This window comes from Oligoflexus sp. (assembly GCF_035712445.1).
GTDB lineage: Bacteria > Bdellovibrionota_B > Oligoflexia > Oligoflexales > Oligoflexaceae > Oligoflexus.
Window position 1 is genome coordinate 114,333 of record NZ_DASTAT010000026.1, and the last position, 57,053, is coordinate 171,385.

At 55.0% G+C, this 57,053-nt stretch carries 48 protein-coding genes and 1 pseudogene (1 of these 49 only partly in view); 18 read left to right on the forward strand and 31 right to left on the reverse strand.

Annotation, left to right across the window (positions count from 1 at the left end; all coding sequences use genetic code 11):
• Both VFO10_RS05660 and VFO10_RS05665 read right to left on the reverse strand, forming a co-directional pair.
• Positions 1–91, reverse strand: partial view of a DUF1700 domain-containing protein gene (locus tag VFO10_RS05660; RefSeq protein ID WP_325137936.1) — the 5' end (the start) only. 503 nt of this gene lie to the left of the window's left edge; the window shows 91 of its 594 coding nt (coding positions 1–91); it begins with the start codon at positions 89–91; its stop codon lies off the left edge, out of view.
• Positions 78–407: a PadR family transcriptional regulator gene (locus VFO10_RS05665; RefSeq protein ID WP_325137938.1), complete on the reverse strand. Its 330-nt coding sequence runs from the start codon at positions 405–407 to the stop codon at positions 78–80. The genes VFO10_RS05660 and VFO10_RS05665 overlap by 14 nt, the downstream gene beginning before the upstream one ends.
• Before the next feature lie 225 nt (positions 408–632).
• Between VFO10_RS05665 and VFO10_RS05670 the strand changes: the two genes are divergently transcribed.
• From VFO10_RS05670 to VFO10_RS05680, 3 genes are all read left to right on the forward strand, one after another.
• Complete coding sequence (locus VFO10_RS05670; RefSeq protein WP_325137941.1) at positions 633–2,015, forward strand: hypothetical protein; 1,383 nt, start codon at positions 633–635, stop codon at positions 2,013–2,015.
• The gene (locus VFO10_RS05675) at positions 2,012–2,491 is read left to right on the forward strand and encodes a nuclear transport factor 2 family protein (RefSeq protein WP_325137942.1); all 480 of its coding nucleotides are present in this window, start codon (positions 2,012–2,014) and stop codon (positions 2,489–2,491) included. The genes VFO10_RS05670 and VFO10_RS05675 overlap by 4 nt, the downstream gene beginning before the upstream one ends.
• 64 nt (positions 2,492–2,555) lie before the next feature.
• Positions 2,556–2,798 carry an FmdB family zinc ribbon protein gene (locus tag VFO10_RS05680; RefSeq protein WP_325137944.1) on the forward strand — a complete coding sequence of 81 codons (243 nt, stop codon included), beginning with the start codon at positions 2,556–2,558 and terminating at the stop codon, positions 2,796–2,798.
• A 4-nt stretch (positions 2,799–2,802) separates the two neighbouring features.
• Here VFO10_RS05680 and VFO10_RS05685 read toward each other — a convergent pair whose 3' ends face one another.
• The 4 genes from VFO10_RS05685 to VFO10_RS05700 form a co-directional block, all read right to left on the reverse strand.
• Positions 2,803–4,101, reverse strand: a complete 1,299-nt coding sequence (locus VFO10_RS05685) for an MFS transporter (RefSeq protein WP_325137946.1) — start codon at positions 4,099–4,101, stop codon at positions 2,803–2,805.
• Between the two features lie 143 nt (positions 4,102–4,244).
• Positions 4,245–6,329: a hypothetical protein gene (locus VFO10_RS05690; protein WP_325137948.1), complete on the reverse strand. Its 2,085-nt coding sequence runs from the start codon at positions 6,327–6,329 to the stop codon at positions 4,245–4,247.
• Between the two features lie 171 nt (positions 6,330–6,500).
• Positions 6,501–7,196: a hypothetical protein gene (locus VFO10_RS05695; protein ID WP_325137949.1), complete on the reverse strand. Its 696-nt coding sequence runs from the start codon at positions 7,194–7,196 to the stop codon at positions 6,501–6,503.
• Between the two features lie 10 nt (positions 7,197–7,206).
• The gene (locus VFO10_RS05700; protein ID WP_325137951.1) at positions 7,207–8,304 is read right to left on the reverse strand and encodes a hypothetical protein; all 1,098 of its coding nucleotides are present in this window, start codon (positions 8,302–8,304) and stop codon (positions 7,207–7,209) included.
• A gap of 117 nt (positions 8,305–8,421) precedes the next feature.
• On the opposite strand from VFO10_RS05700, the gene VFO10_RS05705 reads away from it, so the two are divergent.
• The 3 genes from VFO10_RS05705 (at position 8,422) to VFO10_RS05715 (ending at position 10,831) form a co-directional block, all read left to right on the forward strand.
• Entirely contained in the window at positions 8,422–9,174 is a 753-nt protein-coding gene (locus tag VFO10_RS05705; protein WP_325137953.1) for a hypothetical protein, read from the forward strand.
• Positions 9,175–9,240: 66 nt separating this feature from the next.
• Entirely contained in the window at positions 9,241–9,576 is a 336-nt protein-coding gene (locus VFO10_RS05710; RefSeq protein WP_325137955.1) for a hypothetical protein, read from the forward strand.
• Positions 9,515–10,831: a class I SAM-dependent RNA methyltransferase gene (locus VFO10_RS05715; RefSeq protein WP_325137957.1), complete on the forward strand. Its 1,317-nt coding sequence runs from the start codon at positions 9,515–9,517 to the stop codon at positions 10,829–10,831. The genes VFO10_RS05710 and VFO10_RS05715 overlap by 62 nt, the downstream gene beginning before the upstream one ends.
• A gap of 27 nt (positions 10,832–10,858) precedes the next feature.
• Here the strand turns inward: VFO10_RS05715 and argH are convergent, their stop codons facing one another.
• The 3 genes from argH to VFO10_RS05730 form a co-directional block, all read right to left on the reverse strand.
• Entirely contained in the window at positions 10,859–12,235 is a 1,377-nt protein-coding gene (gene argH / locus VFO10_RS05720; protein WP_325137959.1) for an argininosuccinate lyase, read from the reverse strand.
• A gap of 83 nt (positions 12,236–12,318) precedes the next feature.
• Positions 12,319–13,518 (reverse strand): argininosuccinate synthase, encoded by a 1,200-nt coding sequence (locus tag VFO10_RS05725; protein ID WP_325137961.1) that lies wholly within the window; start codon positions 13,516–13,518, stop codon positions 12,319–12,321.
• A gap of 46 nt (positions 13,519–13,564) precedes the next feature.
• Complete coding sequence (locus VFO10_RS05730) at positions 13,565–13,984, reverse strand: hypothetical protein (protein ID WP_325137962.1); 420 nt, start codon at positions 13,982–13,984, stop codon at positions 13,565–13,567.
• Positions 13,985–14,324: 340 nt separating this feature from the next.
• Between VFO10_RS05730 and VFO10_RS05735 the strand changes: the two genes are divergently transcribed.
• The 3 genes from VFO10_RS05735 to VFO10_RS05745 are packed head-to-tail and all read left to right on the forward strand — an operon-like array spanning position 14,325 to position 16,570.
• Positions 14,325–15,080: a DUF445 family protein gene (locus VFO10_RS05735; RefSeq protein WP_325137963.1), complete on the forward strand. Its 756-nt coding sequence runs from the start codon at positions 14,325–14,327 to the stop codon at positions 15,078–15,080.
• A gap of 12 nt (positions 15,081–15,092) precedes the next feature.
• Complete coding sequence (locus tag VFO10_RS05740) at positions 15,093–16,247, forward strand: ferric reductase-like transmembrane domain-containing protein (RefSeq protein WP_325137965.1); 1,155 nt, start codon at positions 15,093–15,095, stop codon at positions 16,245–16,247.
• Entirely contained in the window at positions 16,244–16,570 is a 327-nt protein-coding gene (locus tag VFO10_RS05745) for a cytochrome b5-like heme/steroid binding domain-containing protein (protein ID WP_325137967.1), read from the forward strand. Before VFO10_RS05740 ends, VFO10_RS05745 begins: the two co-directional genes overlap by 4 nt.
• 27 nt (positions 16,571–16,597) lie before the next feature.
• On the opposite strand, the gene VFO10_RS05750 is transcribed toward VFO10_RS05745, so the two are convergent.
• The 5 genes from VFO10_RS05750 to VFO10_RS05770 all read right to left on the reverse strand — a co-directional run bounded on the left by VFO10_RS05750 (position 16,598) and on the right by VFO10_RS05770 (position 20,661).
• Complete coding sequence (locus VFO10_RS05750) at positions 16,598–17,086, reverse strand: hypothetical protein (protein ID WP_325137968.1); 489 nt, start codon at positions 17,084–17,086, stop codon at positions 16,598–16,600.
• Positions 17,087–17,207: 121 nt separating this feature from the next.
• A complete protein-coding gene (locus VFO10_RS05755; RefSeq protein ID WP_325137970.1) occupies positions 17,208–18,266 on the reverse strand; it encodes a chemotaxis protein CheX in 1,059 nt (352 codons plus the stop codon).
• A 169-nt stretch (positions 18,267–18,435) separates the two neighbouring features.
• Entirely contained in the window at positions 18,436–19,329 is an 894-nt protein-coding gene (locus VFO10_RS05760; protein WP_325137972.1) for a hypothetical protein, read from the reverse strand.
• Between the two features lie 109 nt (positions 19,330–19,438).
• A complete protein-coding gene (locus VFO10_RS05765; protein ID WP_325137974.1) occupies positions 19,439–20,095 on the reverse strand; it encodes a hypothetical protein in 657 nt (218 codons plus the stop codon).
• 245 nt (positions 20,096–20,340) lie between these two features.
• The gene (locus tag VFO10_RS05770; RefSeq protein ID WP_325137976.1) at positions 20,341–20,661 is read right to left on the reverse strand and encodes a hypothetical protein; all 321 of its coding nucleotides are present in this window, start codon (positions 20,659–20,661) and stop codon (positions 20,341–20,343) included.
• 163 nt (positions 20,662–20,824) lie between these two features.
• Between VFO10_RS05770 and cysS the strand changes: the two genes are divergently transcribed.
• From cysS to VFO10_RS05790, 4 genes are all read left to right on the forward strand, one after another.
• Positions 20,825–22,291 (forward strand): cysteine--tRNA ligase, encoded by a 1,467-nt coding sequence (gene cysS / locus VFO10_RS05775; RefSeq protein WP_325137980.1) that lies wholly within the window; start codon positions 20,825–20,827, stop codon positions 22,289–22,291.
• Positions 22,292–22,294: 3 nt separating this feature from the next.
• Entirely contained in the window at positions 22,295–23,533 is a 1,239-nt protein-coding gene (hutI, locus tag VFO10_RS05780; RefSeq protein WP_325137982.1) for an imidazolonepropionase, read from the forward strand.
• Positions 23,534–23,554: 21 nt separating this feature from the next.
• Positions 23,555–24,022: an MgtC/SapB family protein gene (locus tag VFO10_RS05785; RefSeq protein WP_325137984.1), complete on the forward strand. Its 468-nt coding sequence runs from the start codon at positions 23,555–23,557 to the stop codon at positions 24,020–24,022.
• Between the two features lie 166 nt (positions 24,023–24,188).
• Positions 24,189–26,201 carry a PAS domain S-box protein gene (locus VFO10_RS05790; RefSeq protein ID WP_325137986.1) on the forward strand — a complete coding sequence of 671 codons (2,013 nt, stop codon included), beginning with the start codon at positions 24,189–24,191 and terminating at the stop codon, positions 26,199–26,201.
• 4 nt (positions 26,202–26,205) lie between these two features.
• Here the strand turns inward: VFO10_RS05790 and VFO10_RS05795 are convergent, their stop codons facing one another.
• Positions 26,206–26,934, reverse strand: a complete 729-nt coding sequence (locus VFO10_RS05795) for an HAD family hydrolase (protein WP_325137988.1) — start codon at positions 26,932–26,934, stop codon at positions 26,206–26,208.
• A gap of 257 nt (positions 26,935–27,191) precedes the next feature.
• Here VFO10_RS05795 and VFO10_RS05800 point away from each other — a divergent pair, with 257 nt between their 5' ends.
• Complete coding sequence (locus VFO10_RS05800; protein WP_325137990.1) at positions 27,192–27,794, forward strand: outer membrane protein; 603 nt, start codon at positions 27,192–27,194, stop codon at positions 27,792–27,794.
• On the opposite strand, the gene VFO10_RS05805 is transcribed toward VFO10_RS05800, so the two are convergent.
• The gene (locus VFO10_RS05805) at positions 27,791–28,570 is read right to left on the reverse strand and encodes a substrate-binding periplasmic protein (RefSeq protein ID WP_325137992.1); all 780 of its coding nucleotides are present in this window, start codon (positions 28,568–28,570) and stop codon (positions 27,791–27,793) included. The two genes, VFO10_RS05800 and VFO10_RS05805, sit on opposite strands and share 4 nt — an antisense overlap.
• Before the next feature lie 118 nt (positions 28,571–28,688).
• On the opposite strand from VFO10_RS05805, the gene VFO10_RS05810 reads away from it, so the two are divergent.
• Positions 28,689–29,879, forward strand: a complete 1,191-nt coding sequence (locus VFO10_RS05810) for a PQQ-dependent sugar dehydrogenase (protein WP_325137993.1) — start codon at positions 28,689–28,691, stop codon at positions 29,877–29,879.
• Here VFO10_RS05810 and VFO10_RS05815 read toward each other — a convergent pair.
• The 8 genes from VFO10_RS05815 to tyrS form a co-directional block, all read right to left on the reverse strand.
• Positions 29,876–31,777: a 7TM diverse intracellular signaling domain-containing protein gene (locus tag VFO10_RS05815; RefSeq protein ID WP_325137995.1), complete on the reverse strand. Its 1,902-nt coding sequence runs from the start codon at positions 31,775–31,777 to the stop codon at positions 29,876–29,878. The genes VFO10_RS05810 and VFO10_RS05815 overlap by 4 nt on opposite strands.
• Before the next feature lie 233 nt (positions 31,778–32,010).
• Entirely contained in the window at positions 32,011–32,859 is an 849-nt protein-coding gene (locus VFO10_RS05820; protein WP_325137997.1) for a DUF2167 domain-containing protein, read from the reverse strand.
• 237 nt (positions 32,860–33,096) lie between these two features.
• Positions 33,097–33,573, reverse strand: coding sequence for a transcription elongation factor GreA (gene greA / locus VFO10_RS05825; protein ID WP_325137999.1), 477 nt, complete (start codon positions 33,571–33,573; stop codon positions 33,097–33,099).
• A gap of 10 nt (positions 33,574–33,583) precedes the next feature.
• Positions 33,584–34,825: a hypothetical protein gene (locus VFO10_RS05830; protein ID WP_325138001.1), complete on the reverse strand. Its 1,242-nt coding sequence runs from the start codon at positions 34,823–34,825 to the stop codon at positions 33,584–33,586.
• Positions 34,826–34,828: 3 nt separating this feature from the next.
• Positions 34,829–35,863 carry a M48 family metalloprotease gene (locus VFO10_RS05835; protein WP_325138003.1) on the reverse strand — a complete coding sequence of 345 codons (1,035 nt, stop codon included), beginning with the start codon at positions 35,861–35,863 and terminating at the stop codon, positions 34,829–34,831.
• Positions 35,864–36,009: 146 nt separating this feature from the next.
• Positions 36,010–40,479: a Kelch repeat-containing protein gene (locus VFO10_RS05840; RefSeq protein ID WP_325138005.1), complete on the reverse strand. Its 4,470-nt coding sequence runs from the start codon at positions 40,477–40,479 to the stop codon at positions 36,010–36,012.
• A 114-nt stretch (positions 40,480–40,593) separates the two neighbouring features.
• Positions 40,594–41,148, reverse strand: a complete 555-nt coding sequence (locus VFO10_RS05845; RefSeq protein ID WP_325138007.1) for an SH3 domain-containing protein — start codon at positions 41,146–41,148, stop codon at positions 40,594–40,596.
• A 115-nt stretch (positions 41,149–41,263) separates the two neighbouring features.
• Positions 41,264–42,505 carry a tyrosine--tRNA ligase gene (gene tyrS / locus VFO10_RS05850; RefSeq protein ID WP_325138008.1) on the reverse strand — a complete coding sequence of 414 codons (1,242 nt, stop codon included), beginning with the start codon at positions 42,503–42,505 and terminating at the stop codon, positions 41,264–41,266.
• 134 nt (positions 42,506–42,639) lie between these two features.
• On the opposite strand from tyrS, the gene VFO10_RS05855 reads away from it, so the two are divergent.
• The 3 genes from VFO10_RS05855 (at position 42,640) to VFO10_RS05865 (ending at position 48,043) form a co-directional block, all read left to right on the forward strand.
• Complete coding sequence (locus VFO10_RS05855; RefSeq protein ID WP_325138010.1) at positions 42,640–43,236, forward strand: bifunctional adenosylcobinamide kinase/adenosylcobinamide-phosphate guanylyltransferase; 597 nt, start codon at positions 42,640–42,642, stop codon at positions 43,234–43,236.
• Between the two features lie 54 nt (positions 43,237–43,290).
• Positions 43,291–47,352: a DNA topoisomerase 3 gene (locus tag VFO10_RS05860; RefSeq protein WP_325138012.1), complete on the forward strand. Its 4,062-nt coding sequence runs from the start codon at positions 43,291–43,293 to the stop codon at positions 47,350–47,352.
• A 154-nt stretch (positions 47,353–47,506) separates the two neighbouring features.
• Positions 47,507–48,043 (forward strand): fasciclin domain-containing protein, encoded by a 537-nt coding sequence (locus VFO10_RS05865; protein ID WP_325138014.1) that lies wholly within the window; start codon positions 47,507–47,509, stop codon positions 48,041–48,043.
• A 48-nt stretch (positions 48,044–48,091) separates the two neighbouring features.
• On the opposite strand, the gene VFO10_RS05870 is transcribed toward VFO10_RS05865, so the two are convergent.
• From VFO10_RS05870 to nspC, 7 genes and pseudogenes are all read right to left on the reverse strand, one after another.
• Complete coding sequence (locus VFO10_RS05870; protein WP_325138016.1) at positions 48,092–49,861, reverse strand: ATP-binding protein; 1,770 nt, start codon at positions 49,859–49,861, stop codon at positions 48,092–48,094.
• A gap of 16 nt (positions 49,862–49,877) precedes the next feature.
• Positions 49,878–50,927: an FIST signal transduction protein gene (locus VFO10_RS05875; RefSeq protein WP_325138018.1), complete on the reverse strand. Its 1,050-nt coding sequence runs from the start codon at positions 50,925–50,927 to the stop codon at positions 49,878–49,880.
• A gap of 323 nt (positions 50,928–51,250) precedes the next feature.
• Positions 51,251–52,162 (reverse strand): HlyD family efflux transporter periplasmic adaptor subunit, encoded by a 912-nt coding sequence (locus VFO10_RS05880; protein WP_325138020.1) that lies wholly within the window; start codon positions 52,160–52,162, stop codon positions 51,251–51,253.
• Positions 52,163–52,165: 3 nt separating this feature from the next.
• Positions 52,166–54,535, reverse strand: a complete 2,370-nt coding sequence (locus VFO10_RS05885) for an ABC transporter permease (RefSeq protein ID WP_325138021.1) — start codon at positions 54,533–54,535, stop codon at positions 52,166–52,168.
• Positions 54,529–55,131 (reverse strand): annotated as a pseudogene (locus tag VFO10_RS05890) (ABC transporter ATP-binding protein); the annotation flags it as partial. The gene VFO10_RS05885 and the pseudogene VFO10_RS05890, both read right to left, overlap by 7 nt.
• Before the next feature lie 191 nt (positions 55,132–55,322).
• A complete protein-coding gene (locus VFO10_RS05895; RefSeq protein ID WP_325138025.1) occupies positions 55,323–56,093 on the reverse strand; it encodes a methyltransferase domain-containing protein in 771 nt (256 codons plus the stop codon).
• A gap of 67 nt (positions 56,094–56,160) precedes the next feature.
• Positions 56,161–57,053: carboxynorspermidine decarboxylase (nspC, locus tag VFO10_RS05900; RefSeq protein ID WP_325138027.1), on the reverse strand; the 893-nt coding region annotated here is incomplete at its 5' end.

Genomic DNA, 57,053 nt, shown 5'->3' on the forward strand with positions numbered 1-57,053 from the left:
CGCGATAATCAGCCAGCACATCCTCGCGTTGAGACGGAGGCAGCGGACTCAGTCCCTTTTCCAGTTCCTTGATAAAGTTATGCTCGTGCATGACTGTCCACCTCTTGCAGAAGATTTTGCATGGCCGCCGCGAATTCATCCCACTCGGCCCGCATTTCCTTATAAACCTCGCGCCCCTTGTCCGTAATGCGATAGTACTTTCGCGGCGGACCCTGATCCGATTCCTGCAGATACGTCTCGAACCATCCATCATTCAGGCAGCGCCGCAGGAGGGGATAGATAGTGCCCTCAGATATGTCTATGTGCCGCGATATATTCTCGACAAGCTCATAACCATAACGATCAGCCTGGGATAAAACGGCGAGAACGCAAAGCTCAAGACTGCCTTTTTTCAATTGAGTTCGCATGTTGCGTCCTTTTTACCGATAAACAACGCCCTGACGTGCAGGGACAGGTATTTTGTAACACACGCTACACTGCATTGCAAGGTACCGTGTTATGAACTTTACGGCAGAGTCAGCCCGAAACTTGAGCATTTTGGAAAAATGCTGTCTTTACGGCATATTGCCTGGATCCTGATCTCACGAAACAATGCCCAAGGCTTTTGAACGATTTTCAGGGAGTCGCCGCTCATGTCGGGATGGGACAAGTCCAGCATCACAGGGTTCCAGTCTTTGGTGGCCGCGGCTCCCTTGGGGGTCTTTCGCAGCCACGACAGCAGCTATCGCCTGATTCCGGCATCGATGGATCCCTTGGTGATCCCGGATCCTGTGTGGATGAAGCTGAGGGCTGATGCCCACCTGATTCTTTCCGCTTTGCAAAAGTTAGGAGCCGTCCTGCGCCGCGACCCGGGGCATCGACTTCTTACGCAGCTGGCGCCTTTGGAACAGGAAGCCGCGGAATTTGTGGGACTCGCGACAGCCCGCCTTGATCTTTTTTTTGATGGTGATGACCTTCAGGTGATTGAAGCGAATACCACCATTCCGGCAATGCAGGCCTATAGTGATATGATTCGCCGTGCCTATGGGCAGGCCTTTCATCCCGGAAAAAAAATACAGCGGTCCAATACCGACGATCTTTTGCAATCCCTTTTGGAACACTACGCGCGAACAGGGGGCAAGGCTGCAAAGCCACGGCTTGGCATCGTCGCGCGGTCCGGGGATTCACAGCTGGCGGAACTGCTCTGGCTTCAGCGCGAATGGCAGGCGCAGGGTTATGAAACTCTGCTGCTGACGCCGGATGCGATCGAGATTCGCAAGGGCCAGCTGTGGGGATCGGGGCAGCCGCTCGATTTTGTTTACCGCCATATCTTCGCGCATCGCCTTGCGCAGGATTCCGCCTTCGCTCAGGCCTGTTTGCAGGCCGAACGCTACCGGGTCTTCAATCCGATCGCCGCGCATCTGGAAGCCAAGGGTGTTCTGGCGGAACTTTCGCGGTACGCGGCGGATCCTCGGCTGAGTCTGAGTGCGGGACTGAAGGACGAGGAAGTCGACGCCACGATTCGCAGGGTGGCCTGGTCACGGCTCCTGGAAATGGGGCCGGCTTCGCTTCCTGATGGCACGCAGGTCAGGGATTTGATCAGCTGGGTGAAAGATCGGCCCCAGGACCTGGTTGTGAAAAGCAGCCTTGGGTATGGCGGTCACGGCATTTTTATCGGCAGCAGCTTTTTTGAAAGGTCCAGTCAGGATCGGGCGCGTAAACTCCTAGGAGTGTCTCATGACGTCAGCTGGCCTCAGCTGATTGACGCTCTTTTGAACATGGGACAAGGCCAATGGATCGTGCAGAGGAAGGTATCGGGCCGCAGGATACGGCATCGCTTTTGGAGTGAAGGCCAGATGATGGAAAAGGAAACCTTTGTCGACTGCTCCATCTTTACAAATTCCGGCGTGAATTTCCGACCCCACGGCGGCGCCTGCCGTTTTTCAACCGATGCGATCGTCAATATTGGACAGGGCGGGGGCCTTATGCCTCTTCTTTTGGAAAGTGAACTTCATGAGCGCGAGGAGATTTCATGACAAGGCTGCGTTGGTTTTTGGTCTTTTGTTTCTTTCTGACAGGAGGACGTTCCATGGCGGATGCCCATGAGGATGCGGTGGCTTCAGTTCTGAATCAATTTCACAAAGCGGCCGCGGACCATGATTTTCAGAAATACTTTGGCCTGATGACCGCGGATGCCGTCTTCATCGGCACCGATGCGACCGAGCGCTGGGATGTGAAAGCCTTCAAGGACTATGTGAAACCGCATTTTGATAAGGGCCGGGGCTGGAGCTATACACCCAGAACGCGGCATATCAGTTTTTCCAGGGATAAAAGCGTGGCCTGGTTCGATGAGATTCTGGAGAATGCCAAATACGGAACCTGTCGCGGCACGGGCGTTTTGGTGAAGGATGGCAAAGACTGGAAAATAAGCCAGTATCATCTCACGATTCCAGTTCCGAATGAACTCGCCGATACTCTTGTCAAACTGATCCAGACCCCCAAAGCGAAGTGAAGGCATTTCGTGACGAGCCCGAGGGTGGTAACCTGAATGTGGGGTGGACACGGAGGATCTCGTCATGCCGATCTATGATTATAAATGCCAGCATTGTGCGCAAGAGTTTACGGTTCAGGCCAGCATGAAAGACCCGGAGCCGACTGCGGGCCCATCCTGCGATGGACCCTGCCAGATTCAAAAATGTTTGAGCCGGGTGTTTGGTCAGGTGGCGGGAGCGCATCCCGCTCCCGTGGAAAGACCGAAGAGTCAGCCGCAGGAAAAGCCATCGCACGTCTGTTCGAAATACTGCGATCTGCATAAATAAAGCTTCAGGCGCCCGCGACCTTTTCCGCCATGAAGCGCTTGTGCGTGCTTTGAAGACCCAGCACGGCAACGATCCAGCCCAGCAGCATCAAACCCGCCGAAACAAAAAGCGAGCGCCCGCCGCCCATCGACTGGTAAAGGACACCGAAAGTCGCAGGGCCGACGATGCGGGCCAAAGCTCCCAAAGTCTGGGACGTTCCGAGCGCAAATCCCTGCATGTGATTCGGCGCAAGACGGCTGGTGAGGGACGAGATCGACGGGTTGGATAAACCCGATCCGGCCGCGAGCGTGAAGAGAAAGAGATAAAGAAGCGGGAGGCTCGGAGCCACGAGAGGCAGGGCGATCATGGTGATGCCGAGCAGAAGCTGTCCGAGGTTCAGGGTTCGCACTTCACCCATTCTTTGAATCAGAGGTCGGGTCAGTCCGCCGTTTACGAGGACGAGCATAAAGCCGATGTACATGAAAGCATAGTACTGCTGCCTTTGCTCGGTGATCATGAAGGCATCATTCAGCATCAGCGACAAAACCGATTCCACACCGATAAAGCCGAACACCTGCAGAAACCCGAGCAGGAGAACGATGCGAAAGCCTTTGTCCTGCACAAGATGACGAAAATCCTGCCACCACACGCCGGTGATCTGCTCATCTTTTTTGCTCTCGCTGGCCTGCTTCACATGCGTGATCAGATCGCGCATCTCGGGTCCGGCGAGTCCATGATGCGTTTCCGGCAGACGCCGCGCGACGACGATCAGGTTGAAGAGATTCAGAACGGCCGCGGCGATACCGATGCCCAAAAGCGATTCATTGGGGAAGAGAAGACTGATCAAAGCCCCAATCGCCGGCCCCAAGGAAAAACCGAGACCGAAGGCGATGCCGATCAGAGCCATGCTTTTGCCGCGTTCCTGCGGAGTGGTGACATCCGAGATACAGGCCTGGGCCACGGAAATGTTACCCGAGGCCATGCCGGCGATGAAACGCACGGCGAGGAGTATGGGGTAGCTTTGAGCGAGGCCGGTCAGAACCTGAGCAACCGTCGAGACGGCAACCGTTCCCAATAAAAGTTTTTTACGTCCCATGGAATCCGAGAGCCGCCCGAGTATGGCCACAGCCAGGAGCGTACCGAGGGAATAAAGACTGGCAACAGCGACCGCTTCGCTATCCGATGCTCCAAAGCGGCGAGCGACCAAAGGTATGACAGGTATGAACATACCGAAACCAACGAGGTCCAGGAATATCGTGAGGAACACCGAGCCCAGCACGTTCTTCCGGATTTTTTCCTTGGTTATTCCAGCCGCGTTCATCATTCCCTCCGTCCAAGTTTCGCATGACGCTGTATTTTATCACAGCTCTAGCAAAGTTCGCTGAGGGATAAAAGCTGAATCATTTGACGCAGAAACCCCAGAGGGTGACCTCTGGGGTTGGCAGGAATAAGGAGCTGACGCCAGTATCAGGGCGAAAGGATCACGATCGTTTTCACCGTACCGGTCAACCCTGTTTTGATGGTCCGCGTGTAAGGTGCGGCTTCCAGCATGGTACCAAAACTGTAGGCGTTGGTGCCGAAATCAAGACCATCGTAATAGAGTTTGCCAGTTTCTCCCGAGGCCGAGAGGTTATAGGCTTCGAAGTTCTCTGCGACGGTGACCGCGGCGCTGTTCTCGTACTTCTTCAGATAGTATTTACCTGTGGTCGTGTTGTAGGACGAGAAGTAAGGCTGATCACCCACAAGCCAGAGGTTGATCGCCTGCTCATCGGTGCCCGAAAGCAACGAGAGGGTTTTGGTGGTGCTGTTCACCTTGGCGAGACCTTTGTACTCGTCGGTCCAGTTGTAGTTGTTGGTGCTGCCGTCGGTGGATTTAACCTGGCAGTTCATCCAGCCGCGGGTATAGATAGCCGCCGGAATCGTGCTGTTGCTCGTTAAAACCGGAGTACTGTAAAAGCTGCTGCTGGCAATATATCCACCGCCGCTTGTCGCTCCGCACAAACTGGACGCAACGTTGTTATAGTTCACGTCCCGGTAGTTCCATGTCCCCGAGGCCGTGATGCAATCGGCCCGATTGGATGCACTTGTACTGCAGTAGCCATCTTCGGTCCACGTTCCGCTGGCGCCTTCGCACAGACCTTTCGAACCGTAGGTGCTGTCACCATAGAGGTAGGGTATGCCTTTGACAACGCAGTGAGCACCCTTGACGTTCAATCCACAGGTCAACTCACCTTCTTTCTTCTTCCGCACCTGACCAATCACGTAAACTTCACCCGTCGAAGTCTGCTTGATAGCCGAGATCTGAGAACCACCACCCGCAAACACCTGGCCACTGCTTTCGCAACGGGATTTGAATTCGTTGATCCAGGCGACACTTGGGTTTTGGTTTCCGTTTGTATAACCTGTATCATAAACAGCCACATCCGCCGTACGGGTCATATTAATCCAGCTCCAGATATCAGAACCGCAGGTAATCGCCGGCTTGATGCGGTCAGCAGCACTCGATCCACCTGTGGGATCGAAGTTAAAGAGACAGGCGCTATCCCACGATGCCGTCTTGGAACTCGTAGGATCCGGACCGAAGAACACGGCCTTGTCACCCGTGCTGCTCGCGGTTGGTTCGAACACGAAGTTCCACCAATCCCGGGCGATCTCAATGATACTGTTGCCAGGCGAAACGTAGCGGAAGAAACCACCGCCGCTGCCGCCACCACCGTTCTGACAGTTGCTGGAACCGGTGTAGAAAATACCACCGGCCTTCGTCACCAAAAAGTCCTGCACGCAGATGTTGCTGTTGATCATCTCGGTGACTTTGCCATCCGCAGTGCGCTTGTACACAACCATTTTCCCGTTTCCGTTAGGAAGCGAACCGGGATAATACACGTTGGATTCACTGTCGAACTGGAAGACCGAGTTCCGCTGGGCCTGCCAGGTATCAACAAAGTGGAGGTTATCAAGGCACTCAAGGTTGCCGGCATCAGCAGGAGGATTGGCAATCAGTTCTTCGATCGTTCCACCCTTCACCTTAAAGATCTGGCACATGTTGCCGGAAGAAGGTTCCCAGGCGTCGCTCCAATCCCCATCATCAGGGGCTTTGTAGACGAAGGAGCGTTCAAAGTGCAGATAGATTTCCTTATTGGGCGAAATCGCAATCGTCTTCACAGCCGGCAGCTTGGGTTTGCAGCACCAACCATTATTGTTTTTCTCATCCTCCTCGCCACCCGAGGAGATCGCCGAACTCACTTCACCATCCGAACCCACTTTCGCCAGCGAGCCATCGCCGCTCGTCCCAGTTTCCGCCAGCGAAAGGTTGACAGGACCATCTTCACCACCGATCAAACGCAAAGAACTCGTGGTCTGATTCGGGTCGATAACCAGCACACCGACGGCGCCGGAGAAGTCTGCTTTCACATCGGTCAAGGCCTGCTGGCCGCCACCATTCATGGGGCCACCACCTTTGCGGCCATCATCTTTCTTGCCGCCACAGGATTGCAGAAGAATCATACTCGCAAGGCTTAGAGTCAACGTATGGACAGTCTTGATACGCAACATAGATCAGCTCCCTCTTTCAATAACGTAGAGGGCTTCGTCCGATCTTTATACGCGCGGAAGTTATTTCGTTAGTTCGAGGATTTCACTGCAGAATTCATAGGGCTATTTCCGGTACTCATTTTACAAAAGGTATCTCAATAATATGTTTTTATAAAGCATTCTTACGTGCGATCACTTTTTGGTCGCATTCAGGTAGTTGATGAGCTTTTCCTTCTGCGTCGCGCCTTCCTGTTGATCAATCTGGGTCAACACCGTCTGCGCGGCCGCGGGAACGCCTTCGCCGCCGGTGGCTGCCACCTGGCTGAAGTTGTTCAGGATATTACTGACATCGTCATCGGTCATGCTCTCCAGGCGGGAGGGATCCAGGGATCCTTCCGGTGTGACCTGGGCAAAGCGATTGATATACATGATCCCATAGGCCGACTGATAGAATTCCAGCTGGACAGCAGCGCCGGATGCGTAAGCGACCTCGCTATTGTCTTTACTGCGAAGTTCAGCGGGTATGCTAAGGAGAGTGTCCTTGGCCAGTGCCATGCGTTCCAGTTCTTCTGCTGTGGGATCAGCAGGCAGGAAACTTCCTAACGCATCCAAAAGTGAACCGGAACCGCCTACGTTGCTCTTCGCCACGGCGATGATATCAAAACCTGCGGAGGCCGCGTAAGCCGCAGCCAGATACCGATAGCGTACATATTCTTCCGGCTCGGCTTCCACCAGTTCCTTATAAAGTTCAATCGCGGTTTCATAATCCAAGGCGTCAAGGGCCTCGCGCGCCTTTTCCTCCTGGGTCAGCGTCGCATAAAGTTTGGCCTTGCTGCTCGTATCGCAGGCGAAAAGAACGAGGGTGAACAAACAGCACAGAATGCGCATACATAACTCCCTAAAAGCCGAAACTGGTGTAGATCGTCACCATGTTCCGCTGCCGATCGCCGGGATAGGTTCCCAGTTCCCGCCCATAGGCGGTCACGCCCAGTTTGAACAAAAAAAGATCCAAACGCAGCCCAGCCGTGGGTATGCCCTGATAAAGGCCACAGGCCACGCCCAGCATATTGCGCAGCATAAAGCGCGCGCCCAGGTAGACCTTTTTAAAGGTTTTTTCCTCATATTCATTGGTGATATCACGGTAGTCGAGGCTCAGGTGCAAAACTTCCTTGGTGCCGTGAAGGGCAAGGCCGAATCCTGCGTTATAAGTCTGAGGAAAGCTGGCCTGGTCGCCGGTGAAGCGCGTGCTGCCGATATCTTCGACTTTGAGGCCCATGCTCAGATCCAGATGATGCCCCTGCCAAAGAAAGAGCATGCCAAGGTCCGAGCCTGTGCCTTGATTCATGGCGATTTGCTCCCTTAGAGCCGACGTATCCGAACTGAGCTGGCGAATCTTTTCCTGATCGGTAAGGGGGACTTTGATTTCCGGCTCACTGGCGTAAAGATGCTTGGCCGTGAAACCGAGCGAAAACCACCGCGCAGGTCGCAGGGCATAGCTCGTCAGGACACCGCCATAGGCTTCGACACCGAAATTCACGCTCGGCAGACCATCATCACCAAAGCGCTCACCCGCGATATCCACTTCCACCCGATCAAAGACGCTGATCGCAAAGTTCTGATTCAGAAAACTCAAGGTCGCGGTTTGCCCAAGATGGACGGAGCGGGAGAAAAGTTCATCGACATAATCCGATTCTCCGCTGCCGGTCGCGCCGCCCAGGCTTCCATTCTGCGCGCTTTGGGCCAGATCGCGATCAAGGATGAAACCAGCCTGAAAGCCCATCCAGCGAATCCAGGCGCCGCCCAAAGGCAGAAGAGCAGGATTGGCAAAGACGATTCCTTCCTGACTGGCCCTGGTCAGCGTCGTTCCCCCAGCAGCCAGATCGAAAGGTTCGGTGTAAAGAAGCTCGCTGCTGCTCTTTCCCCAAAGGGGTCCTGCAGCGCCCAGGAAAGCCAGGGCGGCGATGCTTACCTTATAAAAATATTTTTTCAAAAACATAAAAGAATCCCGCTTCTTCTCAACCTCTATCGGGCGGCGGACGCGAAATCTGAAAGGAATGTACGATAAGGGGAGGGTCAGAGGACGTGGAGCATTATCGCGGCGGAGGCCAGGGCTTTGTTCCGAATCTTTTTACGAAAAAAACTGCATTCGGGTCGTAAGACCAAAAAGCGCAAGCTTCCGAGCCGGGCGTCAGCGGGCAAGAATCGTCGCCTTTATGAGCGCTATCAGGTCGACCAGCAGCATCTGACCGTGATGAATGATCAGGACATTCTGGTGATTCGTGATATTTCCGCCAAAGGCTTCTGCAGCGACGTTTCCCGCCGGGCCTATGATCGCTTTGAACTGAATGATATCTATGCGGCCCGGATGCGCTATCACGGGGATGTCCAGGATATCCAGGTGAAGGTGGCCTGGAAGAGGCAGCAGCAGGTGGGTTTTGAGCTCTATAAACCGGATGCCCGCATGCTTGGTTTCTTCCGCAGCCTCTTGCGTCCGATCGAACTCGCCAATTCCCTGTCACCCGTGGATGCCGCCTTCATGCGGGATCAACATGCGGGGCTAGCCTGGTTTCACGGTGAAGATGCGGATCTGCATATCTGGTTGAGTGAGGAGGAAGGTGTTTCCGCCTGGCAGCTGATTGCGGACAATCACATCGTCGAATGGTCGTCGGTGCATGGACTCAAGACCGGCGGTATCAAACATGATAACCGCACCGAACTAGGTATTTTGGAACCCGGTGAAGCCTTCAAGATCATGGATCAGGAACCAAATCCTGATCGGGTCCGGCTCGCTGCCGATGTGATCGCGGCCCTCCCCTTTCCCGAACGCGGCGACCTTGTGAAAACTCTGGATGAGCTGGCCGGTTGACACTGGACAAGGCTCAGGTTCCTGGCTAGATTAGCGCTGTAACGCTGCGCGCTGGAGAGCCGATCCATGAAGAAAACCACGGAACGAGACCGCGTCGTCAAACTCTTTACCCAGTATCTCGTCGGCTCCATCGGCCGCCGCGGCGACAAAAATGACACATCGCTTTCGGGGGCCAAGGAATTTCTCACGGCCATGGCCAGTTGGGCCGGCAAGGGCAAGGATGAACTCGTGCAGGTGATCTGCCGCGAGATCGGAACCGCCACCGCGATGGTTCTGAAAGAGCCTTTGGGGAAGCTGCTCGAAAATAAAAAAATTCATATCACGATCGAACTGGTCCCGCATGAATCGCAAAAGAAAAACGTTCGGAAAAAAACCACAGTCCGCCTCGAAGACAACGCCTGAGACTATAACCCTGACACTGGAATCCGTCGCATTCGGAGGCTATGCCCTCACCCGACGTGACGGCAAAGTTTATTTCGTGGCGGATGCGCTGCCCGGGGAAACCGTGGCCGCGGACATTATCCAGAACAAGGATCGCTTTGCCAAAGCGCGCGTCACGTCCCGCCTGGCTGCTCCCGATTATGCCGTGCCTGCGCCCTGCCCTTATGCAGAACGCTGTGGAGGCTGTCATTGGCAGCGTGTGCCCTATGCGATGCAGAAGACGTGGAAGGCCGGATTTATTGAAGATGCCTTGCAAAGGATCGGCGGCATCCCCGCGGGGACTTATCCCTTTGCGATGCACGCCTCGCCGGACGAGCTGCATTATCGCAATCGCATCGATGTGAAGTGGCAGCTGACCCCCGAGGGAAAAGTACAGATCGGCTATTATGCGAAAAGTTCCCATGATCTGGTTCCGATCGAACGCTGCTGGATTGCAGATGAAAGGATCAACCAGGTCCTGCAGGAATGTGTGAGGCTGAGTTTTCCGAAGAGGGAACGAAGCTTTCAGACGAGCCTTGAATTTCAGGTGATTGCCGATGGTCGGGTGCTGGTGTCCGGTCAGGAGATTCCGCCCGGTTTCTGGCAGGATTTGAAGAAGGCTGTGGACCAAAATTCCATTCTGCAGCGTACTCTCATTGTGGATTCCCGGGAATTCGTACTGCTGGAGGAATGGGACGGGCTCCGCTTTCACACCCGCGCGGGGCAGTTTCAGCAGGTGAATCTGCCGGCCAATCGCTTTCTGCGGGGATGGGTTCGGGATTTTGCAAGGCAGCATAAAGTGCAGAATGCTGTTGATCTTTACTGTGGCAGCGGCAATCTTTCCCTGGCTTTGGCTCGTGATGGCATCCAGGTTTTCGGGGTGGAAGCCTATGCGCCTTCCATTGAAGCCGCTGTTTATAATACGAAGCAGAATCAATTAAACGCGCGGTATGCAGCGGGAGATGCACAGGACATCCGGCAGCTGTTTCCCGATCTGCCTGCCCTTGATCTTCTGATCGTCGATCCTCCGCGCCGCGGCATGGCCGAGGCCGTAGCGCCGGTTCTGGAGTTGGGGGCTTCACGCATTATTTATGTCAGCTGCGATCCCAATACGCTGGCGCGGGATTTGAAGATTATGCTGGCGGCTGGTTATGATCTGGACGATGTGAAGGGATTGGATTTTTTTCCACAGAGCTATCATGTCGAGACAGTGGCTGTGCTGAAGAAAAACCCCTGACGCCCGAGCATCAGGGGCCTTTTGGGATCAGGAAAGGACACTGCGCAAAGCAGCCTGTACCATCTCGGGACTGGTCCCGCCGATACTCGACTTTTTCCGCAGAACAGCCATGATTTCAAGGGCCGCATAGACATCAGTGTCGACGAGGCTGCTGAACCCCCGGTAGTCTTCCAGCGGAAGTTCATTCAGACTGCGATCGGTCTTGATCGCATGAACGACGATCTCGCCCACCAGATGATGCGCTTCCCGGAAGGCCATGCCTTTGGCTACGAAGTAATCCGCAAGGTCGGTGGCGTTCATGTATGCTTTTTCCGCTTCCGCAGCCATGCGTTCTTCGTTGACAGTCATCGTTTCCAAAACCAGACGCATCACGCGGAGTGAGGCCTTGTAGGTATCGAGACTATCGAAGAGTGCTTCCTTGTCTTCCTGCAGATCCTTGTTGTAACAGGACGGCAGGCCCTTCAGCACGGTAAGAAGACCCATCAGATTGCCGACGACGCGACCGCTTTTGCCGCGGATGAGTTCGAGGGCATCGGGGTTTTTCTTTTGAGGCATCAGCGACGAGCCCGTCGAAACCTGATCGCCCATGCGGATGAATTTGAATTCATCGGAGCAGTAAAGGATCAGATCTTCAGCGAGACGGCTGAGGTGCACCATGCCGAGGCTGGCGGCGCTCATGAATTCGACCGCGAAGTCACGATCGGAGACTGCATCGAGGCTGTTCGCCGTGATGCCATCGAAGCCGAGTTCGGCTGCTAAAAAGTGCCGATCCACGCCCATGCTGTTACCGGACAAAGCGCCGGAACCCAAGGGGAGGACGTTCAAACGCACGCGGGCATCGGTCAGGCGACTGGCATCGCGTTTCAGCATCTCGTAGTACGAGAGCAGATAATGCGCGAAGAGAATCGGCTGGGCTTTTTGCAGATGCGTGTAGCCCGGCATGACCGTGTTTGGATGCTGACGGGCGATCTGAGCCAGGGTTTTTTGCAGGTCCTGGATTAAATTGACAGTCGCATCGAGTTCACCACGCAGGTAAAGACGCAGATCGGTGGCGACCTGATCGTTACGGCTGCGGCCGGTGTGGAGTTTTTTGCCGAGGTCGCCGACTTTTTGTGTCAGTTGGTATTCGACAAAGGAGTGGACGTCTTCATAGCCTTCGCTGAGGGCGCTGGCGAGAAGATTGGGATTATTTTGGATTTCATCCAGCAGCTCATCGAGTCCGCCCAGGACGGTCTGCAGGTCGGCTTCGGTGAAGATGCCGCGACGCTGCAGGCCCTTGGCGTAGGCTTTGCTGCCGATGATATCGACTTCAGCCAGACGCATGTCGAAGCTGAAGGATTCGTTGAACTGGAAGAAGAAGTCGTTTTGCTTTTCGCTGAAACGACCGCCCCAGAGAGATTTCATCGTTGACCCCAGTCCCGCGCGTTCGCGCGGGATGACGTAAGAAAGTTAGCTTGGATGACGGGAGTCGACTGATATCGACAACCTTACCCGCGCAACTGAGCCTGACGGCGCAGGCGCAGAGCGTTCAGCTTGATGAAGCCTTCGGCATCAGCCTGGTTGTAAACCTGATCCGCTTCGAACGTCGCCAGCTGCTCACTGTAAAGCGAGTTGGGCGAACGACGGCCGAGCGTGGTCACGTTGCCTTTGTAAAGGCGCAGCTTCACATCGCCGGTCACAGGCTGCATCATGCCTTCGATCATGCCTTTGATATGCTGGAATTCAGGCGCGAACCAGAACCCGTTGTAAATCAATTCCGCAACCTTGATCGAAAGACCATCGCGCAGACGCATGACTTCGCGGTCCAGCGTGATGCTTTCCAAAGCCCGGTGCGCCTGGTGCAGGACGGTGACGCCCGGAGTTTCATAAACACCGCGGGACTTCATGCCCACAAAGCGGTTTTCGACGATATCCACGCGGCCAATGCCGTTCTCGCCAGCCACTTCGTTGAGGCGGGTCAGGAGCGCGACAGGAGCCATCGCTTCACCGTTGATCGCGACCGGCACGCCGCGTTCAAAGGAAAGGGTCAGCTCGGTGGCGACTTTAGGCGCTTTTTCCACGGATTTCGTAAGGAGGAAGATGTCCTCAGGAGCCGGAGCCCATGGATCTTCCAGGATGCCGCCCTCGTAGCTGATGTGCATGAGGTTGGCGTCCATCGAATAAGGCTTCGCCGCGGTCGCGGTGACCGGAATATTATGCTCCTTCGCATAATTGATACAGTCCGTCCGCGATTTGAACGGCCAGTTCCGCCAGGGAGCGATCACTTTGATATCAGGCTTCAAACTGTAATAGGTCAGCTCGAAACGAACCTGATCGTTGCCTTTACCCGTCGCACCATGCGCCACCGCATCAGCGCCGACCTTCTGGGCGATTTCAATCTGGCGTTTGGCAATGACAGGACGCGCGACCGATGTGCCGAGCAGGTAGCAGCCTTCATAGACAGCCTTGGCTTTCACCGCATAGAACACATAATCACGCACGAACTCATCGCGCAGATCTTCGACGAAAATGGACGAGCAGCCGGTCGAGAGAGCTTTCTCTTCCAGACCGGACAGCTCAGCGCCCTGACCGATATCAGCGGTGAACGCCACGATTTCACATTTGTATGTTTCCTTGATCCACTTCGCCATAACCGAAGTATCGAGGCCCCCGGAATACGCGAGTACGATCTTTTTAATATCCTGCACGGTTGCTCCTTCCATCTTGAACATATGTGTGAGAGGTCAAAAAACATCAATCAAACAGGGCAAAGACACGTCGAAGGACCTTGGCCTGCTGCTGACGATTGGCGACAGCGACAAAAATAGTGTCATCCCCGGCAATGGTTCCCAGTATCCCCGGAATATTCGCCCGATCAATCACAACCCCGGCACGGTTGGCATTCCCTGGTCCGGTCTTCAGTATGATCAGATTATCCCCGGCCGTCGTGGCATCGAGTCGGTCCACTTTGCTGGATTCACCCGGCGCGATGCTCGGCGTTTTATAGAAACCTTCGACCTTCACCACCCCCAGTTTTTTCAGATCCCGGGAAATGCTGGACTGCGTGGTATCGAAACCCCGCTCCTTCAAGTGTTCCTTGAGATCGTGCTGGTTGCTCACCTTATTACTGCGAATAACGTCGGCAATGATGCTAAGGCGGTTCTGGTCGAGCATGGCTGACACCTATATGCGTATCATGTGCATAAATAGAGTTAACATACGCATAACTACACCATTATGCAGCTGGGCCCAACAAAAAAATGGGGGACGCACCAGAATTTTTTTGGGACACTTCATAAATTGTCGGGAATGGAGCCCTCGGGGGGCTCGCCCGCAAGGCTTTGAGAGCAGCAAGTACTCGAAAAGAATGATTAAAATAGAGAAGTCAAAGTTAAGGGGCGGAAAGCGCCGCCATGCGGAAAGCCAGGTTTGACCTTGCCGCCCGTATGCGCATAACTGTAATTATATGCGTTCCATGGGAATAGAGCGGAATATTCAGGGAGTCGAGAATACAATGAGTTTTTCAAACAAGGCGTCGGGCATTTTTGGTCAATTCGAGTGGACGGATAAAAGTTTTCTGACCAATCTCCTGGCCCTTCTCTGTTTTTTGCTGGGTTTCGTGAGTCCGATTTGGGGTCCGCAGCTGAAAGCCATCGGCTCCTATGCGCTGTCCGGCGCGATCACCAACTGGCTTGCGATTTATATGCTCTTCGAACGCATACCGGGGCTTTATGGTTCGGGCATCATTCCCCTCAAGTTCGAGGAATTCAAACGCGGCATCCGTAAGCTCATCATGAAAGAGTTTTTCACCCAGGAAAATCTGGAGCGCTTTTTGGGCAACCAGGCGGCGCGTGCCATCGAAGCGGATGTCATCATCAATGCCATTGATCAGGACATCCTTTTCGAAAAGCTCATGGCCGCCGTGCAGAGTTCGCCCTTCGGTCCCATGCTGGCGATGTTCGGCGGCATGGACTCGGTGAAGAAAACCCTGCGCCCTACCTTTGAAACCAAAATGCACGAAGCCATCCGCGAAATCGTCGTGTCTCCCAAATTCGGCGAGATCCTTCATAAAGTTCTGGCCAAGGATTTTTCCGCTCCAGGATTGATGGACAAGATCGAACAGGTGGTGCAAGCTCGCCTGGAAGAGCTTACGCCGCAGATGGTGAAGGATATTATCCAGGATATGATTCGCTCCCATCTCGGCTGGCTGGTCGTTTGGGGCGGAGTATTTGGAGCTGCTCTGGGACTGGCTGCAAGCTTCCTGCAGTAAAACGAGCATGCCATGTCACGTTTTTTAGCCCTCTTCAGCCTTACTGTCTTCGCGCTCAGCCTTCTGACCGCATTAAGGTGGCGAGTGATGTCGCGACTGCTCGGCGGTCTTGCTCTGCAGTATCGTCTTCATCATAAGCTGGGGCTGATAACGGGAGTGGCTTTCACTCTTCATGTGCTGGCGGAAATCCTTCAAACACCGCCGGATTTCATCCAGGATCTGATTATCACCCGCGACCCGCCGCTACTCGCCGGCTGGGCTGCCATCCTGCTTTTCTGTGTGGCCCTCGTTTTCAGCTATCGGCAAACCCTCCGCTTTCAGAGCTGGCGTCTTTGGCATTTTCTTTTTCCCCTGGCCTTCCTTGCCGCGTCTTATCACGGCCTTGTCTTCGCACGGGATGACGCCTGGGATCAGGGACTTCTCTATACCGCTCTCAGCATGGGTGGACTCAGTCTTGGCTTTTTGCTCCTTGGCCATATTTGGAATCCCAGGGCGCAGCGCTATCGGATTCAGGCTCTTGATAAAGTCAGCGCCAGCGTGTGGGAACTCACGCTTGAGCCCAAGGACCGGCGTCGGAAGCAGCAGCCCTGCCGCGCCGGCCAAATCATTTACCTGCGTTTTTTGAGCCGCGGATTCAGTCGCGCGCTGCATCCTTTTTCTGTCGCGTCCTGCCGTTTGGAACCTTACCTGCGGCTCTATATCAAAAATCTGGGACGTGACACTTCGCATCTTCAGGATCTCAAGAGCGGCCATGAGGTCGAGGTCCTTGGACCCTTTGTGGAATTGAAATTGAACCTCGATCGGCCCCAGATCTGGATCGGCGGGGGCATTGGGATCGCGCCGTTCCTCGGCTTTCTGCACTGTACCCAGACGCTGGACACACCGCCAATTCATATTCTCCATTATGTCAGTCGGGGTGAAGACATAATTCAGGGCAGCGAAATCGCCCGCGTTCAGGAAACAACGCCTCATTTAGTCTGGCATAATATGGTGGATAAAAAGGGGCATAGACCCGATTGGGAGCGTCTCGATGCCCTCTTGAAAAGCCTTTCGAAGCCGCGCATTGTCATCTGTGGGCCCAATCTTTTCATGCGGATGCTGCGTGAGCATCTCAAGGGCCAGGGTGTTTCATCCCAGGACATCACTACGGAGGAATTCAATCCATGAAAACGCGCCGCATTTTGTCGATGCTGCTCATGCTGCTCCTGGGACAGGGTCGCGTGCTGGCGGCAGAAGACCAGCTGTTCACGCATGAGACGGTCAGCAAGCATAACGTGAAAACAGATTGCTGGATTATCATCGACGGATCGGTCTATGACATCACCGCAGCGCTCAAGGATCATCTGCGTTATAAGTACGAATTGGATCCCTGGTGTGGCAAGGAAGCGACCCAGGCCTGGGAAACCAAAGACGGCAAGGGCAAGGCGCACAGCCGGAAAGCCCAGCTCATGCTGAAAAATCTGCACAAGGGCAGGATCGTATCCCCCTAGGGCGCGGGGGCCGACAGTGACAGAACCTTAGTCAGCGCTGGAAGCAGAACTCTGCAGCGTGTTCGGGCAGAGCGTATCGATCACAAAACGCAGCGTGCGGGCTTCGACGCTTTGATTGATGATGAATTCGCCGGTCGCGCTGTTTTCGTAGGTAAGTCCCACATAGCTCACCGAATCATTCGAGTTGATGATATTGCCGAAGTGACGAACTGAAGAGCCGTCTGCATGACCCGCGACCTTCACCTGAGTTCCCTTGCTGGCTTTCTGCAAAAGACCCTGAACATCTCCCTGAAGGCTGTTCGACGACGTCGTTACGCTTTGCAGACCGCTGGCGAATTTTGTGGTGAGCACGACGCGATCGGCGAAGATTTCACATTTCTCGGCTTTCGCGAATTCAGGCAGCACAAAACCCGTCTTGGTTTCCTTGACGAGGATGGGACCGATGTAACGGGCTTGGGCCATAGTACTGAGAGCGAGCGAACCAAGCAGTGCGGACACGAACATGGCTTTCATCATGATGAATTCCTCCAAAGATAAAAGCCATATCTAGAATAGGTTCTGGCGAAGGTCCACTGAAGATTGAGCAGCCTTTGATCAGGCTGCCTCGTCCGTGGAATGCTCGGGAAACGTACAAGGATCAGGCGGCGAGTATGGGTGTTTCGAGCGAGATTTTAAGCTCCGGCAGCGTCACGCGGATGCCATGCGCGGTCTGTTTGATTTCCAGCTGATAACCTTCGATAACTAAGACTTCTGTACCCTTGGCCAGAAGGTTGGCCGGCGACAGGCGCACGATGCTGCCGCCCTGAAAGCGGAGGCAGAGTTCACCCGGCTCATCCCATTCCGCGGCTTCCAGACTGCGGCGATGCTGGCTGCGCGGCATCTCGCTGTTGCTCACCGTCGTCTGATGGACATCGGGATAATGAACGCGTGTGGCACTGGGCACCGTTGTGCTGGTGGATGGCTTTTTCAGAGTGCTGGCCTCCAGCTCGTCCACGCCTTCCAAACGGCGATTCATCGTCTGATGATGCAAAGGCATATCATCATCAAGGTCAAAGTCATCATGCAAAGCCGGATCGTCATCAGTCATCACACCGGAACGAATCTGGGCGATCACATCATATTGTTTGTTCGAACCAGCCGGTTCATTCAGGCGATAGATGGCATCACCCGGTTGCAGCTCGTGGCCCTGGCTTGAAAGATGGGCCGCGAAATTTACCGAAGGATCCAGATCCATGCTGAAAGAAAGGCAGAAGAATTGATGCTCGCAGCTGAACCAGAGTTTGACGTTTTCGGAACGGGTGGCATAACTCTCGAAGATCTCCTCGCTGGCTTCGATGACCGAAGGCGGGTTAAGCTTCAGGGTGACGCCCAGGGGCAACAGTTTATTTTTAAGACGGCCAATGATGAGGTTACTCATCTCGCCGAGCCAATCCTGAAGAAGCGAGAGGCGCGCAGGGTCATCCGGATCAAAGCTGGGATGCGAACGTTCCAGGAAAGCGACGTCACAGCCCATGACGGCTGTCCCGTGCATGTTGTCGCTTTGAAAGCTCATGATGCTGACCATGATCGGATCCGGCCAGTGAACCATATCGCTGCCCGAACTGTCCTCGATGCGGCTGAGTCCGACCTGCGGCAGGGTTTGCTGCATGGCTTCCTGAACAAAAGACTCAAAGGCTTTCAATTGCTCGGTATTCACCGTTGACCCTCACTCTATTCCTGCAGGTCTTTTCGGAACCTGGGCGGGGATCCTTAGACCAAGCGCCGCCGGGCCGCAACCCTTGACGTGGCAAGGCCTTTGAAGGACAAAAAAAAGGGCTCCGTTTTATCGGAGCCCCAACTGTTGCGATTAGATAGTCCATTCGCCCTTAGGCGGTGATGGATTCTGGTCTTGCGATTTCCGAGTGGCCACGCATGGCACTGTCCGAAGGCTTCAGCGTTTCGCAGACGATTTCCTGCAGCTGATAGCTGATGAGCGACTTGGGAACCCAGAAGATGGTGGCCAGTTCGCTGATCACGTTGCGACGGGTATCGAGTTTGCTGAGTTCCGCCTGCAGCATGGAGCGAGGCAGAAGGAGATTGGCAACGAAGACCTGCTCCTCATAGGCCACGAGGTCGCCCTGCATGGGACCGAATTCGGGGAAACGGCCGCGCTCACCTTCAAAGATGATGCGCGCAAGGTCTTTGACCATCGACATGCGGGTCTGGGCTTTCAGCTCGCCTTTTTTATACTGAATGCAGTATTGGCCAGCTTTCACGCGCAGGATGCGGCTCAGTTTATCGAGCATATCCACGGGCTGCGTGCTGATGAAGGCGAAGGTTCGCATCACTTCAGGCAGATAAAGAGGAGGAGTTTGGAACTCGCACTCCTGCTGAATACGCTGAGTGAATTCAACAACGCGCTCCCGAGCCGCTTTCAGTTGTTCGGGATTCACTTTTTGAATTTGTTCTTTGAGCGCACGAAAGCTCTTCGCTTCCTGATACTCGAAGAAGGCCTCATCCAGATCAGCGGTTCCGCTGGTGATATCGTGAATGAGTGTGGTTTCAACGCTCAAGGCATCGGCGAGTTTCGCTAGCGCGAAAACTGAGCGGACGTTTTTCTCCCCGCGTTTCCAGTGACTACAATCCGAGGGATTGAAATTCAGGATGGAACCCACCTCCTGGTCCCGAACCTTGGTCCCTTTTTGGTGCATCATCACTTTCTGACAAAACTTAAACAGTTGCACCGAGTGGGGGAATTTCACAGCTCCCGAGCGCTTCATGGCTTTTCCTCCGACGTCCTCGAGGACGCTGGCCAAGTCATTCATTTACTTTTAAAAAGGCTTATAACAACTATACATACCACATCTTGAGACTGTCAAGGATGCCCGGTCAGGAATCCCCAGAGCCCTTGACTGAGGCGGAACGTGGAGGCTCAGAGTCATGGCTGAAATTGTGCAAGCACGTTTCACCGAGGGTCGCACCGGATACGAAACGGAAGAAGAGCCAGTAGCAGCCGAATACAACGTAAACGCCAATCATGAGCGCAAGCCCATGAACCTGTCTCAAAACCTGCACAGGAGCAGCATCCAGAAGGATTTTGGGGTGCAGGGACATGTTCGCTGGATCTATGACGAACCCAAGCACGATAAAACCCAGCCCCAGGCAGAGCCCAACAAAACCAAGATCAACGCAGTGGGAGAGCAGGAGGAAGAGCCAACGACGCATCGAGGCCTGAGGCCTGTCGGCCATGGCTATCATGGGTTGCTCGGGATTCGGAATGGGTGGTACAGGGCTCGTTTGCAAAGATGCCGCAGGCATTTCACTGGGTGTCGGATAATTCATAGGGGCAGCCGCAGGTGTCGCTTTGGTCTTTAGATTTTTTGCAGGCGTCGTTTCGGGCTGCATGGGGGCATGCGCCAGCTGCGGGTAAAGGCTGCGTCCCTGGCTGCTTTCACGCTTGACGAGCCCCAATCCCAAAGGTTCGGCGAGCACGCGAATGTTTTCCGTTTTGAGCTCGCTCCGAAACCGGAAGAGTTCAAATTTCATCTCGTCGTCCCAGAGGGGGTGACGAGGAGTGGATGTTGAGGGCTGCCGAGGGGACGACGGCTGCTCAAATGAGGATGGCTGCCGTGGGGACGACGGCTCAAATGACGACGACGGCCGTGGGGACGATGGCTGCTGCATCGAGAAACCCTTTCGCTGAAGCTTTGTTCCCATTGTAGTCGAAAGCGGGGGTTGCTGGGCAGTCCTGGGGGTGGACACAGGAGGTCATCGGTTATGGTAAGTATGATCTATACAGACCCAGCCTTAAGCGATGCGAGCGGTTTTTCCGTCCGGGTCTTATCATAAAGGTCGGCCGCCTGCTGGCGCTTGACCCTGTTCTCATCGACATCGGTGGTTTTGACGCCATTAGGGGTTAGAATATTCTTGATCGTTTGAACAGCAGCCTGAAAATCCTTGTCCGGCAGCGTCAAAAGCTTATCGCGGATAGCCAGAACTTCCGACGATCGACGGCTGTGACTCTGACGATCCAAACTATCGCGTTCCACAGCATCGAAATAGTACTGCAGTTCGCTGACGTCGATCATTTGCGATTTGGATGCGCCCGACATGGATCACGATCCTCCTGCCTCATTTATCGAACGACGAGCCGGAAACTTGAGGCTAAACTCAAGCGATGCAATGGACAGGCTCCGCTTGCGTCTTGTATAAGGGTGGTCTGGTCGTTTTTGCCCAGATAATATGACAATGTTTTTGGTGCCTTAGGGAGTTATCGTGCGCGAGATCCATCTCCTCAACACACTTACCGGAAAAAAAGAAAAGCTGGAAACACTCGAGCCGAATCACGTCAGGATGTATGCCTGTGGTGTGACTGTCTACGACAATTGTCATATTGGCCATGCAATGCAAGCCGTCTACTTCGATGTCATCCGCAGCTATCTGGAATACTGCGGCTACCGCGTGACCTATGTGCGAAATTATACGGACGTCGATGACAAGATCATCAACCGCGCGAAGGAACGGAATATCACACCGAAGGCTCTGGTCGATGCGATGATCGCCTCGTCCGAAGAGGACATGGGTCTTCTGGGCGTCAGGCCCGCGAACCATGAGCCGCGCGTTTCCGAATCCATTCCCCAGATCATCGCCATGATCCAGGCCCTCGTGCAGAAGGGTTATGCCTATGCGAACGCGGAAGGCGATGTCTATTACCGCGTGCTGAAGAAGAGTGATTACGGCAAGCTTTCGAATCGGAAGATCGACGAACTCCGCGTCGGCACCCGCGACCTCGCGGCCTGCGACAAGGAATTCGATATGGATTTCGCGCTCTGGAAAAGCGATGACACGCCCGGCGCATCATGGGACAGCCCCTGGGGTCGTGGACGCCCCGGCTGGCACATCGAATGCAGTGCGATGGCGAAGATGTTTCTGGGCGCGACCTTTGATATCCATGGCGGCGGACGCGACCTTGTGTTCCCGCATCACGAAAATGAAATAGCCCAATCGGAAGCCGCCAACGGCTGCAGCTACGCGCGCTACTGGATGCATTCGGGGCTTTTGACCATCAATAAACAGAAGATGTCGAAGAGCCTCGGCAACCACATCTTCATCAAGGATTTCGTGGCCCGTTTTCCTGGTGAAGTGCTGCGCCTCGCTTATCTGCAGTTCCATTACACCTCGAACGTGGATTTTTCCGAGGCGGTGTTCCGCCAGGCAGCCCGACGCCTCCTCTATTTTTATGAAAGCCTTCAGGACCTGGATCGCCTCGCTGCGGATGCACCGGCCCAGGAAAAACTTTTGCCCGGCTTTGATCCCAAAGCGATAGCCGACGCCTTCCATCGCGAGATGAGCAATGACTTCGGAACGGTCGGCGCCCTTCGGGAACTTCTGCTCGGCTTCCGTCGCGCCAATGAACTGCAGAAAGGCAAGAAGTCGCCTTCCAAAAGTTATACAGCCAAAGCCTATGCTGCGACGCTGCGCGAACTCTTCCAGGTCTTCGGACTTCTGAAAATGGAGCCTCAGGCCTTTATTTCCCAGCTGAAATCGCAGATCCTGAAAGAGATGAACGTCGCGGAGAGCGAAGTCAACCGTCTGGTCGCGGCGCGCAATGAAGCCCGGCAGAACAAGGATTGGGCCAAGGCCGATGCTGTTCGCCAGGATTTGCTGGCGCTGAACATCGAAGTGATGGATGCTCCCGAAGGCACGCGTTGGACAATCCTTTGGAAAGATGATGAGGCCTAAGGCATGGCACAGCTCCTGATCAGGAATTGCGGGCAACTCGTAACGCTGGCTCCCCTCGCCCAGGATAAGCGTTTCACGCGCATCAAAGCCGATGACCTCGGCGCCTTGAATCAGGGCTGGCTGGCGATCGCGGATGGAAAGATCCAGGACCTCGGCAGTGGCCAGATCCCGGAACGCTACGAGCGCTGGCCGCAGCTGGATGCCCGCGGCGCCCTGGTCACGCCGGGTTTGATTGATTGTCATACGCATCCTATTTTCGGTGGGGACCGCACCCATGAATTCGCTCTGCGACTGAGCGGGGCCACATATCAGGACATCGCGGCCCGCGGCGGCGGCATCAAATATTCGATTCGCAGCACGCGAGCCGCTGATGATGATCTTCTCCTGCAAAAAACCCTGGCGCAGCTTTGGGTTTTTCTGCGCAATGGCGTCACCACGGTGGAAGCGAAAACCGGATACGGACAATCGGTGGCGGAAGAGCTGCGGCTTTTGAAAATCCTGCGCAAAGTCGGGGCCGCCAGCCCTCAGACCGTGGTGGTCACCTGTCTTGCCTTGCACGATCTTCCTGCCGATGTCCCCGATAAATCGGAATACGTGAAGACGATGCGCGATCAGCTTCTGCCTGAACTCGCTCGCACCGGACTCGCGGACTGGGTCGATGCCTTTGTCGAGGACGGCTACTTTTCCGTCGCTGATGTGGAGAGCTTCGCCCAGAAAGCCAGGTCCCTTGGCCTAAACCTGCGGGTCCACGCTGATGAATTCAACGACAGCGGCGCGGCTTTTGCAGCGGCCAGGTGGGGTGCGGCCAGCGCGGATCACGTACAGGCCGCCAGTGACACAGGCATTCGGGCCATGGCGGACGCGGGAACAGTCGCTGTGCTTTTACCGGGCACATCCTTTTATACAAAGATCGCTTATGCCAAGGCCTCACGTTATCGCGATGCCGATTGTCCCATCGCGGTGGCCAGTGATTTCAATCCCGGATCCTGCTTCATCGGCAATCTGCCTTTCGCAGCCGGCCTTGCCGCGCTTTACTGCGGACTCAGCGCCGCGGAAGCTCTGGTGGCCGTCACATGGAATGCAGCCCGCGCCCTGCGCCTGGAACATAAAAAAGGCGCTCTGGTGAAAGGCTATGATGCGGATATCGTGGTCCACGGCGTCAGTTCAGTCGAACAGTGGATCGCCCATTTTGGTCAAACAAAGCCCAAGGAAGTCGTGATCGGCGGCCAACGTTTGACGTGAAGAGGGGAGCAGCGCTCGGGAATGTGGGAAGAAATCTGGGAAGGAATTCAGGCGGAATTTTCGGATCTGCCCAGCATCGAAAGCGCCACGCGCCTTTTCGTACGCCTTATGCTCGGGGCTGTCCTGGGCGGACTCATCGGGTATGAAAGGGAATGGCGAGGCAAGGATGCGGGTCTCAGGACCCATATGCTCGTCTGTTTGGGCACAGCCTTTGTCGTGGCGGCTGCCGAGCAGGCACGCATGCCTTTCGCCGATATCAGCCGCATCATTCAGGGCGTCATGGCCGGCATCGGTTTTGTCGGGGCGGGTGCCATCCTCAAACGCACCGATAAGAGCAAGATCGAAGGCCTCACAACGGCAGCCGCTGTCTGGTTTACCGCCACCATTGGAATTGTCGTGGGGATGGGAAGGGAAGCCAGCGCGGTGATTGGAACTGTCTTCGCCTTGAGTGTATTGGCCCTTATTCCTGAGTCGAAGCGTTCGTCCTAAAATTCACCAGGCGCGCGCCTTCAAAGACCTGCCTAAAAGTTTTCACACCTTCGAATTTCGAAGAATCCGTTGGACTTTCCTATGAAAAACCATGAATAACTGCTTCGACGGTGTGTCTTCCCTTTGCATGATTCCTCGACAAAGGCGGCCCATGAAGAGTGATGCTGTGCATGAATTATCGCGCAATTATTTGCCGATTGCGATCTGCCTCCTGGATGCATCGGGCGTCATCCACGACCTCAACTCCACCGCTGCTGAACTTCTGGGGAAAAGTCAGCAGTCTCTGCTGCACAAGACTCTCGACCAATTTCTAGCGCTTGAAGATCAGGACGCATTCCGCCAATGGTTTTCCCAGCTGGGATCGGTCGGCATGCCTCCGCGCGAATTCAGGATTCAAAGAAGCGACCGGCCTGCGAATCCCGTCCAGTTTGATGCCGGCCGAGGCACAGCGGGCTCAGCCGAGCATCCTCTTTATTTCGTTGTCATGATGGAATCCCTGACGCTCCGATCCGCTCTGACCCACAAATCGTCGCTGGTTTTTCAATCAGCCCTGCTTGACTCGATCGGTGAAGCCGTCATCGCCACGGATCTGCCGGGGCGCATCCTTTACTGGAATAAAGCCGCGGAAGCGATTTACGGTTGGAAGGTCGACGAGGTCCTGGGCCTTAACATTATCAACATCACCACCGTCGAGGAAAACAAGGAACTCGGTCTTGAAATCATGGCAGCGCTTCAGGAGGGGAAAAGCTGGAGCGGTGAATTCCTGGTCAGACATCGCGATGGTCATCATTTCCTCGTCCATGTCACCGACACCTGCCTGCGCGATCGGAATGGTGAACTCTCCGTAATCATCGGCGTGTCGTCGGATCTGACCAAACGAAAGCAGCTGGAGGAACAGAAGAGACAGCTGGAGGCCGAGCTTTACGAACAGAAAAGACGGATGGAGGCTGAACTTTACGAACAGAAGCTCGCGATGATGGACGCCGAAAAAGTCCATCTGCAAGAGGCCAGTCGTTTCAAATCAGAATTCATTGCCAACATGAGCCATGAAATCCGCACGCCTTTGGCCGTCATCCGCGGCTATGCGGAAATCCTCGCGGAAGAGGGGAATGGTCCCGGAGCGAGTGAGCGTATTCAATCCATACTGCGGGCCAGTCGGCAGGTGGAAATCCTGGTGAATGACATCCTCGATATATCCAAGATCGAGGCCGGGAAAATGGACGTCGAGCTGCTGCCGACCGACGTCGCCACGATTTTGAACGACATCAAGGATATGCTGGAAATCAAGGCCATCGAAAGAAACGTCAAACTTCAGATCCAGCTGGGCAGCAGCGTGCCCCGGCTGATTCAGACCGACCCCATTCGCCTGAAGCAGATCCTGCTGAATCTGATCGGCAATGCGATCAAGTTTACTCATCAGGGAGAGGTGAGCATCCAGGTGAGCATGCTCCCCTCCGCTGCGCATCCGCTGCTTTCCTTCCGAATACGCGACACCGGGATCGGGATGACCCCCGAGCAGAGTCAGAAAATTTTTGGGGCCTATAGCCAGGCGGATCCCTCGATCACCCGCAAATATGGGGGCACGGGCCTTGGGCTTTCCCTGTCTTTGAAGCTGGCGAAACTCCTGGGCGGCGATCTCGTGCTTGAAGAAAGCGCGCCGGGCCGCGGCTCCATCTTTCATTTAACCATTCATGCCGGGGCGGCGATGGAACGTCTGGTGATTCAACCTTTGAAGGATGCGAGCGGCAGTCCCAACAAAAAGCTAACGCGACCTGAGGTCCTGCTTTCCGGTCTGCGGGTGCTCGTGGCCGAGGATGCGGCCGATATCAGGGCGATCGTATGCCAGATCCTGCAGAAGCAAAGGGCGATCGTGATCGAAGCGGTCAATGGCGAGGAGGCCGTGCAGCTGGTGCGGGACAATAGCTTCGATGCCGTCCTCATGGATCTGCAGATGCCGGTTTGTGATGGATTTCAGGCTACGCGCAGGCTGCGCGCCGAGGGCTACGCAGTGCCTATTTTCGCCCTGACGGCCCATGCCATGGCCGGAGAGCGCGAACGTTGCCTCGCGGCTGGATTCAGCGGTTATTTGACCAAGCCCATTAATTTCAAGGAAATGATCAGCGTCCTGAGTCAGCTGCGAAATATTTCCCAGGACGCCCTGCAATCCAATGGGCGCTGACGCTTCAGAGCGGAGCGGCCTCATCATGCTGCGGGCTGGGCTGCAGGGCTGAACTGTTCGGTGCGCGGGTCAGTTCGGTGAGCATTTCCTCGGCCCCCTCACAGACCGCCGTCGCTCCTTCAAAATCTTCATCTGACCAGCCGCCGGAGCGTACAGCGATGATGCTGACTCCGGCCTTCTGCGCGGCTTCGATATCATAGGGCGTATCCCCGATCATGACGGCATTGGCGGCACTGACTCCCAGTTTTTTCAGAGCTGCCTGAATAATATCAGGATCGGGTTTGGAACGATCCGCATCATCCGCCGCGGTCATATCCGGAAAACAATCCTGCAGTCCCGCGCTCTGAAGAATCGCCTGAAGTTCGTCTTTGCTGGCCGAGGTGGCGATGATGATTTTCTTTTTCTGCGCCACGAGGCACTGAAGCAGCTCGCGCACCTTGGGAAAGGCTTTGATGCGCGGGGCATAATGCTCCATGAAAATTTTCGTGCGCGCCTCCGCGATGCGCTGCCCCTCGTCACTGTCGGCGGCAATGCCGGTCAGCTCGGGCAGCAGCTTGTCCCCACCCTTGCCGATCAACGGCCATACCTGCTCAGCGGTGACATCATGCCCGAAACGCTCCAGCACTTCGGCCCAGGCACTGGCATGCAGCTCGTTACTATTGACCAGGGTGCCATCCACATCAAAAAGCACGGCCTCTTTCTCGGACACTAAATTCTTTAAGTTCTGACCCATGTGTGACCTCCGAATGTCAAATCGCCAAGCAGCTCCGTCCGCTCGCGTTGCAAATTATATGCGCGGAACCGGCGGCTGTCCCCCTGGTGAAAAGGACCATCGGTCATCAGCTGTATATTATGGAACACGGATGTAGCCATGAATTCCCGGGTCATCTCTCTTGAATTCATGGGAATCATTGGAAAAAATCATGGCCCAGGGTTTGCTCCAGCTTGCTGGCGAGTGTTTCGCACCCCGGCATCATCAAGGAGAAGACCATGACTCGTCAGTTTGCAACTCTGTCCATCCTCGCCCTCAGTAGCTTCGCAGCGGCCCAGGCCTTTGCCGACGGCGTCGCGATCAAACCCAAAGTGATTCACAGCCAGGTCCAGACCGACGCAGAAGCTTACCGCGTGGGACCGCTCAGCCGGCCCTTGAACGGCACTTCGGATGAATCCATCACAGGTCTCGGTTTCGGTGTGGACTTTGATTTTAAGCTCGATGACCGCGCCCGCTTCGGCAGTGAAATCGCCGTGACCAACTACGAAGAGGATGACACCAAGGCCTCGGACATGGGGATTTCAGGATACTTCGCCTATGATTTTATTTCGCAAAGCAACATGACATTCTACGGCAAGGGCGGCCTCAGCCTTCACCAGTTCGCCTTCGAGGATTTCAACTCGGCCTCGCTTCTGAACGGTGACATCGGCGCCGGCCTCACCTTCGCCTTGGCTGACAACCTGGATCTGGGCGGCGAATACCGCTACAGCACGACTCTGGGCAAAGGCGATATGAGCACGGAAGATTCCGACGATATCGAGCTGAAGGACGTTTCCATCGAACGCAATGACCTCTCGGCCTTCCTCTCGTTCAAGTTCTAATCCCTTTTTCCAGCTGGCAGGGGCGGAGGACCCGCTTCTGCCGGCTGATATTTCTTCAGGATCCGCTCGATCCGCCCGCTTTTTTTCAGCCCTCTTATAAAGGCCTGCAGCCTCTCGAACGGAACCGGCAGCTTCTTCGAAACCGCCCAGGAAATTTCCGTTCCCGTATTCTTAAGATCGACGGCCCGCAGGAGCGCGGCGCGCTTATCCATTTTTTGAAAATAACGAAACGATATATCGTGCACGATGTAGGCATCAATGCGTCGATTCAAAAGCATATCCACGCTTTGATCGGCTCTTTGGACATCCGCCCTGAAGGTCGCTCCCGATCGAAAATAGGGCTCCACATAAGGATAGTGATAGCCAAGGATGGTCCCGATGCGCAGGCCCTTCAGATCACCCGGACCCTGATAGTTGAGTGTGCTGCTGGCCTGCATCACCAAAAGCTCCCGCATCATGAACAGCGGTTCCGTCCAATCCCCGGTAAAATCCTTGGAAAGCCAATGAGGATGGGCCACGGGAGCTATGTGGATTTCGCCGCTTTCAAGCCCCGCCTCGACCCTTTTGCGGGGCAGATCCACATAGTGAATGCTAACGCCCAATTCAAGGCCCAGCTCATCAAAAATATCTTTCACAAGACCGGCCCGCAGGACGCCTTTTTCATAGATCGTGTAGGGCTCGGAAAGGTAGGCGGACGCGGAAATCCGCAGTTCCTTGGCCTGAAGCGGAGTCGCGACACCTGACAGCATGATCAGCATCATGAATAACCGGGACATAAGAACCTCAAACTGTGTCGGCGGAATTATGTAGCGCACTTCGCTCAGTTGTTCATCCTCCTCTCTTCCTATATGGATGAAAGGGAAAAATGCGAATGCGAATCAAGAGGAGTCCCCAATGAAACACGCCTTATCACGCCTGATCCTGAGTGGTTTGTTCCTGTTTCCTCTCACAGCCTCTGCGGCCACCTTGAATATCAAGGGCAAAACGTTTGCAGTGAATATTCCTGACGGTACCAGCATAGAATCTTTGAACACCGAGATGCAAGGGCCACGTTTCATGGCCTTTGCTCAGAATGGTGATCTCCTGGTCGGATCCAAGTCCGGCATCGTCTATCGCCTGAAAGCACCCTATCAAAAAGCGGAAGAGGCGATCCGTTTCGGAGGCTATCCGCACAGCGTGGCTTTTAGGCAGACTGAGGCTGGCGAAGAAATATGGCTCGCAGAAACCAATGGACTTTATCGCGCGCTCTATCAAGCCGGCCGCTTCTATACCAAAAATGATTTCACTCTGGTCGAGGCCTTGCCGGGAGGTGGCGGGCATAACAGTCGCACTGTAGCGGTCGGTCCCGATAATCGCGTGTATGTAGCCTACGGCATCACCGGCAACTGCTCGGATGAATATCTCAGCCCCGACTATCCATTCAATCGCCGCCGCGGTGGAATCATGGTCCTTGATGAAAGCGGAGCCAAGCCCGTCCTCAAACCATTCGCAAGCGGTCTGCGCAATCCCATCGGCCTGGATTGGGATCCCGCTTCCGGGATCCTTTATGCCAGCAACAACGGGCCGGATCACCAGGGCTTTGATGAACCCAAGGAAGTTTTTGTGGCCGTGGAAGACGGTGATTTCTTCGGAATGCCCTGGTTTCAAACTGTTCGCGGCAAAATCACCCGTGACAGTTGTATCAGCAGCAATCCACCGCGTCCCATCAGTGAGGTGAAGAGTCCGGCCGCGTTTCTGCCCGCGCGCAGTGCGCCGATGGCTGTGGCCTTTCCCAAAGCAAAGGATTTCAATGGACGCTTCGCGGGTCAGGCCTTTGTTGCCGTGCATGGATCCTGGGGGACGCCGCCCAGTGGATCCGCCATCGGTGATGCGGCCGGACGTCGTGAACCTCGCATCGTTTCCATTCGACTGGGAGCCAATGCCGCAGCCTCGGCCACGGAAAACCTCATCCATGGTTTTCAGGATGAAAGGACCGGAAATCGCTGGGCGCGGCCTGTGGGGCTCGCCTTTGGACCTGACGGAGCGCTTTATTTTACGAGTGATGCCGGCAATCAGGGACTTTTCCGCCTGAAAGCCGCGCGCTAGGATGCGCGATTTTTCCGAGCGTCCTGAATCCGAATCGCCAGGAAGGTACAGTCATCCTGAAGGCTCTCGCCTGCTGTGGTTTTTTGAACGAGCTCGCTGATGTTCTGCGTGATCACCTGCGGTTCGGACTGCTGAGCCAGGATTTGGGCAATGCTTTTCCAGCGGATGGGCTTTTTGCGGAACGCGTGATTCTCCAAAAGGCCATCGGTAAAGATGAAAAGGACATCGCCCTCTTCCATCCTGAATTCCTTGCCCAAGGTGATCAAGTCTTTGGATCCAAGGAGCGAGCCCGGTTCCAGCCGGGCCTTCACCTTGCCTTTCGACGCGACACAGATATGCGTGTGACCACAGTTCACGTAGGCTGCCTGCAGGCTTTCGCGATCGATGACGATCAAGGCCATGGTCATCATCTCACCCGCCGCCTGGCCGGTTTTCAAAACAACACGATTCAATTCCTCGGCAATGGCATGCAGGGAATCCAGGAGAGGTCGCGACTGATCCGCGATCATATGCACGGCAACTTCAGCTGCACCGGCGACCGCCCCGGTGACAAGGGCCGAGGGAATGCCATGACCCGTGACATCGCCGATCAGGATATAGGAACGCTTGTTTTTTGGATCATCGAAGAGGCCATACCAGTCGCCGCCGGTGATATCCGCGGACCTGTAGTAGCTTGAGTAGGTGAGGCCCGGAATATCCGCCTTGTCAAAGATCAGGGACTTTTGCACGCATTCCGCGGCATCCAGTTGAGCGGTCAGCTGCGATTGCTTCCGAATCAAAGTCTTCATGCGGTCCGCCAGGGCCAGGGAAAGAAGGATGGATTCCAAGGCCGATCCATAATAGATGGCGTTCGTGGTCAGGGCATTCGCGGGCAAAACACCCCTGAGGGCCAGGACATAGACCAGCACCGATCCCAAAAGGGGAATCCAGGCCAATAGATAAAAGCGCGCGGCTCGCGAGGATTTACGCAGCATCATCACGCCGATCGCGATCAGAAGGATCGGGAACAGAAATGAGGTCAGCGACGCCATCTGGATAGCGCTGCTGTAATCATGGCTTAAAAAAGCTGTCATGCTCAGCATCAAAAGGACGACGAAGACCGTCTGAAGAAGACGCGTCATGCGTCGGCTGCGCTGCTTCACTTCCAAGAAACCCAGCGTGAAAAGCAGCGCGAAAAACATAGGCAGATAGGTTCCGAAGGCCAGCATACGGTTGGCGAGCCAGGTGTTCTGATGCCAGAGATACTGCGTTCCAAACCCTTCATAAAGGGCCTGCATCACGCCCATGGCCAGGATATAGAGGACATAGAATAGATAGTTGCGATCGCGCAGGGACACATAGACGATAAAATTATAGAGCGTCAGAACCAGAATCAGACCCGCATAGGCCCCCAAACCATAAGCGCGGGCAAGAGCGTTTTCATAGAACGCAGGCACGGTCGTCAGGTTCAGCGGCAGCACCAGAGCGTCTTCACCCTTTACGCGCAGATAATAGGGAATGGTCTGACCTGGCGGGACCTTCAGAAAAAAAGTGGGATAACGAAAGGCCTTGGGCTGCGGGCTCGGCAGGGTATCTCCCAAAGTTTCTTCTGTTCCTGGACCATAGAGAGTCACCCGATCAAGCCAGGAGGTGGGAATCTCAAGGACCAGCGTCTCTGAATTTCCTGAGCCCTGCGACACGTTGAAACGGAGCCAATAGATGGAGCTGGTGTAATCAAAGTTCAAAAGATCCTTGGCTTTGGGTTCAAACCTTTGACTCCGAACCTGATCCAGAGTCATCCCCTGCTCCGTGGCTGCGGGATGTTCGGCAAAAATCTCCACTTCACTCAGGGACTGGCCCGGGCTGGCGGCCGAAAGAAGCCAAAGAAATGCCAAAAATAGGAGCGAGAGAATATGCATGGTTTTGCCCAGAAGTTTCCATAATTGCCCCTTCAGGAATCGGCATAATGACGATATTTTTTCAGGAATATTTTCCTGAGGCCTTGGTGCTTCCCTGATTCGTGAGCAGCAGATCATGAAAATTAGTGGGTTCTGCCCGTGTTCAGGCAGCTTTCCCTGTCCTGGGCCCAGCGGGCCCATCGCATTCAGCGCGCCGAGGGAAGATCCAGCCGCATGGGCGCAAGGGGAGAATCTCAGAATTCAGGCAGGCGGCGACGGGTGAGCCAACGGCCCAGCATAATCGCAAATCCAAAGAGGCCCGCGATCATAAGATTGGATGAACCGACAAGGTTCTGCCAAAGATTTTGAATACGTGTGACGCGCATCTGCGGTTGACCGGCCACCAGGCCCTGGATCCCGTAATTCGCTGTCCGATGATAGAGAGGATTGAAATCCTCGTAGCGATAGCCATCATCGAAGGCAGCACCCGCTATGACGGACTGCATGGACCGCGTGATGCTGTCCAGCTGATCCATGGGGCCAACAGCATTCAGATGAATCGCGTTTTCGCGACCGAGTATGCGCACGGCATAATTCAGAGTGCGGGAACCGCCTTTGCCGAAGCCAAGTTCTTTGGCCCAGGTGATATGATGATCCGCGGCGTTATACTGGGGCTCCAGAGCCCAATCGAGGCTCGTGACCGGCGCAGCGCCCGCGGCTTTTCTCTGCTTATTCATGCGCAGATATTCCTTCCGCAGAATCTGCAGAAGATTATCCTCGTCCATCCGCGGCGCGTCCTTGTCGGGCACATGTCCATCATGCGACGCCGTGATCACGATGCCCCAGCGTGAATCCTGAGGAAAGTTCTGCGCGACGATCATACCGAGGGGATTTTGTTCCATGACATGCGCCGCGGGATTGCCCCAGTCCTTGATCATGATACGGACTGTTTCTTCCGCATCTATGAATCGAAGATTGGGATCAAGACGCATGGAGAAGTATTCATCGTCAAGGCGATAGAGCGAGGCGCCCAAAGCCACATGCGATGGAAACTGACAGCAAAGAGCCACCCAGACCAAAAAGAGCCGACGCAAAATCATCATGAGAGCATCCCTCAACAGCTACAGGTAAGAACTCTTATACAGAAGCTGTGCCAGGGCCCAAGACCTTGAAATGACTTGCGCGAGGCTGTCAAGAACCTGGACAGCCTCAGGGTGATGGGCACCCTGAGGCGAAAAACGCCGGCTCTTCAAACAGCCGCGTGAGTTTTCGTAAAAGCCATCGAGGACACATGCCATGCACGTGTCCTCGATAGAAGCCTTCATCAAGCCGATCAGGAATTAGTAGGAGATGCGAACGATGGAGTACTCTTTGGTGCCTTTTGGGACAGTGACTTCAACGGTATCACCAGGGCGGCGACCCATCAGAGCCTTGGAGAGAGGCGAACCAATCGACAGTTTATTGCGGGTAATGTCCGCTTCCAGATCGCCAACGATGCGGAAGGTTTTCTCTTCACCGCTGTCTTCATCCGTGATCGTCACATACGCACCAAACTTCACCTGATCAGGCTGATCGCCACTGAAGTCGATAATATTCGCGCGTGCAATCTGATCGTCCAGCATGGTGATGCGACCTTCGATGAAGCTCTGCTTCTCACGTGCTGCGTGATATTCAGCATTTTCTTTCAAATCACCATGCGCCCGCGCATCAGCAATCTCTTGAATCACCTTGGGTCTCTCGACGGACTTCAAGGTGTCCAACTCCGCCTTCAGCTCCTTGTAACCTTGGGGCGTGAAGGGGACGGTTTCTGTAGCCATTTTGCCACCTCTAAAAACTGTGAGTTGCCGATAAGGCAAACGTATACGACCGGGACTCCACAGTCTGGATGTTGGTGGACCTGCCAATCTTCTGGGCTTTGCCCTCGCCGTCCTGGACAACCAAGCCACCTGCCACCTGACTGTTTGGCTGTACCCAGCCGAAGAACAAAGAATAGCCCATGTAGTCGATGTGATCCGGTTGATTCACTTTCTCACTTTCGACTTCAGGCCTGGTATCATAGTTGGTAAAGATGCCGGCCCTCACGGGTATTGAGGGAGTTATATAATATTCAGTCCCTGTTGCAAAGTTGGTAACCGCCTCCCGTTTGAAATTGTCACCCTCGGCGGCCGTATTATGGATTACGTCAAAGGACCATAGAAAGACAGCTGAGGGAAACCACGCAACGCCTGCCCGAACTTCTGTCGGCAATTCCTGGAGCGGTTCTTTGCTTTTATCGTTGGTATTGGCGCGGACCGTATCACCGGGCGTGTTACCGCTTGCGATGTTGGTGCTGACGTCCCCCCCGACCTCATAATTTTCCGTGATAAGGTTACGCAGACGCATCGTCAGACCGAAGGACAGGGTCCCAACAGCATACTGGGCCCCGATTGCAGAGTCCAATCCGGAGGCTTTCAGATGGGTGCGAATATTTTGCGCCAGAAATCCTCCGGTCGTGTACTGCACGTCCTGATATTCCTGCACGAGTTCATCGATCACGATCCAGCTGAGCGCGACACCCAGGGAAAAGTTTCCGCTCATGCGTTTGGCTGCGGCCACGCCATAGCCCGTAGAGTTCGAACGGATGTTCGAGGTCCGGTGAAAGCGCTGCAGCGTGCCGATGTTTTCGATGATGTCGTCCTGATCCTTCAGCTCGGAATCCAAAGAATACATGGCAAAGGCCACAGCAAGCCCCTGCATCGTGCTATCGAGTTTCTGTAGGCCGCCGAAGAAGGGCGAGAGCGTACCGCTGCTCTCTTCGGTGAAGTCATCATTGGCTATGGTCTTTTTATAGACGGTTTTCTTCGAATAGATGGCGTTGGCTGAACCCGAGATATCGCTGCTCAGGGCAAAGCCGAGTCCGGCCGGATTATAGATCACGCCCGAGGCATCGTCGGAGATGGCGGAAAACGCGCCGCCGAGACCCATGGCCCGCTCACCCACCACAAGGTTATGGTAGTGAAACTGATCCGCCTTCGCCTGAGTTCCTAAAAAGCCGCAGCCGATGACAATCAAACTCCAGGACTTACGCATGGCTTATTCCTTTCCATCTGTTTCGTTATCGACTTGAGCTTTTTTCGCCGCCCCTTTCAGGGTTCTTTCCTTCATCACCATAAAGCGCTTTTTGCCTTTGGCTCCGATGATTTCATCCGCCTTCATCGACACCAGCACGCTTTTGATGTTGCTCACGCGCAAAGGAACAGCCGGATGCGTCTTATCCAAAACCGTCGTGGGTTCGGTCTTGGCCACGGTTTCCTTCAGGCAGTAATCCTTGGGCTTGCCGCGGCTGACTTCCATGCGGCAAAGGAAGTTGATGAGAGCCTTCGGATAATAGCCGGCACCGACCGCATAGCGCGTGCCTTCCTGATCCGCGGCAAATTCCAGTTCAGCGCCCAGGCCTTTTTCCATGATCACCGACATACCGGCCTTGGCCGCCTGCAGAATATTCAAACCCGCAGCGCTGCCCGAAAGATATTTGGCCAGGGTGGACCCCAGCTCGGATTGCTCGGGTTCGGGGCGCATGCGCGCCTTGGTTTCCTCGGGCACTTCGGTGGCCTGGGATCCGGCGGCAGCGTTCTTATCCAACTCTTCCTTGGTCATCTTATTCAGGGCATTATACATGTGCTTATGCCCGACATGAGCCACCTCATGACCCAGCACATGGGCGAGTTCCGCTTCATTCGAGGCGTTTTTTATGGCCCCGAGCGAAACGAGGATATAGCCGCCGGGACAGGCGAAGGCATTCACCGTTTCACTGTTATAGACTTCGAACATGTAACGGCGATCAGGGAAATCGCTGTATTTGGCCACGAAGTTCCCTACCTCGTTCACATAGCGCACGAGCTTTTCGTCAGGATAGGCGCCATAGAACTTCAAAAGGCGGCCCGCCATGTTTCGACCGATTTCCAGCTCGGCTCGCGCTTCATCCAATTTCTTCTGCTGCTCGGCATCCGGCTGCGTTTCCGCCTGCTCAGCTTTAGGTTGACTGCCCCACGAGCAGGAACCCAACGTGGTCAGGAAGAGTCCGAAAGCCAGGACATCGCGCGCCAATCGCCGCTTTGAACTGTTCATCGCCATTCTCCTGGGAATAGAGGACAAGCCCGCCCGCTTGATCGAAGCAAGGTTGTTCAGTCTATATTGTACCTGAGGGAAGACGTGAAAGGCAGTGGGGGAAGGGAAGAGCGGGCATGCCGCTGATCCCTTGGAAGAAATGGTATTTAGAAGTCAAGATACCAAAGGTCGTTGAAATACCCGTAATTACTCACTCCGCCGAAGATATAGACATTGCCGCTGCTATCCGGCCAGGACATGGCGTTGGACCTGGAGCCGGGAGTGAGGCTGCTGAACGTGCCCTGTGGAACATAGCCGCCGGGCAGGGATGCCCATGGGCTTTCCACACCATTGGAATTCTGTGTTAAACCCGCGAGCCAGGTCCACTGTCCGGTGAGCGGATCAAAGTTCCAGATGTCACTCAGATAGCCGGAGTTCCCCCAGTTCGTCGTGCGTCCATCACCGCCGAACATATAGAGCTTGCCGTCAGAGCTGGTCCACGTCGTGGCTGCAAAGCGCGAGGCGGGCCAGATTATGTTGGAGCTGACCGAACGCATCCCACTGACCATGGTTCCGTTGATAAAATCCGGACCGCCAAAGCGAGTCCAGGTATTGGTGGCTGAATTATAGGACCACATGTCATTCAGATAGCCAACGCCATTGCTTGCTGCCCCATGACCACCGAAGAGCCAGACTAGGCCATTGGGTGCTTTCCACTGCATCGTCCAGCGGCGAGCGGAAGGCATGGTCGCGTCACCGGGATTGTCATGCAAATTGCTGCCGTTGATCATGGCCCAGGTTTTGGCGGCTGTATCAAAGACCCAAAGATCATTCAGATGACCCCGGGCACCGGCAAAGGGCGAGCTGCTATCGGGATAACCATAGCCGCCGAAGACATAAAGTTTTCCGGCGTGAAACCAGCCGCTCGAAGCCACACGGGCACCGGGTCGGTTGGTGGTCGCGGGCACGTTGAAGGCATTCATCACACCGTTCTGGTCAATGATCGTAGGGTCACCGCTCACAAGCGTCCATTCGTTGGTGCCCAGGTCATAGGTCCAAAGATCATTCATATAGCCAGGACCGCCTGAGGTCGAGACGCCCGATCCACCGAAAAGCCAGAGTTTTCCCGCCCCCGTGGGGTCAAAGATCGCGAGAGCGGAGTCGCGACCGCCGGGCCTGTTGAGAGGATGAGGTGTTCCCCACGTGGACACGAAGCCTAAAGGGTTTCCATAGGTGCCATCGGGCTCAAGAGTCCATGTTTGGTTTGCGGTATCGAAGCGCCAAAGATCCGCGAGGTTGCTCTGGGCGGCGTTATCAGCGTAGCCAAGGCCACCGAACATATAGCGAAAGGAGGATGCTTCAGGCACCCAAACCGCTGCCCCGCGACGGGCGCCCGGATAGGCCGGCGTATTGTTACTATTGTATGCGGAAGAACCTTGGATCCAGGCCGCCTGGGTCGGGGCATACACATTGCCCACAGGACTTATGGAAATTTTCGCAGGATCATAGGGCGTCTCACCCCGATCGAGTCGGACCAGATACTTCGATCCGGGTGTGATGCCATTGGCCAGTGAAACATTATGCGAACTCGTGACGTTGAATATCGAGCACAGGGCATTGGCTTCACCTCCGGCGAGGTTCGGCTGCGGGCTGCCCGCCTGAAGACCACAGTAGTGCGCGTTTCCATAATAATCGGAGCGCAGGACGAAGGCATTGGTTGTGCTGGTCGGCACCCAAAGCATTTCTTCCACACACTGTCCGACTGTGGTCGTATTGCGAGTATAGCCTGCATTCTGCTCAACACCCGATGGGCCATCGAGCATCGAATAGCAGGGTCGCCACATGTTGACTATGGAAAGGTTGGATTCACCGCCGCTTTCGTAATGAACATTCACCTGATAGTGCGCGTCCGTGCCCAGGCCTATAGAGAAATCGGTAGCAGGCGACACGCCGCAGGACATCGACACGGTCTGCGTGGAACCTGATGTGCTGGGATTATAATTCATACGACCGCACTGCAGGTTGCCCGAGGCATCCGTCACACGGAAGTTATAAGCGGGTGTGGTCGGGGGCGTTTTGAAATGGAAGCTGTAATTGCAATCGCCCGTTTGCGTCATCTTATTCGAGCTATGAGGATAGTTCGGAAGCCCACCGAAGCCCGTGACGTAAAGCTCCGGACAGGCGGCCATCGTATGACTGGCGATATTGATCCTGGGTCGGTCCATTCCCAGGCGGAAATCGAGGTTGATCTTATAACGCTGACCATCCACGACGCCGATCGGCGTGAAAGGATAATCCACGGCCAGATCATAATTGTTGTAGCAGGACCCATCCACTGCGGGTCCATTCACCACGGGATCCATGCGCCCAGGGAATTTTCCGCAGCGGTAGCCGGGGTTGTTCCCGTTGACAAAGCTCAACGAACGGCTGGCGGCCGTCGGTGTCCATTCATACTGATAGATGCACTCACTGATTTCCGTCAGGGATTCCTGAAGACTCGGGCGGAAGCCTGTGGTGGCATTCTTCACGGCGTAAAGTGGATCCATACACACATTCGCGATCGGGTTGATGTTCACGTAATTGGGCCGACCCGTATAGATATCCGACTGAATGGTGATGCGGTAGGCATTGTTCGCGCTGACGGAGGACTGGAAGTCGATGCCCACGGCGCTGGTCGAACAATCGAGATAAACGGAACTCGATGCGCCTGTCGCTGGGGCAACACCGCATTTGTCGGCACCCTCGCCTATCCCGATAAAGAACGGCGAGAAACTGGCGCCGCTTTGTATGAATGAATATTCAAACATGCAGCTACCGTTTTTCATGAAGCTATTCACGCCGGGCTGGCGGTTGTTGCCTGCACTGGTGGGTCCAAGGATATAACGGTTTTCCTGGCACTTATCCACTTCCTGAGCCCAAAGGTAGGGGGTGGCGGTCGGCTGTCCATTCATATCGAGATTGTTGCCGAGGTTCAGAAGATACTTATGCCCCACGACAAAGGATCCATAAGCGGACAGGGTGTAATAGCCCGGCGTCGAACCGCAGCTTATGGTCTTTTGATTGTGCGGATCCAAGGTCGAGCCATCACCGCAGCTGTAGCTGCCATTAAGATTCTGGATGCGGATATACTGAGTTCCCTCGATGACTTTGTTGGCTTCAACTGCATACTGGCAACCGCCCAGATGGTTCATGCGGTTGGTGGTGGCAGGGGTCGGCCAGTTGTAGTAATCGCTGGTCGTCAGGAGATAAAGATCCCCGATGTTGCAGCTCTGAAGGCCGATCGTCATTTTCGGATTGCTGGCGCTCGCCGAAAAGTCGAGCTGGATCGTATAATTCCCCTGCGGCAGCCACAGATTGGGGCTGGTATCCGTGGACGCCATGCAGCTGACCGTTTGCTCACCTACGAAGGATCCTTGATTCGCAAAGCAGCGGGTCTTGCCATCAGCTGTTGCGATCCCAAAGCCTCCGCCCCAGATGGCATCCATATCCACCGTATAAACGCAGTTACCGGCTGCAGTGAAAGCCTTCGTGGCGTAAGTGCCTGCCGCCGTATAGGTCGTGGTCGTCAGTCGTAATTCTGGAGCGCCTGCACCGCAGAAATTGGACGCCGGCTGGGCAACAGGTGCTGCCGCACCGGGGACGCTGACCGCACTGCTCCAAGGGGAAATGGTTTGCCGAGCCTGATCATCCATGCAGCGAAAGCGGGCATAGAGAGTGTGGGCTTCGACTTTGGCAATTTTATAGCTGACGGATAAGGACGAGCCAGCCTCGATATTGAGTCCGCCTGTGGCCTCGATTTTTTCAAAAAGATCCACCTGGCAGGCATTCAGACTGCGGCCGCTTTCAATGCTGGCGGCGGCTTTGACCGTTCGTTGCGCCGAATCCATGGAAAGGGAGACATTCAGCCATTTCACGACGGGAATGCTGGCCTTGCTCAGAACTTCCGTTTCCGTCACGACGCCCGTATGGGTTACGACAGCGACGTTGTCCTTATTCACGATCGGTTCCGCTGTGGTGACTTCCAGTTTTTCCGCGATCGGAGCACTGACCTCAGCAAGCCAGTAGGCCCCGAAGTAGCCTTCGAAGAGGACCGAACCTGCTTCCGAAAAGCGGAGGTCGCTGCTGGCAATGGCGCCCGCTTTCAATTCTCCATTCACAAAGTATTTATAAAAAACTGTGTAGTATTTGCCGTTATTCAGTGCCAGTCCCGCTGTCGGATTGATAGGCATGGCAATGGTCAAGGGTTTGGTAAGGTCCACATTCTCGGTCGGGCGGATGATGAGTCCCGAGCCCACGGGTTTGATCGTGATGTCCGAGCTGATCGCGAGTGAGCCCGCGACGGATGTTTGGGATAAGGGGACCGCTTCCTCGACAACCAGGTCGGCGGCGATGGCCAGGGCTCCGGCAGGCAGCGTCACCGAGGAACCCGCGAGCGCTCCCGAGGGCGCTGGGATGGTCGTGGCCACCTTTGCCGAAGGGTCATAGGACGAGATCGCCTTGCCTGCGGTCGATGATACCGTGGCCGCCAGCCGCGGGGCTTCATCCAGGGTGGAAACTTTTCCCTTGGACACAACCGGCATATAGAAACAGCCGCCGAGGCTTAAACTGATGAGGATCATTACGACCTGAGCATGCATGGCATTCCCCTCCGCTCTGCTATACAAGCAGACTATCGGAAGGATTTAGCAGAATATAAGAAAAGGCGCTTTTCAGCGCCTTCCTCGAATCTTACAGTTGTGATCAGACTCTTACTAATCCGCGGCGTCGGCTTGTTTACTGTTAGTATTTTCAATCTCTTTCAGAACGAGATGCTCCAGTCGATCCACGCGGGCATTGGCCACCACGCGATCTTCCATACGATAAACCGCACGCAGATCAGGACGGATGTTACCGGCCATCGCCGTGTCCTTGGACTCATCCAGACCCCTCACACCCATGACCGCGGAACGCGCTCGGGTGGAGTCGCTGCCATCATTATTCTGCCTCGCTTTCAAGGCTTCATCACGCAGGGCGGACGCCAGGTTTGAATCCTCACCGGCCTGTCTTTGCACGAGCATGACGGAAACAAAGCCGGCTTTGCCGTCTTTGGTTTTGACTTTCCAGAACATGCCTTCACGATCTCCGGCTTCCAGGACCTCGCCCTTTTTCAGTTCGACAAGGACAGCCGCATCTTTTTTGGCTTCTGCCGTAACGGGCACACCATCCTTTTTCGCTGCAACGGGAGCTGCCCAAAGCCCGGAATGGACCGTCAGCAGTCCGGCTAAGACAAGTGCATTCTGAATTGTGACTCGAGGGCATAATTTCATGAGAACTCCTCCCGCAGACCTTTTCCTCTAGTATATAGCTTCGGCCGGCGCGGGAGGGAGATGAGCGGATTCGCATGGCCATGGATTTTCTTCAAAAATCCATGGCCTTATCCAACTATTTGGCGAGCTTTAAGGTGTGATAGGATTTTTTACCTTTGCGAACCAGGACCCCATCCTCGGTTTTCAGACGGGCCACGGCCAGGGTCGCGCTCGTGCTGGTGACCTTGTCATTATCCAGGGTCAGGCCTCCGCCTTCGATCAGGCGTCGAGCTTCACTCTTACTGGTAAAAATACCCGCCAGAACCAAAATGTCCACGACGCTGACTTCATCCGCGGCCGGCAGATCCTTTGCGTTCACCAAAGCCTCTGGAGCTTCCGGCTTGCCACCGGCTCCGCCTGCAAAAAGTCCAGCCGCCATGGTTTTGGATTTGTTGGCTTCCTCTTCACCGTGAATGAGTTTGGTGGCCTCATAGGCCAGCACGATCTTGGCGTCGTTGATTTCACGACCACGGAGGGCGCCGAGGCGCTTGACTTCAGCCACGGGCAGATCGCTGAAATAGAAGAGGCACTGCTCGACCATGCTGTCATCAATATTGCGGAAGTACTGGAACAACTCGAAGGGTGGCGTAAGGTTCGGATCGATCCACACCGCGCCTTTTTCCGTTTTCCCCATTTTTTTGCCTTCCGCCGTGACCAGAAGGGGCATCGTCACGCAGAACGCCTGCTTTTGTTCCTTCCTCCGCACAAGCTCCATGCCGCCGAGCATGTTGCTCCACTGATCATCACCACCCAGCTGCACCGTGCAGTCTTCATGCTTATTGAGGTGGTAGAAATCGTAGCTCTGCAGAATCATGTAATTGAATTCAAGGAAGGAGAGACCCTTTTCCAAACGGAGGCGCACGGATTCCGCGGTCAGCATCCGGTTAACGGAAAAATGCACACCGAATTCCCGCAGAAGGGGCAGGTACTGGAGCTTCGAAAGCCAGTCGGCGTTATTCGTCACGATGCCTTTTTTGGGATCTTTGAAATCAATGAAGGGCGCGAGCTGCTTTTTAAAATGTTCCGCGCGCGCATTGATCGTCTCCGGATCCACCATCTGCCGCATATCGGTCTTGCCGGTCGGGTCGCCGATCAGAGCCGTGGCTCCGCCCAGCAAAACAATGACGCGATGACCGGCCTGCTGCCAACGGCGTAGACCCAGAACCGGAAGCAGGTGACCGACATGCAAGCTATCAGCTGTTGGATCAAAGCCGGCATAAGCCGTGCGCACGCCACTGGCCAGATGAGCCCGCAGCTCGTCCTCGTGGGTTACCTGCGCCAGCATTCCCCGTTCCTGCATTGTTTCCAAAAAGCCCATGTCCAAGTCTCCCTGTTGGATGAGCCCCTACATTTATCAATCAGCGTGGGAACAGACAAGGCCGACCTGCGTCCGGGAGGACGAAGCGGTTCCTTTTCTATGTTAAAATTACTTATTCAGACATGGAGGCCCCTATGCGACCTGATCCCCTGCAGTACCCGGCCTTGCCTACACCTGTCCTGGTTTTGGGCGCAGCCTATACGGGAAAATCGGAACTGGCGCATAAAACCCTGGATCCGGCGCGTAAAACGCTCGTGATCGGGACCGCGGATTTGTCCGAAGGTTTGATCGCTCTTCGGGTTGAAGAACTGCGGCGGCAAAGGCCGGAGCATTGGGTGCATCATGATGGTCCCTTGGACCTGGCCGGGCATCTGCGTTCGCATGCCCCTGAGTATGAGCAGATCCTGGTGGATTCGATCAATCAATGGGTCGCGAACCTTGTGCTGACTCATGCTCAAAAATATTCACTGGAGCAGCTGCAGCCTCTTTGCGAGCGCGAGGTTTTCAATTTCTGCGCCGCGGTGGAAGAGACGAGGCATCTGACCCGCATCGTGCTCGTGTCCAGTGAAGTCGGCGCGGGCATCACCCCACCAAAACCCGTGGCCCGCCTCTTCCGGCAGCTGGTGAGCCGCATCAACTGCCGCCTGGCCGAACACGCAGCGGCCGTGCTGCTGGTGAGCGCTGGCATCCCGATGCTGATCAAAGGCGAATGGCCGAATCTGCCTCAATGAGGCGCACCCAGGAAGAAAATGTCCGGACCCCGGTAAATGTCATTAGACGATGGCATGAAGAGCCTGTTAACAAGAGAGGGTCAGGCATTTTTTTTTACGGTGAACGGATTGACCACTGTCATTATAACTGAAAAACCTTCTGTGGCTCGCGACATCGCGCAGGTCCTGGGACTCACGCGCCAGGGCAAAGGCTTTATTGAAGGCCCCGACTATAAGGTGGCCTGGGCTTACGGGCATCTTGTTGGACTCGCCGAGCCGCATCAGATGAATCCCGCTTGGAAGTCCTGGCGACTCGCTGATCTGCCGATGCTTCCCGAAAGCTGGCCGCTTGAAATCATGCCGGACACTGCCGATCAGTTTGCAGTGCTCGATATGCTCATGAATGATGCGCGCACGCAGAAAATTATCTGCGCAACGGATGCCGGGCGCGAGGGTGAGCTTATCTTTCGTTATATCTATGACAAGGCCAGGTGCCGTAAGCCTGTGGAGCGGCTTTGGATTTCGTCGCTGACGCCCGAGGCCATTCGGCAGGGACTCGCTCAGCTGAAGCCGTCGCGGGAGTTTGATAGCCTGGCTGATTCTGCCAAGGCTCGCAGTCGTGCGGACTGGCTTGTGGGGATGAATCTATCCCGCGCCTGGTCGCTGGTGAGTGGCGAACATTATTCGATTGGTCGGGTGCAGACGCCGACCCTGGCCATGCTCGTCGAGCGCGAGAAGGCTATTTTGAATTTCGTGGTCGAGGACTATGCGGTTCTGCAGGCGGAATTTTCGCAGGACGGGTCCTTTCCCTATTCCACGGAATTTTTTGCGGCGGGTGAACGGAAGACGGCGCCCGTGGCCAAACGCTTCAAGCCGGATGATCCTGAGCTGCCTTCGCTTTTGACGAGGCTCCAGGCACAGACCTATGTGGTGACGAGCCTCAAGGAAAAAGCCAACCGGATGCCGCCGCCGCAGTTCTATGATTTGACCGAACTGCAACGGCATGCGAACCGAATCTTTGGCTACAGTGCGCAAAGGACTTTGGACCTGGCGCAGGATCTTTATGAGAAGTATAAGCTCATCACCTATCCGCGGACGGACAGCCGCTTTATCACCGAAGATCTTCAGAATAAATTACCGGAGATAGTCGAGACCCTCAGGCCCCGGTATGCGGACGAGCTGCCTGCAAATTTTGTGTGGCGCCCTTTGGGAAAACGTTTTGTGGATGCCGCGCAGGTCAGCGACCACCATGCGATCCTTCCCACTGGACAAAGATCGGCAAGGCTGACTGGCGATCATGAAAAATTATTCGATATGATCTGCCGGCGTCTTCTGACGGCTTATATGGATGACTTTGTCACAAGGCAAACCGATGTGATCGTTTCCGCTGCGAATGGACCGGCGGATGAAGGTTTTTTCACCCGGGGTCGCAAGGTCGTCGATGCAGGCTGGAAGGTTTTGGATTTTGGCCGGACCCACAGCGGGGAAAAGGAATTGCCTCCCGCTTTGGCTGTGGACCGTCAGCAGGATTTGCAGAAACTGCAGTCCGATCTGCGCAAGACCGTTCCCCCGCCCCGGCATACGGATGCCTCGCTCCTGACAGCGATGGAAACCGCGGGAGCGAATCTGGATGATAAGGAAATGTCGGCGGTGATGCGCGAGCACGGACTCGGAACTCCGGCGACGCGGTCGGGTATGATAGAGACTCTGATCAAGCGGCAGTATATCGAGCGGGATAAGAAAGCCTTCCGCGTGACGGAAAAGGGACTGAACCTGATCGAACTGGTCAGCGACGAGATCAAAAGTCCGGAGCTGACCGGACATTGGGAACTGAAGTTAAGTCAAATGCGAAGGGGTCAGGGGACGCTTGAGGAGTTTACGCACGAAATCATGGATTTTGTGCGGGACATGACGCGGGCCTGTCTGGATAAAAAACCTGCGGCTCCACGCCCACGGGCCGGTGCCACGAGCGCTGCTGCGGTCGAAAGCGTGAAGGTCGGTGCGCGGCCGCGAGCGGGAGCGACCGCACAGGCCGCGGTCGATGCCGTTTCATCGCCTGCTCCGCAAGCCCGCAGCGTCGTCACGCGGGGGCCTGTCGCCCCCACGCGCGAGAACCTGCGACGCATTCTGAAAGAACGCTTTGGCTTTCCCGAATTTCGCAATCATCAGGAAGCCACCTGTATGGATCTTGTGGCTGGCCGTGATGTGCTGCTGGTCATGCCCACAGGTGCGGGTAAATCTTTATGCTACCAACTGCCAGGTCTGGCCTTGGGTGGACCAACCTTGGTCATCAGTCCTTTGATCGCCCTCATGGATGATCAGGTGCAGCGCCTCCAAAGCATCGGCCTGCGGGCAGATGCGATTCACTCCGGGAAAACAAGGCCGCAGTCGCAAAAAATCTGTCAGCAGTATGCGGACGGCGAATTGGAATTCCTCTTCATCGCACCAGAAAGACTCGGCGTGACCGGCTTCGTTCCCTTCCTGGCCAAGCATAAACCGACTCTGATCGCGATTGATGAAGCCCACTGCATCTCACAATGGGGTCATGACTTCCGCTATGACTATCGGCGTCTGGCCGAACGCCTCACGCCGCTGCAGCCCACTGTGACCGTGGCCATGACGGCAACAGCGACCAGCCGCGTGCAAAGGGATATCATCGACAATCTTTCGCTGAAAAATCCCGCATTGCATGTGCACGGATTCCGCCGCACCAATATCGCGATCGAACATATCGAACTCAGTCGCAAGGATCGACCGATGGCGGCCATGGGCCTTTTGAAATCCGGGGCCCTGCCTGCGATCGTCTATACTCCGACCCGCAAGGACGCCGAGGCTCTGGCTCTGCTCCTGGGCCGTAAATTCCGGGCTGCCGCTTATCATGCAGGCATGGATCCCCGGAGTCGTCAGAAGGTACAGACGGACTTTCTGGAAAACCAACTCGAAGTTATCGTCGCCACCATTGCCTTTGGCATGGGTATCGACAAGGCCAACGTCAGAACGGTCGTACACATGGCTGTTCCAAGTTCCATCGAAGGCTACTATCAGGAAATCGGTCGCGCCGGACGTGATGGTCTCGATTCGCGAGCCGTGCTCTTCTTCTCCTATGCTGACGTCAAGACTCATGAATATTTTCATAAGCTCAATTATCCCGAGCTGAAAGACCTCCAGAGCATCCAAGCCAGGATTCCACGCGGTGGGATTCTGCGCATGGACCTTGCCACCCAGGTCCGTGATGATGACCTGGAGCAGCGTCTGGAGCGCCTGTTCATGGTCGAAGCCCTGGACGAGGACAGCACCGGCCTGATTACCACAACAGGAAAGCAAGGTTGGGAAAAGGCCTACGAAGAACAAAAGGCCCATCGGCATAAACAGCTGATGGAAACGATTCGCTATGTGAATGAAATGCAGCAATGCCGCATGCTCGGTCTTCTGGCGCATTTCGGTGATCCGGATGCGCGCGGAACGCCCTGCGGCATCTGCGATATCTGCTCGCCCCAAAGCAGTCAGTCCAAAGCCGTCCGCCATTGGACAGCCCAGGAAATCGGGATCATGAAAAAACTGGTCCTGCAGCTTTCCCGTGAATCCAAACCAGTTTCCACGGGTAAACTCTATCGCGATTATGCCCAGACTATGGATCTGCACCGTCGTGATTATGAGGACCTTCTTCAGGTTCTGGCGGAAGCCGGCTTTATGACCCTGGAATCGGCCAGCTTCGTCAAGGATGGGGAAACGATCGAATACAAAACAGTAGCTTTGAATCAACCGGCTGATCGCATCGTCTGGGAGGAATTGAAGCGTACCACCGTAAGACTCGATCGCAGCGCAGGAAAAAGCTCCCGCGCTCCAGCATCACCCCGACGCCGCCAGGGCGCAAGCAGCCGATCTTCGCGCGAGGAGAGCCCCGAGGCTCGTGACGTCGATCGTGTCCTCCTCGAAACGCTCAAGGTCTGGCGTAAGACGGAATCGAAAAAGCGCAAGGTCCCGGCCTATCGGATTCTGAGCGACCGCAGTCTCGAAGATCTGGCCGTGCAGAAACCTTGCGATCGCTCGCGTCTTCTTGAAGTTCATGGCATTGGCGAAGCCAAACTCGAACTCTACGGAGACTCTCTTCTGCATCTCATCACACGCTCTGTATGATTGCGGCAACGCTTAAAATTACCAGGGCAGACGGTCTGTCGACAGGACTTCGCGCGCAAAAAAAATTGCTCATAATTCAAACCGATATTGCCCTTTTTCCAGCGTTCGGCTGATAACCGAACAGATCTTTCTTCACCATTTTCTGGAAAGGGTTATGGACATGAAGCTTGTGAAAGTACTTTTGGCCTTTGGTCTTGGCTTTTGGATGAACTTTGCTCAATCCGCGACTATGGAACACAGCCGTTCCATGCCACCAAAAGGTCCTGATCAAGGATCTTCAGATATCGTTTCCATCGCCATGGAAGATACACGCCTGACCACGCTGGTCAAAGCTTTGAAAGCGGCCGACCTTGTCAGCACGCTTCAAGGCGAAGGTCCTTTCACGGTCTTTGCGCCCACCAATGAAGCCTTCGATAAGCTCGGAGCGGAAACCATCGAAGCTCTGCTGGCCGACAAGGAAAAACTGAGCAATATCCTGCTCTATCACGTCGTCCCCAATGCAGCTGTCGACTTTACCGCCGCCACTCAATTGACCGAAGCCCAGGCTGCCAATGGCCGCCCTCTGCGGATTACCTTTGAAGACAATCTGCTTCGAATCAATGACGCCCTGGTTGTGGTCATGGATATCAAAGCCGCCAACGGCATTATCCATATCATCGACACCGTACTCATGCCCGAGCAGCGCCAGTAAAATGGAAAAGCCCCGATCTCTGCGACCGGGGCTGCGCTCCGCCCGATATCATGAGGCCTTCTGAAGCGGGATCGCGTGATCACTCAGCTCGGTCACGACATCGGCCGGCAGGTCGATGACGAAACTCAAGGCCGGGACCGCTTTATCCTTTTGCTGCAGTTCCAGGCGTATCGTCCCGCCCAGATCCCTGGCCAGACTTCGAACCGCGGAAAGTCCCATGCCGCGACCTGAAACCTGATTCTCCTGGGCTCTGGTGCTCAATCCAGGTTCAAAAATCAGCTGCGCAAGATCCTCGGTACTCATGCTTGCCGTCGAAGTCAGTATCCCAAGGCTTTGCGCCTTATCCTGAATACGATTCAAATTCAGACCACGCCCATCATCCTGCAGATGGATCGAGACACCATGATGGCTACGGGTCAGGTGAATATGGATGGAGCCGCGCGCCGGCTTGCCGGCATGAAGACGTTCCTGCTCAGGCTCCAGGCCATGGTCCAAAGAGTTTCGAATCAGATGATTGAAAATACTTTCCAAAGCCGCATGGGTCTTGCGATGGAAGCCCAGCGCATTCTGCGGAACGTTGATCTGGGGCGGCAGCTTCCCAAGTTCCTGAGCCAGAGGCGCGGAACCACTCACCACGCTTTCCAGGATAAGGTTAAGGGGGGAGTATTCAAAAATCCGGATATTCGCAGCGATCTCGGTCAGGGCCTCTGCGGCTGGGACAGCGCCGTCCTGATAGGAACGCAGAAGATCGAGGGTCTTTTCAACAAAGTGATGCCGCTGCATCTGCTCGGGTTTTTCATTATAACCAAAGGCTTTGGCGGCCATCGCTGCATAAGAGTCCAGCTCCTCGCGAATCGCGGCCAGATCGCGCAGACGATCGCTGGTGTTCCAGGATTCATGTATGACATGGACCGAAACCTTGTAATGCTCCTCGGCGTCATGCACGAGATTCGTGATGCCACGGAACCCAAACATCCTTGCGTTGCCCTTGATCGTATGCAATTCGCGATAGAGGTCCTGCAGGCTGGCGATCGTGATCAGATGCCCCTCCCTTTCCAAAAGGTCGCGGCAGTGATCCAAAGCCGTTACAGAGTTGCGATGAAACTGCTGGAAGCGATCGCTGCTGGTGCTGACGAGCTGACTCAGGATCTCAAGCTCCCTCTGCTGATTAAGGTTCACTTTTTCCAGCATCCTGAGTTCGGAAACATCACGCAGGCTCACCAGAATCTTTTCGACGACGCTGGCGTCATTGAAAATGGGAGTCCAGTCGATCTCCACGGTTTTTTCGCGGGAATGGGAAAAGTTCAGAATCAACTGGCGCGGAAGAATGTGTTGGTTCGCGGAAAAGCCAATTTCCTCCGCGCCGATGGAAAAGTCCAAAACTGACAGAATCTGTTCCAAAGAATCCGCGTCGATCGCAGCCTTTTGTAAAAGAACCTCCTTCACATCACATCCCGCGATATCCGACCGTTCGAGCAGTTCGGTCGTGTACACGGAATATTCGGGATGAATCCGCCGGCCGTCCGTGATCGTGAAAATACCCTGCCTGATATAACGCAGCATATTCAGGATATCGAGCTGCTGCTGACGGTTCAAAGCCTCCGCCTGCTTCAGCTTGCTGATATAGGTGGCTATTTCATCCGAAGACTGCCGACAGACCTGTTCATAACGACTTTCGCGCTCCTTGAAGTCATCATAGCTCGTATCCACCCGCCCTAAAAATTCCCGGAAGGCTTCCGCCGGGATGGGCGAACCGTCCAGCTCAATCTTGCAGCGTTTCAGTTGCCTTAACAGTATCGAAGAAAGTTCCTTTTCCATATGCCAAGCCTCGGCTTTACTTCTCGTAAAGCATGATCAGATTCATGGTTTGATTATGCAGAGAGCAAATCCCTGATGCATCGGTGGCGATCTCTCCGAACGCATAGAATCCATTGACCACGTATTTTTGCGATTTGAATTGATCGCGGATGGATTCAATCTCGTCATCCACGAATTCGCCCATCACGAGTTTGCGTGTCAGGCAGCTGACGGGGATCAGAAGATACTGCGTATTATCGCCTTTGGCATGACGCTGAAAGATCTGCTGCGCTGCCTTCTCGGAACCATCAATCAGGTTATCGGTCGCGGCCATCATCAGGCGGATTTTGGAACCTTCCGGTACTTCGCCCGTGTAGGTGATCGACTTCTCTTCCTGGTTGATTCCAAAAGGCGTCCGAATCAGCTCATCATCCTTGATACGATAGTCCTTGCTGACGGCGATGGGATATTGAATCGCGAGCTGGTCGATGCGGAGGATTTTTTCGCCCAGAAATTCCTCATAGAAGCTGAGGGCGGGCTTGCCGTCCACTTCATAGAGGGTATTGCGCACCGATTTGGTCACAGTCCTTTCCACGCCGATCGGGGTGACACCCGCATGGGAACTGACCATAAGCTCCACGCCGGCACCATAAAAGCCGAGGCCGATCACAGCATCACGATGGATACCGTCACGATCAATGATCCAGGTATCCTTGATCAAAGGATCTCCAGCCAGACCTCCGGCGATCACCACCTTTTTCTGGTTGGCCTTGTTGATGCCGCGCGAAAACTGGTCACCGTTCATAAAACCATTGCCAAAGACCAAAGCTCCGCAGAAGCCTTCCCTATCCAAGGCCTGATACAGCTGCTCACCGCAGGCGAAGGACTGGTCGTAATCCTTGTAGGGAATGCGCGCCACTTTCATATTCGTTCGTTCCAGCCGGCACACAGTCACAGTCAGCGTATTGAGATACTGATTGGCATCATGAATTTCCCCGGCTGTCGAGCAGCCAATGATATGGGACTTGGGAAAGTTTTTGATGACTTCATTCACGGCCACCACCGGGTTCCCAAAGAGAAGAACCATGGTGTTCTCAGAGTCCATATCCCTGGGTAGAGCGTGACTCCACCGGCCATCTGCATAATTTACGGTCTGGACTTTCATTCCTGTCTCCGCGCAAAAAATTTGACCAAGAAACGTACGTTCCGTTCCTATCGTCGCGGGTCCCCGCGGCTTCAGTGCTCGGGAAAAAAAGATGAAAGGACGCGGATTGAATGAAGATTTTTGCGCGCAGGCGGATCCTAATTTAAACGGACTATATTCTGCGCACAGGAAAAGCAAGCTGTGCAGGTCAAAAGGCTGGGCTCCCTTTCAATTCTTACAGGGAAATAAAAGATCTCTGAAGACCCTTAACCAGCAGCCTGAACTCCGCGGACGCGATCCTTATCTTGAATACTGTCGGCAGGATAAAGTATCACCGCGGCACCCTCGGAAGGTCCTGATTCCAGCACCGCCTCATCATTATTCCGAAGGCCGATCTCAACAGGGGTCAGGATCGCCCGCTCATCAATGATTTGAAAGACCGCCCAGCCCTCTCCATGGCGAATCAAAGCTCCGATGGGAACCTTGAGTACATCATCAACCTTTGCGATCTGAATGCGCACTTCGTTGTGAAAGCGGCTTCCGATATTTTTTAAAGTGGCGGGCTGCACCTCGGTGAATTCAGCTACAACCTCCGTGCGCTCCTCCTCGACGCCCAGAGCTGATTGCTTCACAAAACCGGCCCGACTCACGCGACTTACGACTGCATGCAGCAAGCCCGGCCCACCCCAATCCGAAGCCAGGACCTTATTCCCAGGACGGACTTTGACCGCATCGGTCGTCAGAAGCTCGGCCACCACCTCCAGCTGCTTGGGATCCATGATCTCCAAGAGGGGATCACCGCGATTCACAGGCCCTGTGGAGTTGCGAAAAACCTTCGTGATCACGCCATCCACCGGCGACCTCACGATCAGGCGACGATCCCAATAAAGAGTCGTCAAAGCCTGACCTTTCGTGACTCGATCCCCCACGTTCACCTGAATGCGTTCCATGATATCCCCCGTGGCAAAGGCCGACAGGATGCGAATATCCTTGGACCGAAAATAGCCATCGGCTCGAATCTCCATCGTAAACTCCCCCCGTGTGATCGGAGCCGCATCGACCGCTATCGCTTCAGGTTTCCAGATCAACCAACCCAAACCAGCAAGGCTCGCCAGAAAAATCCCGGCCAGGACATAGGCCTTACGTTTCCAGCGGATGGAAGAGGAGACGGGATCCATACATCACTCCTTGGCTTTTAACGCTTCGGTCAGGCTCAGGCCCCGCAGCAGTCGGGAGAGACTCCAGGCACTGAAAATCAAAGCGACCAGCATGGTCGCGATGCCGACAGCATAGGTCGACCACAGCGCCAGCACAGGCGGACTCAGGGTTTCCGTGCGCATGCTGCCCAGCAGCCATTCGGTCATTTTATAGCCGAGCCACGATCCAGGGATTAGAGAGGCATAGACCTGGATCAAGATCACATCCATCAGAAGCAGAAAGAGAAAAATGTTATCAAAGCCCAGAACCTGCAGCGTGGCCATTTCCCGCGCCCGCTCTGAGAAATTCATGATGACAGTGTTATAAATCAGACCGATCGCAATGATGAAAGCGAAAAGGGTCAAAAGTCCAGTGGACAGCTGCAGCATGCCGCCCATGGACTCATAGAACCCATTGTAGACTGCAGCCCGAAGACTGACCGTCGCAACCAAAGGGTATTGATTCAGCTTGAAATAAAGCCTGGAAAGTCCATGCGGATCGACCTTCAAAGCGATAAGATTATAGCCGGGCTCTTCATCCAGCAGTTCCCAAAGCTCTTCGATACGCATATGAAGGGTGGTTCCCATCAACTCATCGCTGAAGCCCGAAATCGTCATCGTCCGTCGCGGGAAGGCCCCTTCCAGAACCTCCAGTTCAATCCTGTCCCCTGCCTTCAGCCCCCATTCCGTCTGAAAATAACGGCTCAGAAAGAGTCCGTGCACCGGCAGGGGCAGATGCTCCAGGTCGCTATTCAGCCTTTGCCTGAGCTCGGAACGCGCGGGCCAGCCCAGAAGGGCCGTTTCCTTCTGCCTCCGCTCATGATGAATCCGCACCGCAGCTGCTCTATAGCCTTCGACCCGCTGAACGCCTTTTAAATCTGCCAGCTGCTGAAGGCCACTCACGGCAACAGGGCGCTGGAGCGTGATACTGATATCCTCGCGCTGGACATACTGGAACTGTGTCGTCAAAAGAAAGTCCACCATATCTTTCATCGAACCCGAACTGACCATGATAGCGAGCGCAGCCGCTATCCCGAACATGGTTAAACCGAGACGCCAGGGGCGCAGCATCAGATTGCGCAAAGTCATGCGGGTACTGACGGGGAGTTTTTCCCCTAAAAATAGCCGGTCCAGAAAGATGGCATGATACGCCGGAGGCACAGGCGGCTTCAAAGCTTCCGCAGGATGCAGCCGGAGTATGGAGCGAATCGCCGTCATGCCCCCCAGAACGCCGGAGCCAATGCCCGTCGCAAAACTCAAAAGCAGAATACGGGGATCGACCACAGGGATCAGAGCAGGGAAGCGAAAAAAATCCTGATACATATCGACAATGAAACGGCCTAAGAGAATTCCAATGCCACAGGCGGGTATGGTTCCGAAAAGCATCATCACGATGATGAGCTTTGTGTAATGCCATGCGATCTCGCGATCATGGTAGCCGACGGCTTTCAGCACGGCGATCTGTGGCCTGTGGGTATGAATCAAACGCGACATGATCACATGAATCAGAAAGATCGCTATGCTCAAAAAAACCAGAGGACTGATCCGCGACAGGGTCTTCTGCTCGGTCAGCTCATCCTCCAAGAACATGTCCGAAGGCAGGTTCATGCGCTCATGAATGGCCTTGTTTCCATAGGCGTTTAAAAGAATCCGCATATCGTCTTTGATCGGTGCTATTGCCCGACTTTTATTCAGCGTCACGGCCACGCTATTGAATGAGTCCTGAAACCCGACGAGGCGGCCCAGAACCGGCTCAATCATCCAAAGGACCGCGAAGTGACGATCATCAGGCAGGGGCACAGCGGACCCGAGAGCATAGACATATTCCGGTGAGAGACCCCGGCCTACAATCTGCAGGCGGACCTTCTGCCCTTTGACGAGCACGCTGATGAAATCGCCGGGCTTGAGGTGATGAGCTGCAGCAAAGGCTTCATGCAGAAAAACCTCGGGAATCTGCGCCTCACGCGGCAATCGTCCTTCCCGCACAAAAATTCGATTCAGCCGGGGCTGTCCTGCGGAAGGCAGCGACAGGATCAGCCCCACGGCCGGCTCGTCCTGACCCCGAACTTCGATCAAACCATCGGCCAGGATGCGTTCCTCGACGTTCTGAATGCCTGGGATAGCGCGCATGCGATCCATGATGCCGCGTGGAGCGGCCTGGAATTCGGCGAAGATTTCGGCAAAGCGATAGTCCCTATAGAAGGAATCGCGGGCGGCATGGAGGGAATCATAGGAAATATGGGTCGCAATCATCAGGGACAGTCCGCAGATGATCAAAAGGGCAATCGTGATGACCTGGGGTCGCAGCTGACGCAACTCACGCAGAATTTTCCGATCGAGCGCCGATTTCACCATAGGATCTCGTCCACTTTTTTGCGGCTCTTGTTTTGATCTTCGTGCGAAATCTGGCCGTTTGCCAAATGAATGACGCGATCCGCGAGTCCGGCAATCGCGGCATTGTGTGTGATCACGACGACCAGCGTGCCGAGTTCCTCGTTGATTTTCAGGATGGTCTCCAAAACGAGTTTACCTGTTTGAAAATCAAGGGCTCCCGTCGGTTCATCACAAAGCAGGATATCCGGGCGTTTGGCGACCTCACGGGCGATTGCGATGCGCTGCTGTTCGCCACCCGACAGCTGCGAGGGAAAATGCTGAGCCCGCTCGGCAAGACCCACCATCGCCAGTGCCTCATGCACATTCATGGGGCGGTCCACCAGATCTGTGACCAGAGCAATATTTTCGGCCGCCGTCAGACTCGGAATTAAATTGTAGAATTGAAAGACAAAACCCACATGCTCCCGGCGGAACCTTGTCAGTTCATGCGCACGGGCTTGAACGAGGTTATGATCACGATAGTGAACCTCGCCCTGTGTGGCCGAATCGAGTCCCCCGAGGATATTCAGCAGTGTGGATTTCCCACTGCCTGAAGGGCCAAGGAGCACCACAAATTCCGAAGATTCTTTGCCTGGTCGATTCGCCCATAATTTCCCTGATCTCACGTGACTCAACGTCCAGGGATAATGAGCAGCAAATTAAGTGCCAGATTTGGAATCAGCTTTGACCAGGCTCTTCACGAAACCCCGGTGGCAATCCCCACAGTCCTGCGGAAAAAAACGCAGAGCAGCGGACTGAAGCATGCAGATCAATCCTTGCGCGCAATAAAATGCACGTAGCGGGCAAAATCACGATAGGGACTGAGTTTTCTGTAGCGGCGTTCCAGGGTCAGAAGATCATCAAGCTCGTGGAAGTCTTTCGCCTTGTTCGGGAAATAATCGTAAAAGCAGCGCAGGCCCGCATGCAGTTCGATAGTCAAGCCCTGAGCGATCAAAGCATCGCGCACGCGTTCCGGCTCGATGGGATTCGGTGGGGTCATCGCGTTGCTGCTGCCAGCGTAATCGTCGCCGTGCAGAATACGCTTGAAATCGCCTTTGATCAGGCTATTGAACACCGAGCGGTGCTTATTGTAAATGGTCAGCGAAAGATACGCGCCGGGATTCAGGCTCTGGGAAATCAAAGGCAGAAGCGCATAGGGATCATGCAGCCATTCCATAACCGCATGGATACAGATCAGATCAAACTTTTGACCGGATGCCAGCGCATCCTGGGCCGCCATCTGCTTTACGGTCATGCGGCCTTCAAGCCCGAGTTCACGCGCTTCGGCTGCGGTATGCTCCACCATCTTCGCTGAAATATCCGTGGCCAGCACCTGATGGCCTTTTTTCGCCAGCCAGAGCCCCATATCACCCAGACCGCAGCCGCTATCCAGCACCGAAAGCGTCCGCCCCTCGTCTTTCAGAACGTATTCCAAAAGATCCTCACGGATCAGCGCTTCACGCACGAGGCCTTTTTTATTGGTTTTGATGCGGGATTGAAAACGGTCGAAGATTTCATCGAAATTACGGTCGTGACCCATGGCAGCTTCACTTTCGGCAGGCAAAAGAAAAAATCCGGGGAAAAGACTCTCCCCGGACAAGTCGAAATCAGCTGAGCCGATCCCGATAGTATTCGTAACCAAAGGACTTGATGAGCTGGTAGCTATCATCCGGATGACGCAAGACAATGGACGGCAGTCGCACACCATTGAAGTTGCTCGTCTTCACCATCGTGTAGTGGGACATATCGAGCAGCACAATGCGCTGGCCGATCTGAAGAGGCTGATCGAAGGAATAGTCCCCCACCACGTCACCCGCAAGGCAGGTCAGCCCGCCGAGGCGATAGGTATAAGGTTTTTCCCCGGGCATCCCCCCACCCACGATATCAGGGCGATAGGGCATTTCCAGAACATCAGGCATGTGCGCCGTGGCACTCGTATCGAGGATCACAAGCGGCATGCCGTTTTCAATAATATCCATCACCGTTGCCACCAGGACGCCGGTGCGAATCGCAATCGCTTCCCCCGGTTCCAGGTAAACTTCAACGTGGGGATAACGCGCCTTGAAACCTTTGACGACACGAACAAGACGCTCGCGATCATAATCAGGGCGCGTGATGTGATGCCCGCCGCCGAAGTTGATCCACTTCATCCGCGGAATGAATTCACCGAACTTCTCTTCCACCGCTGCGAGCGTCCGCTCCAGGGCATCCGAGTTCAGCTGGCAAAGATTGTGAAAATGCAGGCCTTCGATTCCATCCAGTTCGTCCGGATGGAATTGAGCACGGGTCGTTCCCAGACGCGAAAAGCGTGCGCAGGGGTCGTAGAGCTCGACTTCCGCTTCACGGTGTTCGGGGTTCACCCGAATGCCGCAGGAAATCTTGCGACCGCTGCCCAGCACCTTGGCCTTGTGCTGACGCCACTGGTTAAAGGAGTTGAACACGACGTGATCGCAGAGCTCCACGATCTCGTTCATGTCCGCATCACTATAAGCCGGCGCGT

What these genes read in the sequence shown, in the direction of transcription:
- VFO10_RS05665 (WP_325137938.1), bottom strand. Translation starts at nt 407, where the DNA reads ATGCGAACTCAATTGAAAAAAGGCAGTCTTGAGCTTTGCGTTCTCGCC.
- VFO10_RS05670 (WP_325137941.1), top strand. Translation starts at nt 633, where the DNA reads ATGTCGGGATGGGACAAGTCCAGCATCACAGGGTTCCAGTCTTTGGTG.
- VFO10_RS05675 (WP_325137942.1), top strand. Translation starts at nt 2,012, where the DNA reads ATGACAAGGCTGCGTTGGTTTTTGGTCTTTTGTTTCTTTCTGACAGGA.
- VFO10_RS05680 (WP_325137944.1), top strand. Translation starts at nt 2,556, where the DNA reads ATGCCGATCTATGATTATAAATGCCAGCATTGTGCGCAAGAGTTTACG.
- VFO10_RS05685 (WP_325137946.1), bottom strand. Translation starts at nt 4,101, where the DNA reads ATGATGAACGCGGCTGGAATAACCAAGGAAAAAATCCGGAAGAACGTG.
- VFO10_RS05690 (WP_325137948.1), bottom strand. Translation starts at nt 6,329, where the DNA reads ATGTTGCGTATCAAGACTGTCCATACGTTGACTCTAAGCCTTGCGAGT.
- VFO10_RS05695 (WP_325137949.1), bottom strand. Translation starts at nt 7,196, where the DNA reads ATGCGCATTCTGTGCTGTTTGTTCACCCTCGTTCTTTTCGCCTGCGAT.
- VFO10_RS05700 (WP_325137951.1), bottom strand. Translation starts at nt 8,304, where the DNA reads ATGTTTTTGAAAAAATATTTTTATAAGGTAAGCATCGCCGCCCTGGCT.
- VFO10_RS05710 (WP_325137955.1), top strand. Translation starts at nt 9,241, where the DNA reads ATGAAGAAAACCACGGAACGAGACCGCGTCGTCAAACTCTTTACCCAG.
- VFO10_RS05715 (WP_325137957.1), top strand. Translation starts at nt 9,515, where the DNA reads ATGAATCGCAAAAGAAAAACGTTCGGAAAAAAACCACAGTCCGCCTCG.
- argH (WP_325137959.1), bottom strand. Translation starts at nt 12,235, where the DNA reads ATGAAATCTCTCTGGGGCGGTCGTTTCAGCGAAAAGCAAAACGACTTC.
- VFO10_RS05730 (WP_325137962.1), bottom strand. Translation starts at nt 13,984, where the DNA reads ATGCTCGACCAGAACCGCCTTAGCATCATTGCCGACGTTATTCGCAGT.
- VFO10_RS05735 (WP_325137963.1), top strand. Translation starts at nt 14,325, where the DNA reads ATGAGTTTTTCAAACAAGGCGTCGGGCATTTTTGGTCAATTCGAGTGG.
- VFO10_RS05740 (WP_325137965.1), top strand. Translation starts at nt 15,093, where the DNA reads ATGTCACGTTTTTTAGCCCTCTTCAGCCTTACTGTCTTCGCGCTCAGC.
- VFO10_RS05745 (WP_325137967.1), top strand. Translation starts at nt 16,244, where the DNA reads ATGAAAACGCGCCGCATTTTGTCGATGCTGCTCATGCTGCTCCTGGGA.
- VFO10_RS05750 (WP_325137968.1), bottom strand. Translation starts at nt 17,086, where the DNA reads ATGATGAAAGCCATGTTCGTGTCCGCACTGCTTGGTTCGCTCGCTCTC.
- VFO10_RS05760 (WP_325137972.1), bottom strand. Translation starts at nt 19,329, where the DNA reads ATGAAGCGCTCGGGAGCTGTGAAATTCCCCCACTCGGTGCAACTGTTT.
- VFO10_RS05765 (WP_325137974.1), bottom strand. Translation starts at nt 20,095, where the DNA reads ATGAAATTTGAACTCTTCCGGTTTCGGAGCGAGCTCAAAACGGAAAAC.
- VFO10_RS05770 (WP_325137976.1), bottom strand. Translation starts at nt 20,661, where the DNA reads ATGTCGGGCGCATCCAAATCGCAAATGATCGACGTCAGCGAACTGCAG.
- hutI (WP_325137982.1), top strand. Translation starts at nt 22,295, where the DNA reads ATGGCACAGCTCCTGATCAGGAATTGCGGGCAACTCGTAACGCTGGCT.
- VFO10_RS05785 (WP_325137984.1), top strand. Translation starts at nt 23,555, where the DNA reads ATGTGGGAAGAAATCTGGGAAGGAATTCAGGCGGAATTTTCGGATCTG.
- VFO10_RS05795 (WP_325137988.1), bottom strand. Translation starts at nt 26,934, where the DNA reads ATGGGTCAGAACTTAAAGAATTTAGTGTCCGAGAAAGAGGCCGTGCTT.
- VFO10_RS05800 (WP_325137990.1), top strand. Translation starts at nt 27,192, where the DNA reads ATGACTCGTCAGTTTGCAACTCTGTCCATCCTCGCCCTCAGTAGCTTC.
- VFO10_RS05805 (WP_325137992.1), bottom strand. Translation starts at nt 28,570, where the DNA reads ATGTCCCGGTTATTCATGATGCTGATCATGCTGTCAGGTGTCGCGACT.
- VFO10_RS05810 (WP_325137993.1), top strand. Translation starts at nt 28,689, where the DNA reads ATGAAACACGCCTTATCACGCCTGATCCTGAGTGGTTTGTTCCTGTTT.
- VFO10_RS05815 (WP_325137995.1), bottom strand. Translation starts at nt 31,777, where the DNA reads ATGCATATTCTCTCGCTCCTATTTTTGGCATTTCTTTGGCTTCTTTCG.
- VFO10_RS05820 (WP_325137997.1), bottom strand. Translation starts at nt 32,859, where the DNA reads ATGATGATTTTGCGTCGGCTCTTTTTGGTCTGGGTGGCTCTTTGCTGT.
- greA (WP_325137999.1), bottom strand. Translation starts at nt 33,573, where the DNA reads ATGGCTACAGAAACCGTCCCCTTCACGCCCCAAGGTTACAAGGAGCTG.
- VFO10_RS05830 (WP_325138001.1), bottom strand. Translation starts at nt 34,825, where the DNA reads ATGCGTAAGTCCTGGAGTTTGATTGTCATCGGCTGCGGCTTTTTAGGA.
- VFO10_RS05835 (WP_325138003.1), bottom strand. Translation starts at nt 35,863, where the DNA reads ATGAACAGTTCAAAGCGGCGATTGGCGCGCGATGTCCTGGCTTTCGGA.
- VFO10_RS05840 (WP_325138005.1), bottom strand. Translation starts at nt 40,479, where the DNA reads ATGCATGCTCAGGTCGTAATGATCCTCATCAGTTTAAGCCTCGGCGGC.
- VFO10_RS05845 (WP_325138007.1), bottom strand. Translation starts at nt 41,148, where the DNA reads ATGAAATTATGCCCTCGAGTCACAATTCAGAATGCACTTGTCTTAGCC.
- tyrS (WP_325138008.1), bottom strand. Translation starts at nt 42,505, where the DNA reads ATGGGCTTTTTGGAAACAATGCAGGAACGGGGAATGCTGGCGCAGGTA.
- VFO10_RS05855 (WP_325138010.1), top strand. Translation starts at nt 42,640, where the DNA reads ATGCGACCTGATCCCCTGCAGTACCCGGCCTTGCCTACACCTGTCCTG.
- VFO10_RS05860 (WP_325138012.1), top strand. Translation starts at nt 43,291, where the DNA reads ATGAAGAGCCTGTTAACAAGAGAGGGTCAGGCATTTTTTTTTACGGTG.
- VFO10_RS05865 (WP_325138014.1), top strand. Translation starts at nt 47,507, where the DNA reads ATGGACATGAAGCTTGTGAAAGTACTTTTGGCCTTTGGTCTTGGCTTT.
- VFO10_RS05870 (WP_325138016.1), bottom strand. Translation starts at nt 49,861, where the DNA reads ATGGAAAAGGAACTTTCTTCGATACTGTTAAGGCAACTGAAACGCTGC.
- VFO10_RS05875 (WP_325138018.1), bottom strand. Translation starts at nt 50,927, where the DNA reads ATGGTTCTTCTCTTTGGGAACCCGGTGGTGGCCGTGAATGAAGTCATC.
- VFO10_RS05880 (WP_325138020.1), bottom strand. Translation starts at nt 52,162, where the DNA reads ATGGATCCCGTCTCCTCTTCCATCCGCTGGAAACGTAAGGCCTATGTC.
- VFO10_RS05885 (WP_325138021.1), bottom strand. Translation starts at nt 54,535, where the DNA reads ATGGTGAAATCGGCGCTCGATCGGAAAATTCTGCGTGAGTTGCGTCAG.
- VFO10_RS05895 (WP_325138025.1), bottom strand. Translation starts at nt 56,093, where the DNA reads ATGGGTCACGACCGTAATTTCGATGAAATCTTCGACCGTTTTCAATCC.